The sequence below is a fragment of the Ruegeria sp. HKCCD3925 genome (assembly GCF_057221175.1).
On record NZ_JBWVBI010000011.1, the window covers coordinates 1 to 57,671 of the forward strand.

General features: G+C 54.0%; 52 protein-coding genes and 1 tRNA gene (1 of these 53 running past the window's edge). 26 read left to right on the forward strand and 27 right to left on the reverse strand.

Features of this window, described 5'->3' with window-relative positions; all coding sequences use genetic code 11:
- Window positions 1-847 precede the first annotated feature (847 nt).
- The 9 genes from AC2TEM_RS20665 to AC2TEM_RS20705 all read left to right on the forward strand — a co-directional run bounded on the left by AC2TEM_RS20665 (window position 848) and on the right by AC2TEM_RS20705 (window position 9,412).
- On the forward strand, window positions 848-2,587 hold the full coding sequence (locus AC2TEM_RS20665) for an ABC transporter substrate-binding protein (protein ID WP_170424638.1): 1,740 nt from the start codon (window positions 848-850) through the stop codon (window positions 2,585-2,587).
- Window positions 2,588-2,668: 81 nt separating this feature from the next.
- Complete coding sequence (locus tag AC2TEM_RS20670; protein WP_170424636.1) at window positions 2,669-3,718, forward strand: ABC transporter ATP-binding protein; 1,050 nt, start codon at window positions 2,669-2,671, stop codon at window positions 3,716-3,718.
- A 1-nt stretch (window position 3,719) separates the two neighbouring features.
- Window positions 3,720-4,796, forward strand: a complete 1,077-nt coding sequence (locus tag AC2TEM_RS20675; protein ID WP_170401961.1) for an ABC transporter ATP-binding protein — start codon at window positions 3,720-3,722, stop codon at window positions 4,794-4,796.
- Window positions 4,793-5,656 carry a carbohydrate ABC transporter permease gene (locus tag AC2TEM_RS20680; RefSeq protein ID WP_170392846.1) on the forward strand — a complete coding sequence of 288 codons (864 nt, stop codon included), beginning with the start codon at window positions 4,793-4,795 and terminating at the stop codon, window positions 5,654-5,656. The genes AC2TEM_RS20675 and AC2TEM_RS20680 overlap by 4 nt, the downstream gene beginning before the upstream one ends.
- Window positions 5,653-6,450, forward strand: coding sequence for a carbohydrate ABC transporter permease (locus tag AC2TEM_RS20685; protein ID WP_170401963.1), 798 nt, complete (start codon window positions 5,653-5,655; stop codon window positions 6,448-6,450). The genes AC2TEM_RS20680 and AC2TEM_RS20685 overlap by 4 nt, the downstream gene beginning before the upstream one ends.
- An 8-nt stretch (window positions 6,451-6,458) precedes the next feature.
- Window positions 6,459-6,860 (forward strand): DUF2160 domain-containing protein, encoded by a 402-nt coding sequence (locus AC2TEM_RS20690; RefSeq protein ID WP_170424634.1) that lies wholly within the window; start codon window positions 6,459-6,461, stop codon window positions 6,858-6,860.
- 66 nt (window positions 6,861-6,926) lie between these two features.
- Window positions 6,927-7,322: a BlaI/MecI/CopY family transcriptional regulator gene (locus AC2TEM_RS20695; RefSeq protein ID WP_008759241.1), complete on the forward strand. Its 396-nt coding sequence runs from the start codon at window positions 6,927-6,929 to the stop codon at window positions 7,320-7,322.
- Window positions 7,309-8,406, forward strand: coding sequence for a M56 family metallopeptidase (locus AC2TEM_RS20700; protein WP_170424631.1), 1,098 nt, complete (start codon window positions 7,309-7,311; stop codon window positions 8,404-8,406). The genes AC2TEM_RS20695 and AC2TEM_RS20700 overlap by 14 nt, the downstream gene beginning before the upstream one ends.
- Window positions 8,407-9,010: 604 nt before the next feature.
- Window positions 9,011-9,412, forward strand: coding sequence for an Arm DNA-binding domain-containing protein (locus AC2TEM_RS20705; RefSeq protein ID WP_480790537.1), 402 nt, complete (start codon window positions 9,011-9,013; stop codon window positions 9,410-9,412).
- A gap of 396 nt (window positions 9,413-9,808) precedes the next feature.
- Here the strand turns inward: AC2TEM_RS20705 and AC2TEM_RS20710 are convergent, their stop codons facing one another.
- On the reverse strand, window positions 9,809-11,836 hold the full coding sequence (locus tag AC2TEM_RS20710; RefSeq protein WP_480856387.1) for an ATP-binding protein: 2,028 nt from the start codon (window positions 11,834-11,836) through the stop codon (window positions 9,809-9,811).
- Between the two features lie 479 nt (window positions 11,837-12,315).
- Window positions 12,316-12,807 carry a putative pterin-binding protein gene (locus AC2TEM_RS20715; RefSeq protein ID WP_480790535.1) on the reverse strand — a complete coding sequence of 164 codons (492 nt, stop codon included), beginning with the start codon at window positions 12,805-12,807 and terminating at the stop codon, window positions 12,316-12,318.
- A 346-nt stretch (window positions 12,808-13,153) separates the two neighbouring features.
- Between AC2TEM_RS20715 and AC2TEM_RS20720 the strand changes: the two genes are divergently transcribed.
- Window positions 13,154-13,768, forward strand: a complete 615-nt coding sequence (locus tag AC2TEM_RS20720) for a response regulator transcription factor (protein ID WP_170424629.1) — start codon at window positions 13,154-13,156, stop codon at window positions 13,766-13,768.
- A gap of 21 nt (window positions 13,769-13,789) precedes the next feature.
- Here the strand turns inward: AC2TEM_RS20720 and AC2TEM_RS20725 are convergent, their stop codons facing one another.
- The 11 genes from AC2TEM_RS20725 to AC2TEM_RS20775 all read right to left on the reverse strand — a co-directional run bounded on the left by AC2TEM_RS20725 (window position 13,790) and on the right by AC2TEM_RS20775 (window position 26,853).
- Window positions 13,790-16,369 carry a calcium-binding protein gene (locus AC2TEM_RS20725; RefSeq protein ID WP_480790534.1) on the reverse strand — a complete coding sequence of 860 codons (2,580 nt, stop codon included), beginning with the start codon at window positions 16,367-16,369 and terminating at the stop codon, window positions 13,790-13,792.
- A 77-nt stretch (window positions 16,370-16,446) separates the two neighbouring features.
- A complete protein-coding gene (locus AC2TEM_RS20730) occupies window positions 16,447-17,841 on the reverse strand; it encodes a UDP-glucose dehydrogenase family protein (RefSeq protein WP_170424625.1) in 1,395 nt (464 codons plus the stop codon).
- Window positions 17,842-18,023: 182 nt separating this feature from the next.
- Complete coding sequence (locus AC2TEM_RS20735; RefSeq protein WP_170424623.1) at window positions 18,024-19,442, reverse strand: mannose-1-phosphate guanylyltransferase/mannose-6-phosphate isomerase; 1,419 nt, start codon at window positions 19,440-19,442, stop codon at window positions 18,024-18,026.
- 99 nt (window positions 19,443-19,541) lie between these two features.
- Entirely contained in the window at window positions 19,542-21,119 is a 1,578-nt protein-coding gene (locus AC2TEM_RS20740; protein WP_480856388.1) for a glycosyltransferase, read from the reverse strand.
- Window positions 21,112-22,539, reverse strand: a complete 1,428-nt coding sequence (locus AC2TEM_RS20745) for an HlyD family secretion protein (RefSeq protein WP_170424619.1) — start codon at window positions 22,537-22,539, stop codon at window positions 21,112-21,114. Before AC2TEM_RS20745 ends, AC2TEM_RS20740 begins: the two co-directional genes overlap by 8 nt.
- A 370-nt stretch (window positions 22,540-22,909) precedes the next feature.
- A complete protein-coding gene (locus AC2TEM_RS20750; RefSeq protein WP_480790533.1) occupies window positions 22,910-23,335 on the reverse strand; it encodes a GFA family protein in 426 nt (141 codons plus the stop codon).
- A gap of 109 nt (window positions 23,336-23,444) precedes the next feature.
- Entirely contained in the window at window positions 23,445-24,116 is a 672-nt protein-coding gene (locus AC2TEM_RS20755; protein WP_170424615.1) for an NAD-dependent epimerase/dehydratase family protein, read from the reverse strand.
- Complete coding sequence (locus tag AC2TEM_RS20760; protein WP_170424613.1) at window positions 24,106-24,585, reverse strand: SRPBCC domain-containing protein; 480 nt, start codon at window positions 24,583-24,585, stop codon at window positions 24,106-24,108. Before AC2TEM_RS20760 ends, AC2TEM_RS20755 begins: the two co-directional genes overlap by 11 nt.
- Window positions 24,572-25,012: a hypothetical protein gene (locus AC2TEM_RS20765; RefSeq protein WP_480856389.1), complete on the reverse strand. Its 441-nt coding sequence runs from the start codon at window positions 25,010-25,012 to the stop codon at window positions 24,572-24,574. Before AC2TEM_RS20765 ends, AC2TEM_RS20760 begins: the two co-directional genes overlap by 14 nt.
- A 103-nt stretch (window positions 25,013-25,115) precedes the next feature.
- Window positions 25,116-25,919 carry an SDR family oxidoreductase gene (locus AC2TEM_RS20770; protein WP_170424610.1) on the reverse strand — a complete coding sequence of 268 codons (804 nt, stop codon included), beginning with the start codon at window positions 25,917-25,919 and terminating at the stop codon, window positions 25,116-25,118.
- 52 nt (window positions 25,920-25,971) lie between these two features.
- Window positions 25,972-26,853, reverse strand: a complete 882-nt coding sequence (locus AC2TEM_RS20775) for an oxidoreductase (protein WP_170609179.1) — start codon at window positions 26,851-26,853, stop codon at window positions 25,972-25,974.
- A 78-nt stretch (window positions 26,854-26,931) separates the two neighbouring features.
- Between AC2TEM_RS20775 and AC2TEM_RS20780 the strand changes: the two genes are divergently transcribed.
- Window positions 26,932-27,495 carry a TetR/AcrR family transcriptional regulator gene (locus AC2TEM_RS20780; RefSeq protein WP_170424605.1) on the forward strand — a complete coding sequence of 188 codons (564 nt, stop codon included), beginning with the start codon at window positions 26,932-26,934 and terminating at the stop codon, window positions 27,493-27,495.
- A gap of 169 nt (window positions 27,496-27,664) precedes the next feature.
- On the opposite strand, the gene AC2TEM_RS20785 is transcribed toward AC2TEM_RS20780, so the two are convergent.
- The 6 genes from AC2TEM_RS20785 to AC2TEM_RS20810 form a co-directional block, all read right to left on the reverse strand.
- The gene (locus tag AC2TEM_RS20785) at window positions 27,665-28,015 is read right to left on the reverse strand and encodes a hypothetical protein (protein WP_170424603.1); all 351 of its coding nucleotides are present in this window, start codon (window positions 28,013-28,015) and stop codon (window positions 27,665-27,667) included.
- Between the two features lie 146 nt (window positions 28,016-28,161).
- The gene (locus AC2TEM_RS20790) at window positions 28,162-29,973 is read right to left on the reverse strand and encodes a TniQ family protein (protein ID WP_170609180.1); all 1,812 of its coding nucleotides are present in this window, start codon (window positions 29,971-29,973) and stop codon (window positions 28,162-28,164) included.
- Window positions 29,970-30,962, reverse strand: a complete 993-nt coding sequence (locus AC2TEM_RS20795; RefSeq protein WP_170424599.1) for an ATP-binding protein — start codon at window positions 30,960-30,962, stop codon at window positions 29,970-29,972. The genes AC2TEM_RS20790 and AC2TEM_RS20795 overlap by 4 nt, the downstream gene beginning before the upstream one ends.
- Window positions 30,955-33,093: a Mu transposase C-terminal domain-containing protein gene (locus AC2TEM_RS20800; protein WP_170609181.1), complete on the reverse strand. Its 2,139-nt coding sequence runs from the start codon at window positions 33,091-33,093 to the stop codon at window positions 30,955-30,957. Before AC2TEM_RS20800 ends, AC2TEM_RS20795 begins: the two co-directional genes overlap by 8 nt.
- On the reverse strand, window positions 33,090-33,785 hold the full coding sequence (locus AC2TEM_RS20805) for a Tn7 transposase TnsA N-terminal domain-containing protein (RefSeq protein WP_480856390.1): 696 nt from the start codon (window positions 33,783-33,785) through the stop codon (window positions 33,090-33,092). Before AC2TEM_RS20805 ends, AC2TEM_RS20800 begins: the two co-directional genes overlap by 4 nt.
- A gap of 255 nt (window positions 33,786-34,040) precedes the next feature.
- Complete coding sequence (locus tag AC2TEM_RS20810) at window positions 34,041-34,325, reverse strand: helix-turn-helix domain-containing protein (protein WP_480856391.1); 285 nt, start codon at window positions 34,323-34,325, stop codon at window positions 34,041-34,043.
- Between the two features lie 151 nt (window positions 34,326-34,476).
- Between AC2TEM_RS20810 and AC2TEM_RS20815 the strand changes: the two genes are divergently transcribed.
- Complete coding sequence (locus AC2TEM_RS20815; RefSeq protein WP_170424588.1) at window positions 34,477-34,992, forward strand: hypothetical protein; 516 nt, start codon at window positions 34,477-34,479, stop codon at window positions 34,990-34,992.
- A 181-nt stretch (window positions 34,993-35,173) separates the two neighbouring features.
- Here AC2TEM_RS20815 and AC2TEM_RS20820 read toward each other — a convergent pair whose 3' ends face one another.
- Window positions 35,174-36,526 (reverse strand): hypothetical protein, encoded by a 1,353-nt coding sequence (locus AC2TEM_RS20820; protein WP_170424586.1) that lies wholly within the window; start codon window positions 36,524-36,526, stop codon window positions 35,174-35,176.
- 234 nt (window positions 36,527-36,760) lie between these two features.
- Here AC2TEM_RS20820 and AC2TEM_RS20825 point away from each other — a divergent pair, with 234 nt between their 5' ends.
- Window positions 36,761-37,333, forward strand: coding sequence for a hypothetical protein (locus tag AC2TEM_RS20825; protein ID WP_170424585.1), 573 nt, complete (start codon window positions 36,761-36,763; stop codon window positions 37,331-37,333).
- Window positions 37,334-37,602: 269 nt separating this feature from the next.
- On the opposite strand, the gene AC2TEM_RS20830 is transcribed toward AC2TEM_RS20825, so the two are convergent.
- Complete coding sequence (locus tag AC2TEM_RS20830; protein ID WP_170424583.1) at window positions 37,603-39,948, reverse strand: hypothetical protein; 2,346 nt, start codon at window positions 39,946-39,948, stop codon at window positions 37,603-37,605.
- Between the two features lie 158 nt (window positions 39,949-40,106).
- Between AC2TEM_RS20830 and AC2TEM_RS20835 the strand changes: the two genes are divergently transcribed.
- A complete protein-coding gene (locus AC2TEM_RS20835) occupies window positions 40,107-41,225 on the forward strand; it encodes a hypothetical protein (protein WP_480856392.1) in 1,119 nt (372 codons plus the stop codon).
- A 396-nt stretch (window positions 41,226-41,621) separates the two neighbouring features.
- Here AC2TEM_RS20835 and AC2TEM_RS20840 read toward each other — a convergent pair whose 3' ends face one another.
- The 5 genes from AC2TEM_RS20840 to AC2TEM_RS20860 form a co-directional block, all read right to left on the reverse strand.
- Window positions 41,622-42,986: a hypothetical protein gene (locus AC2TEM_RS20840; RefSeq protein ID WP_480856393.1), complete on the reverse strand. Its 1,365-nt coding sequence runs from the start codon at window positions 42,984-42,986 to the stop codon at window positions 41,622-41,624.
- A gap of 562 nt (window positions 42,987-43,548) precedes the next feature.
- A tRNA-Arg gene (locus AC2TEM_RS20845) sits at window positions 43,549-43,625 on the reverse strand.
- A gap of 64 nt (window positions 43,626-43,689) precedes the next feature.
- Complete coding sequence (locus tag AC2TEM_RS20850) at window positions 43,690-45,072, reverse strand: sensor histidine kinase (protein WP_480790530.1); 1,383 nt, start codon at window positions 45,070-45,072, stop codon at window positions 43,690-43,692.
- 18 nt (window positions 45,073-45,090) lie between these two features.
- Window positions 45,091-46,509: an FAD-dependent oxidoreductase gene (locus AC2TEM_RS20855; RefSeq protein WP_170424580.1), complete on the reverse strand. Its 1,419-nt coding sequence runs from the start codon at window positions 46,507-46,509 to the stop codon at window positions 45,091-45,093.
- A gap of 3 nt (window positions 46,510-46,512) precedes the next feature.
- Window positions 46,513-47,271, reverse strand: coding sequence for a TVP38/TMEM64 family protein (locus tag AC2TEM_RS20860; RefSeq protein ID WP_480503723.1), 759 nt, complete (start codon window positions 47,269-47,271; stop codon window positions 46,513-46,515).
- Between the two features lie 268 nt (window positions 47,272-47,539).
- Between AC2TEM_RS20860 and rpmH the strand changes: the two genes are divergently transcribed.
- The 12 genes from rpmH to AC2TEM_RS20920 all read left to right on the forward strand — a co-directional run bounded on the left by rpmH (window position 47,540) and on the right by AC2TEM_RS20920 (window position 57,232).
- Window positions 47,540-47,674 (forward strand): 50S ribosomal protein L34, encoded by a 135-nt coding sequence (gene rpmH / locus AC2TEM_RS20865; RefSeq protein ID WP_005980833.1) that lies wholly within the window; start codon window positions 47,540-47,542, stop codon window positions 47,672-47,674.
- A 26-nt stretch (window positions 47,675-47,700) separates the two neighbouring features.
- Window positions 47,701-48,126 carry a ribonuclease P protein component gene (rnpA, locus tag AC2TEM_RS20870; protein WP_170424579.1) on the forward strand — a complete coding sequence of 142 codons (426 nt, stop codon included), beginning with the start codon at window positions 47,701-47,703 and terminating at the stop codon, window positions 48,124-48,126.
- The gene (gene yidD, locus AC2TEM_RS20875) at window positions 48,123-48,356 is read left to right on the forward strand and encodes a membrane protein insertion efficiency factor YidD (protein WP_170424577.1); all 234 of its coding nucleotides are present in this window, start codon (window positions 48,123-48,125) and stop codon (window positions 48,354-48,356) included. Before rnpA ends, yidD begins: the two co-directional genes overlap by 4 nt.
- A 38-nt stretch (window positions 48,357-48,394) precedes the next feature.
- Window positions 48,395-49,279, forward strand: coding sequence for a tRNA 2-thiocytidine(32) synthetase TtcA (gene ttcA / locus AC2TEM_RS20880; RefSeq protein WP_170402750.1), 885 nt, complete (start codon window positions 48,395-48,397; stop codon window positions 49,277-49,279).
- 70 nt (window positions 49,280-49,349) lie between these two features.
- Complete coding sequence (locus AC2TEM_RS20885; protein WP_170424576.1) at window positions 49,350-50,891, forward strand: GGDEF domain-containing phosphodiesterase; 1,542 nt, start codon at window positions 49,350-49,352, stop codon at window positions 50,889-50,891.
- A 126-nt stretch (window positions 50,892-51,017) separates the two neighbouring features.
- Window positions 51,018-52,841 carry a membrane protein insertase YidC gene (gene yidC, locus AC2TEM_RS20890; protein ID WP_480856394.1) on the forward strand — a complete coding sequence of 608 codons (1,824 nt, stop codon included), beginning with the start codon at window positions 51,018-51,020 and terminating at the stop codon, window positions 52,839-52,841.
- The gene (locus tag AC2TEM_RS20895) at window positions 52,838-53,575 is read left to right on the forward strand and encodes an MOSC domain-containing protein (RefSeq protein WP_480707640.1); all 738 of its coding nucleotides are present in this window, start codon (window positions 52,838-52,840) and stop codon (window positions 53,573-53,575) included. Before yidC ends, AC2TEM_RS20895 begins: the two co-directional genes overlap by 4 nt.
- Window positions 53,572-54,225 carry a ribosome biogenesis GTP-binding protein YihA/YsxC gene (gene yihA / locus AC2TEM_RS20900; RefSeq protein WP_170402761.1) on the forward strand — a complete coding sequence of 218 codons (654 nt, stop codon included), beginning with the start codon at window positions 53,572-53,574 and terminating at the stop codon, window positions 54,223-54,225. Before AC2TEM_RS20895 ends, yihA begins: the two co-directional genes overlap by 4 nt.
- Window positions 54,226-54,372: 147 nt before the next feature.
- Complete coding sequence (argB, locus tag AC2TEM_RS20905; protein ID WP_170424570.1) at window positions 54,373-55,236, forward strand: acetylglutamate kinase; 864 nt, start codon at window positions 54,373-54,375, stop codon at window positions 55,234-55,236.
- A 57-nt stretch (window positions 55,237-55,293) separates the two neighbouring features.
- A complete protein-coding gene (locus AC2TEM_RS20910; protein WP_170424567.1) occupies window positions 55,294-56,085 on the forward strand; it encodes a sterol desaturase family protein in 792 nt (263 codons plus the stop codon).
- Window positions 56,085-56,738, forward strand: a complete 654-nt coding sequence (locus tag AC2TEM_RS20915) for a ferredoxin (RefSeq protein ID WP_170424565.1) — start codon at window positions 56,085-56,087, stop codon at window positions 56,736-56,738. The genes AC2TEM_RS20910 and AC2TEM_RS20915 overlap by 1 nt, the downstream gene beginning before the upstream one ends.
- Window positions 56,735-57,232: a histidine phosphatase family protein gene (locus AC2TEM_RS20920; protein WP_170424563.1), complete on the forward strand. Its 498-nt coding sequence runs from the start codon at window positions 56,735-56,737 to the stop codon at window positions 57,230-57,232. Before AC2TEM_RS20915 ends, AC2TEM_RS20920 begins: the two co-directional genes overlap by 4 nt.
- A gap of 47 nt (window positions 57,233-57,279) precedes the next feature.
- On the opposite strand, the gene AC2TEM_RS20925 is transcribed toward AC2TEM_RS20920, so the two are convergent.
- Window positions 57,280-57,671, reverse strand: the final stretch of a protein-coding gene (locus AC2TEM_RS20925) for an amino acid ABC transporter ATP-binding protein (RefSeq protein WP_304621965.1). It continues 400 nt past the right edge of the window; the window shows 392 of its 792 coding nt (coding positions 401-792); its start codon lies beyond the right edge, outside the window; its stop codon occupies window positions 57,280-57,282.

The window sequence follows — 57,671 nt, forward strand, 5'->3', positions numbered from 1 at the left end:
AACGCGTTGTTGTTGCGGATATTCATGGATCCAATTGCGACGGAATAAACCCAACCCCTTGCGTCACAGCCAATGTTTGGGATGAGGAAACCAAGACTTGGCGCTCGTCTGCTGGCGATTGGGAATAAACTGCATTTGGGCACCGTATGAAAGCCTGAGAGCCTGTTTGTTCGATGGGTTCTCCGTAGCATGCAAACTTAAGGGAAAATCGTGCAAAGTTATGCGCAAAGTTCCAAGATTTTCTTCAATGAAATCAATGTTGGGAATGCAGCGTTGTCAGCGCACCTACATCCGGCCCCGGAAATCACAAAGTCTTGTTACGAATGTCCGCTTTGGGCTGACTGCGGTCCTTTGGAGTAAAAATGCGGATGGCAGTTGGCAGTAATGTCCGCACAACAGACTTTGATCGTTTTTCGCCAAATGACCGATATGCGGACAAAGGGTGAGTTCGCTGCGATCGCCCGAACGGCAGCTTCTGGCGGATCGCGACTGCAGTCACCTGCAGGTCGGGTGGGAGAGTAAACTTTGGCTGCAATTGCGAACAGGCTAGTTGAACTTTGAAGTTAGCGGACATTAGCCTTGTGTTTCACCCAATCCGCATTTGAGCAGCGGGTAATAAGCCGACTCAAGAATTAGTTACGCGATGTTTTCAGCACCCACAGATACTAGCTAATTCAACAAGTATTAAATCTTAAATACCTCGATGGTAAAAATATCGTTCATTATCTTACACTTAACAACACCTTTCGCTGTTACTAAAATTTTAGTTTGACAGCTGTGCTGAATATCATCGATGCTGTTTGCCATCCGGTCTGCACCGGATCACATAATCTTTGGGAGGAGACAGATGCGGAGACATCTACTTTCCGCCGTGGCGGCAGCGGCCGTCATTGCGGGGCATGGTCCTGCTTGGGCCGACGAAGCCGCAGCACAACGTTGGATCGACGACGAATTCCAGCCATCGACCTTGTCGAAGGACGAACAGTTGTCCGAAATGAAGTGGTTCATCGATGCTGCACAACCGTACTCGGGAATGGAAATCAATGTCCTGTCCGAGGGTATCCCGACGCATTCCTATGAATCCGAGGTTCTGACCAAGGCGTTCGAGGAAATAACCGGGATCAAGGTCAATCATCAGATTCTCGGCGAAGGTGAAGTGGTTCAGGCTGTTCAGACTCAGCTGCAAACCGGACGGAACCTGTATGATGGCTATGTCAACGACAGCGACCTGATCGGGACACATTCGCGCCTGCAGTTGGCCTATCCGCTGACCGATATGATGGAAGGTGATTGGGCGGCGACAACCTCGCCAACGCTGGATCTGGATGACTTCATGGGCATTCAGTTCACCACCGGCCCTGATGGCAAGCTGTATCAATTGCCTGACCAGCAGTTTGCGAACCTATATTGGTTCCGCAAGGACTGGTTCGATGACGAAGCCAACAAGGCCGCGTTCAAAGAGAAATACGGCTATGATCTAGGCGTTCCGGTCAACTGGTCGGCCTACGAAGACATCGCCGAGTTCTTCACCAATGACGTGAAAGAAGTCGATGGCACCACGATCTATGGCCACATGGATTATGGTAAGCGCGCGCCTGACCTCGGCTGGCGCATGACTGACGCCTGGCTGTCGATGGCCGGCGCTGGTGACGTGGGTGAACCGAACGGCGTCCCCGTCGACGAATGGGGCATCCGCATGGAAGCGGGCACCTGTAACCCTGTTGGCGCGTCCGTTTCGCGTGGTGGTGCTGCGAACGGCCCGGCTGCGGTCTATGCGATCCGCAAGTGGGATGAATGGCTACGAGCGTATGCGCCTCCGGGTGCGGCGTCTTACGACTTCTACCAGTCGTTGCCGGCGCTCAGCCAGGGCAACGTGGCTCAGCAGATCTTCTGGTACACCGCCTTCACCGCGGACATGGTGAAGCCGAAGTCCGAAGGCAACAACACCGTGGATGACGAAGGCACGCCGCTGTGGCGGATGGCGCCCAGCCCGCACGGCCCCTATTGGGAAGAAGGCCAGAAGGTTGGTTATCAGGACGTGGGGTCGTGGACCTTCCTGAAGTCGACGCCTGCGGATCGTGCTCAGGCGGCTTGGCTCTATGCCCAATTCGTGACGTCCAAGACTGTCGACGTGAAGAAATCCCATGTGGGCCTAACCTTCATCCGCGACAGCTCGGTCAACCACGAGTCGTTCACCGAGCGCGCACCCAAGCTGGGTGGTCTGGTCGAGTTCTACCGCTCACCCGACCGTGTGGCATGGTCACCGACCGGCATCAACGTGCCGGACTATCCGAAGCTGGCCCAGATCTGGTGGCAGCAGATCGGTGACGTGAACTCGGGCGCCTTCACCCCGCAAGAGGCGATGGACCGTCTGGCAGAAGAGATGGACATCACTATGGCCCGGATGCAGGCCGCTGACGAAAGCGCCGGTGTCTACGGTGGCTGTGGCCCGCGTCTGAACGAGCCGCAGGATGCCGCCTTCTGGTTGGAAAAGCCGGGCTCGCCCAAGGCCAAGCTTGAGAACGAAAAGCCGCAGGGCCAGACCGTCAACTATGACGAACTGGTTCAGCGCTGGCAGTCTCAGTAAGCAAGCGAAACCGGGGGTGCCGTGTGCGGCATCCCCACCCCAAGGCCAGTGCGACGCACTGAAGGACCGGAACCCACGGACATGATCGAACTTAAAGACGCCACCAAACGGGTTGGCAATGTCATCCATATCAAGCCTACGAACCTGACGCTCAAGACTGGCCATTTCAACGTGTTGCTGGGCGCGACGGGGTCGGGCAAAACCTCGCTGATCAAGATGATGGCCGGGCTGGACCCGATCGCCTCAGGCAAAGTTCTGATGGACGGGCAGGACGTCACCAAGCTGAACACGCAAAAGCGGCAGATCAGTTTGGTACACCAGTTCTTCGTGAACTACCCGCATATGACCGTTTTCGACAACATCGCTTCGCCCATACGCGTGGCGGGGATGGCAAAATCCGAAATCGAAGGCCGCGTCGAAGAGGCCGCCGACTTGCTGCAGTTGCGCCCAATGCTACAGCGCCGTCCGCATGAGTTGTCAGGTGGCCAGCAGCAGCGTACCGCGCTGGCCCGCGCGATTGCAAAGGAAAGCCGTGCAGTGTTTCTTGACGAACCTCTGGCCAACCTCGATTACAAGCTGCGTGAAGAACTGCGTGAACAACTGCCCGACTTGTTCGCCGGGCGCGGGGCCGTAGTCGTCTATGCCACCTCGGAACCGGAAGAGGCGTTGATGCTTGGCGGCTACACCGCCTTGATGGAGGACGGGCGCGTCACCCAATTTGGCCCCACATCAGATATCTATCGCAACCCCGAGAACATCTCTGCAGCTCGTGTGTTCTCTGACCCGCCCATCAATGTGGCGCGCATCACTGTGTCTGATGCGCAGGCGCAATTGGTCGGCGGTGGTGGCTGGAAAGTCACCGATATAGCCGATGGTGACTACTTGGTCGCCGTGCGTCCGCACCGGGTGACCCCGTTCCGCTCTTCCGACGCCGACGTGGAGCTGACCGGGCGTGTCATCGTGACCGAGCTTTCAGGCTCGGATTCCAGCGCGCACTTCCAGCATGGGGATGAGGCGTGGGTGTCCCTGGCCTCGGGTGTCCATCCCTATCAGGTGGGCGAAGACCACAGCTTCTACATGAACCCGGCCCATTGCCGGTATTTCGGCCAAGACGGCAAAAGGATAGCCTGACATGGCACAAATCAAGCTTGCAAACCTGCGACACAGCTATTTCCCCAATCCCAAGGGGCCACAGGATTACGCCCTGAAGGAAATCGACGTCACCTGGCGCGATGGCGGCGCCTATGCGCTGCTGGGGCCATCAGGATGCGGCAAGTCAACGCTGCTGAACATCATCTCGGGGTTGCTGACGCCTTCCGAGGGACAGATTCTGTTCGATGGTCAGAACGTTACTGCCTTGCCCCCAGATCAACGCAACATTGCGCAGGTGTTCCAGTTCCCGGTGATCTACGACACGATGACTGTGGGCGAAAATCTGGCCTTCCCGTTGAAAAACCGGGGAGTCGACCCTGCAACGATCAAACGTCGCGTCGATGAGATTGCAGAGATGCTGGACGTTACGGATATGCTGAATACCCGGGCCTCAGGTCTGAGCCCGGACAACAAACAGAAAATCTCGATGGGTCGCGGGTTGGTGCGCGACGACGTGAACGCGGTGATGTTCGATGAGCCGCTGACTGTTATCGACCCACATCTGAAATGGAAACTGCGGTCCAAGCTGAAAGAGCTGCACCAGCGCGTCAAAGCCACGATGATCTACGTGACCCACGACCAGACCGAGGCGCTGACCTTCGCGGACGAAGTAGTCGTGATGCAGGAAGGCGAAGTCGTGCAGATCGGCACCCCTGTGGAACTGTTCGAACGCCCTCAGCACACATTTGTCGGCCATTTCATCGGCTCACCCGGCATGAATGTGCTGCCGTGCGAAGCAAAGGGCGATCGGGCCCTATTCGAAGGCCATGAAGTGATGCTGGAAGGCCAGACCCACGGTGACGGAGGCCGCACCGATCTGGGTATCCGGCCTGAATATATAAGCTTTGGCGAAACCGGCATCCCTGCCCATGTCACCAAGGTCGCAGATATCGGGCGACACTATGTGGTCAGTGCCATGGTCGGTGATACGCCGGTGAAAGCCGTAGCAGAACACAACGCGCCCAACCCTGGCTCACATGTGTACCTGCAATTCAAACCCGAACAATCTCGCGTCTACCGCGACGGCTGGATCGCAACCGAGGAGCGGACGCAATGAGAACGGAAAACCAAAAAGCATGGTTCTTTGTCCTGCCGGTGCTGGCGCTGGTCGCGTTTAATGCGCTGGTGCCGATGATGACGGTGGTCAACTATTCGGTGCAGGAGACCTTCGGTAACAACCAGTTCTTCTGGGAAGGACTGGGCTGGTTCGAACAGATCCTGCGTTCCGACCGGTTTCAGGCAGCTCTGGGACGGCAGTTCCTGTTCACCTTTCTGATCCTGCTGATCGAGGTGCCGCTTGGTATCATCGTGGCGCTTTCCATGCCGCGCAAAGGGTTCTGGGTGCCGGTCTGTCTGGTCCTGATGGCCCTGCCGATGCTGATCCCGTGGAATGTGGTCGGCTCGATGTGGAATATCTTTACTCTGCCCAAGATCGGCCTGCTGGGCTACTTCCTGAATGACGTCCTGGGCATAAACTATGACATGACACAACAGCCACTGTCGGCCTGGATCACCGTGATCGTCATGGATGTCTGGCACTGGACCTCGCTGGTTGTGCTGCTGTGTTATGCGGGCCTCGTGTCGATCCCGGATGCCTATTATCAGGCCGCTAAGATCGACGGTGCCAGCCCGTGGTCAGTGTTTCGCTATATCCAGCTGCCCAAGATGAAGACTGTCCTAACCATCGCCGTTCTGCTGCGCTTTATGGACAGTTTCAACATCTATACCGAGCCTTTCGTTCTGACCGGCGGTGGCCCCGGCAACTCAACCACCTTGCTGTCGATCGACCTTGTAAAGATCGCGCTGGGACAGTTCGACCTTGGCCCTGCGGCCGCGATGAGCCTGATCTACTTCGCCATCACGCTGCTGGTCAGCTGGGTCTTCTACACTCTGATGACAAAGGATGACGCGCAATGAAGAAGCGGTCCCTTATCCCGATCCTCTATATCGCGTTCCTGATGCTGCCGATCTATTGGCTGGTGGCGATGTCCTTCAAGACAACGAACGAGATCCTGTCGGGCTTTTCCCTGTTCCCCCAGACCTTCACGCTGGAGAACTACGTCACCATATTCACCGATCCGACGTGGTATTGGGGCTATATCAACTCGATAATCTACGTGACGATCAACACGGTGCTGTCGGTCTGTGTAGCGCTGCCAGCGGCCTATGCGTTCTCGCGCTATCGGTTTCTGGGCGACAAGCAGTTATTCTTCTGGCTGCTGACCAACCGGATGGCGCCAGCGGCGGTGTTCGCGCTGCCCTTCTTCCAGCTCTATTCGTCAATCCACCTGTTCGACACTTATCTGGCCGTGGCACTCGCGCACACGCTGTTCAACGTGCCGCTGGCGGTCTGGATTCTCGAAGGCTTCATGCGCGGCATCCCGAAAGAATTGGATGAGACAGCCTATGTCGACGGCTATTCTTTCCCACGCTTCTTCGTGACGATCTTCCTGCCCAACATCAAAGCGGGTGTCGGCGTCGCGGCCTTCTTCTGCTTCATGTTTTCATGGGTCGAGATGCTGCTGGCCAAGACCCTCACCGCGGTCGAGGCCAAGCCCATCGCCGCCGTGATGACCCGCACCGCCTCCAGCGCGGGGTATGAGTTGGGTCTGCTGGCAGCCGCGGGAACACTGACCATTATCCCTGGTGCCATTGTCATCTGGTTTGTCCGCAACTACATCGCGCGCGGTTTCGCGATGGGCCGTGTGTGAGGTTCGATATGCGTACACTTCTTCTCACCCTCCCCTTCCTGCCTTCGATGGCATTCGCCCAGCAAGCCGGATGGGGCAACGTTGGCCAGCAAGAGGAAAAGGGATTCTCGTGGACCGCCCCTCTTTGGCCCGATTTCTGGATGGCCTGGACCCCGGCGACGTTGGCGGTATTCGTGGGTATCTTCGCGGCCATCGCACTAATTGGACTATTGGAAGGGTTCAAGTTCCGCGACGGCCTTGAACGTCGCGGTGTACTTGGTCTGACAACCACGTTGGGCGATCGGTTGTTCATAACACTGCTCGGCTCGACCTATATCTTCCTTGCCTGGCTTGGGCTGGTAGGCCAACCTGTATGGACGCCTCTTTTCCTGTCCATCGGTTGGGGCGTCTTCGTCTTCTGGAAAGTTTAAGCTTTGAGAAACAGCGAAAGGATGCTTGTCTGTCAGGCATACTAAATAATGGCGACACCGAGATCGATGCGAAAGAAAAAGACAACAAATCTTCTGACCGACGTGGAACTTGAGTTCATGAACGAACTCTGGGCGCTTGGTCAGGGCTCGGTCCGTGAAGTCCTTGATCGCCTGCCACCTGATCGCAATCTGGCCTACACTTCCGGAGCCACAATTTTGCGTATTCTTGATGAAAAGGGCTTTGTCGAAAGCGAGAAGAACGGCAAGTCGCTGATCTACAGACCCCTTCTGGAGAAGGACAGGTATCAGTCGCGGTCGTTGCAGAATTTGTCCCGGACCCTGTTTGACGACACGCCCGCAACTCTGGTGGCAAGGCTGGTCGATGATGAGGGGCTGACAGAAGATGATCTAGAGGAGATTCGAGCACTGGTAGAGAGGAGACTGCAAAATGACAGCGGTTAAACCGGTTCTCGATGCGTTTCTCGAGTTCAACATAGTGCTTGGATTGTCGGCGCTGATCTGGCTGGCCGTGCGCGGAGGCCTTGCGCTGACGCCCATGCGGTACGGCTTTGTTGCTCAGCTTCGTTCGCTCAAGATACTCTGCATCGGCGTTATGTTCAGCCCGATTCTGGCGATGGGTGTTTCGGGTTTTGTTGCTCAGGTATGGCCCGGCCGGGTTGTTGCGCTGGGGGATATCGCAGTGGCAGCCTATTTGCGCGGCGAAATCGCAATGCCGGCTGCGCAGTTCGAAACCCTTCTGAACACGCGCGAACGCTGGGTTGATCATGTCATGTCAGGCGGCTCTGTTTTTGTGACTTGTGCGTTGATTACACTGGTTTTGGTGGCGGCTGTTCTGGCAATTCGGGTTGCCCTCAACGCGCTTGCAATTCGCAACGCTGTAAGCTCCAGCTTTCTATGGCGACAATCGGCCAAAGTGGACATTCGTCTTTCGGATCGCGTGACCGTACCCTTTGCAGTACGCGGCCTTCGTCGCCGCCACGTTGTTTTGCCCAGCCATCTACTGAACTCGCCACGCGATCTGCGCTTTGCTCTGGCGCACGAGTTTCAGCACATCCGCGCATTGGACGTGGAATGGGAACTGGGTTTCGAGCTTTTACGCCCGTTGCTGTTCTGGAACCCGGCCTATCTGGCTATGAAGCATCAGTTTGACCGGCTTCGCGAATTGGCCTGCGATCAGTCTGTCGTCTCGCGTAAAGGGATTGACGCGACCGACTATACCGCCTGTTTACTGGACTACTGCACACGATCGGTTAAGCTAAAAAGCCCTCGCATTCTTCATGTGGCCTTGGTTAACGGGCCGAAAGCAAAGCATGTTCTGCGACAGCGTGTGATCGCCCTGACCGATGCACCAGTGACGACGACCCAGTTGTCGGCCATTTTCCTTGGGTCGGCGCTTTCCCTTGTTGTTGTGCTTGCAATTGGTTCGGCCTCGGTTCGTCAAACTCAGGATTGGAGCCATGATCGTCTTATGCTTTCGACGGTTGTAAACCTTGAACGGCTGGAAGCTCGTAATCAGGGAAATTGATAGGCCGAAATTTAAGTCCGACGTGGGTTGGAGAGTCGGCCTCACGAGTATTGCTAGCAAGCTAGTCGCAGGTTCGGTGCGACGGTGCTGCTGGTTTTCAATGAGTCCAGGTCCAAAGTACCGCTATCAACGGCTTTAATGCGGGCGCCCGTGTTGCTCGAGATCGATTGACCGAGAACGATTTGATAGCAGTCAATGGCAGCAATCAGAGCTTCGCAGTCACTCCTTCAAGATGCAGCATCTGGAACTATGGGCTCAAAGCAGTCGTTTGCTGCAATCTGTGTGAGTGTCTGTTACGTTGTTTTACCAACATTCTGTCATATGACACCTTGCGCTGTGCCTCGCTTGAAATCGATCGTTGTGTGGTATCTATCTTGATATAATTTCATTAAAACTCAATTTATCGAATACCCAACATAGACTTGCAGGATTAGTTTTACTGACTTCGTCTCCGCCATCAACTAATTTCAGTAGTTTGGTATGGCCTGTCTAACGTGCCATATTCCCACAAATAATCAGAACTTAGTAACTCATGGTATAATCTTGAGTTTTACCGAATTATCCCTAGTATATTTCATCGAGTGGTATGTTTTGTGGTATTTTGATGGCTGCGCTCAGCGGGAAGCTGACAAAGCAGCTGGTAGAGAATCTGGGTCCGGGTCGGCATGGCGACGGTTCTGGCCTGTACCTTGTTGTTGATCCACCAGGCGCACGGCGCTGGATCGTGCGCGTAACGGTCAAAGGACAGAAGAACCGCAAGGGCGCTCCGCTGCCTACGGATTTCGGATTAGGTGGCGCAGATGTTGTCACACTGAACCAGGCCCGAGAAAGAGCCCTCGAATATCGACGCATGGCAAAGTCCGGTTTGAACCCGCGCTTCAACGCGCAACGCGAAATCCCGACCTTCGAAGAACTCAGCCGTCAGGTTCACATCGAGCGCTTGCCGACATGGAAAAATGCCACAAAATATACGACTCAATGTGAGTATAGTGGTGTAATCGGATAAAATTCAATGAAACACGCTAGTGAGACTACAGCCATAAAACACAAAGGTTTAAGCAACCTAGTGTGGTTCATCATAATTCGGGGAAATTTGTCGGGCGACACATAGTTTTGCCATTCAGAGAGGCTTAAGCCATTGATTTTGGGTCATTCGATTTTCGATGGGCGCACGGGTTTTACCATTTGCGACTCAAAGGCTTTCCATCACGTTGGAGCAGCCGAGCAAAAGCTAGACTGAATCTTTATCGCCTTCTTCGGCGCAGATCGTAGGTAAATCTATCAAAATCTCGGCAAGTTCTTGTCTGTTAAGCCTCAGCCGTCCTGCCGATATCGCTTCGATACATCCCGCCAATTCGAGTGCAACTGTGAGAATTGTGGGCCGTAGCCAGCGAATTGAACTTCAACGACAACGTTTGGCTTCGTACTGCAAATCCCTCAAGAAAGTAGCCTTCTCGTCGTCCCATTGCTGCGAAGTGCAGTTTTGAAGGTCATTCAACTTGGACCAAAGGTCGGTTTGCCCGAGTATCGCAGCAGAGCCACATAGTTTATGCGCCGCTTGCCTGTGTGTGTCATTTAACTCATTGGAATTATTGAGACTGTCAATAAGACCAACAACTTCGTTGTTCAATTCCCTGCAGGCTTCACGGAATTTGTCCGCTCCAAATCGAATCCTGAAGTCATTGTCTGGCTCCATAACCTCAACCCTTTGCACCTTCACAACTTTAGACAGTTCTGACTGTAAAGCCGCCAATGGAACGGGTTTCACCAGCAACCCCTGAAATTCTGCTGCTCGTATGACTTCGTGATCTTTTGGGGCTGCGTGAGCCGTAACTGCTATCGCTGGCAAATTGCCCCACTCGATATTCAGTTCGCGAACTTTTCCGAGTGTTTCGATACCATCGATACCCGGCATGCTGATATCCAACAAAAGCACATCAAATCGCTCGGACCCAAGACGTTCTAAGGCGGCGTAACCACTTTCAGCCTCAGCAACCGAAAAGCCAAGATCTTCAAGCATATCGGTCAAGATCATTCGATTGATTTCATTGTCGTCTACCACCAGCGCTTTCAAACCCTGATAAAGCTCTGCCTGTGGCGCGTCTGTGGAATCCGGTTCGCTCATGACATCAGATCTTGAGGTTGGCAGCGGCAGTCGCATTGTAAACAGGCTGCCTTCTCCAAGCACACTATACGCCGTGATGTCGCCACCCATCGCCTCGACCAATCTTTTGGTAATAGCCAGCCCTAATCCCGTTCCGCTCGTCTCACGTGCAAAGGCGGTATCGATCGTGACAAATTCGTCGAAGATAACGTCCAGATAGTCAGATGATATCCCGACCCCGGTATCTGCAATCCGAAACTCAATCAGATCATCATGATGAAGTCGTTCGACTTCGATCGTGACTGATCCATCCCGCGTAAATTCGATTGCGTTACCTAACAGGTTCACCAAGCATTGCTGCAGCGCAGTCCTGTATCCAAGAACGTCGATAAGCTCTTCAGAGAGAACATCGACCTTCAAGTCGTTGCCACGCGCATCTGCATTCGCCGACAGACTGTCGGCAACTTCGTGGACAACCTCCATAACGTCAAAACTTGATCTGTCACGCAAGGCATTGCCTGAACCCAGTCTGGAAAAATCCAAAACATCAGTCACATGAGACAGCAGCAACTTACCCGACACCTCAATAGAACGAAGATACCGCTTTTGTCTGTCCGTCAGATTGCTCTGATCAATCAATGCCGCAGAGCCGAGTATTCCGTTCAACGGAGTACGCATTTCATGGCTCATCACTGTCAACAGATCGGATTTGGCCTGTTCACTTTCCCGCGCCTTGTCTCTTGCAGTGCGCAAGTCTTCCTCGGCTTTGAGTTCCTCAGTTATATCCCGAAGGAATGAGACAAAGACTTGCTCTCCATCCGTTTCAGCTAGCGATATGGACAGCTCCACGGGAAAAGTTTCCTGCGATTTGCGCAAACCCTCTAACCTGACGCGCCCAGCGCCGATTACCTTTTGCTCGCCGGTCTCGAGAAATCGTGTCATGCCTTTTCGGTGCAGGGCGCGCAGGTGTTCTGGAACGATAAGTTCAGCCATATCAGCACCGATTGCCTCGGCCTGACGGTACCCAAAGACATCTTCGGCGGCACCGTTGAATTCAAGAATTCTTCCAGAAGTATCGACCACCAACACCGCATCCAGTGACGAGGTAATGGCCGCTTCAAATCGGTTGCGAGCCGACTGGCTTTGCCGGGCAAACAACTGCCCTTGCCGGAATAATTTGATAAGAACTGCAAAAGCTAAGAGCAGTGCAACGAAAAGTACAACAAGCAATGATGCCATTCGAGTTAGTGTGCTGGCCAACTCAGCACGTCGAGTTGCGTTTTCCTGGGCAAATCCCTGAATACCGCCCAGCGCAAGCTCGCGCACTTCAGGTCGCAGTGTTTGAATCTGCGCCCGCAGATCAGGAAGTGCCGCGCGCAGCTGGTCATCCGGCCCATCGATCAATGGTGTCAGCCCGGATAGAAAATCTTCAGTGGCTTGCAAGGCTGGTTGCGCGGCGGCACCCCCTCGCAGAAATGAAAACAGCTCGCTACTAAACAGCGTATCCGCTCGGCTATAAAAGATATCGAAACGGTTGCGTACAGCGGACAAGTCACCATTGGAACGTGATGAAGCGTCAATGACCGAGACTTCGAACCTAAGCAGCTCGACTTCGAGCTGAGACATCAGCCAGCTTACGTTGTCTGTTTTTGCGGTAGAGAGCGCGTCGAGATCTGATTTCACCTCGCGCCCAAGGGAAAGCACGATAGCCAGACTCACAACCAGCAAGCCTACAAAGGCAAAAATGGGCCATCTCTTCATGCTCATGAAAGGCGCTTTAGTGTCGATGGCCTTCTCCTCGGTACTTACTGTGCAACGACTTCCAATCGATTGAGTTGCCAAATGCTGCGGGCATAAATTTCTTCGGACTGATAGGCCTCGTTAGCATCGTAAGGGTAAATTATCCACAAAGGTCCTTTGTCGCGAACAGACATCGCCTTGCCATCGCGCGAGTAGGCAACGATCGGGCCACCATCTGTTGCATCACTGGTGGGAATGGTGACGGCGTAGTCATTCAAAGCCACCGCTCGTATGATCCCCTGCTCTGCCTGGACATGGTCCAGGAGCACATCCAGGGAAACTCCTTCAAAGCTCTGCGTACCCTCTGTCCAGATCGTTGTTGTATCGATTGACTTATTGGGCAATGCCTCAAGGGCTTTCCTGTCGAATGTCCAAGTGTTGTTGTTTCCATTGAGACCGACATCGCCCGAGACCGTAAGAAGTACTTCATCCGCATATGCCGCACTCGCAAATGAAATGGCGAGTGCAGCGCAAAGTGATTTTAAAGTTTTAAGCATGCGAGATTGAGTCCGTGAGTAGGTGAACCTTTGTCAAAACGCTTTTGACACAGCCCCGCGAAACGTTCTCAGACGCAATAGAATAGCTCGCTATACTTTAGGATAGTTCAGCGCACCAAAGGTCACACCATCAGCCTAATTTGCGAACTTTCGACGTCCCAAACCATGCAATCAAAGTTGTCGCTGAGTGCGATAATGAGGCTTTGGCAGCCAGCGTCAAAGAGTAATAGTTTAGGAAAACAACATGAATTTTCAAAGTTCGTCAAATAGTAACCCTTTTGGTGGTTCAACTATTCCGGGTGCGATAAAATCGGATCAAAGCATTTGTTCAAGGTCACCAATATCGATGCGAATTCTATTGGCTGATGATCACGGTTTGGTCCGTGACACAATCTCATCCTACCTCGAAACCGAGGGGCGCGCGGCAGTTGTTGCCGTACCCGACTACATGGCTGCGATGAAATTGCTGTCATCCGAAGATCCGTTCGACCTTGTCCTGTTAGACTTTGAAATGCCGGGCATGAACGGGATCGAAGGGCTTTCAGACGCAATTCGCCAATTCCCTGAACAGGCTTTTGCGATATTGAGCGGGACGGCACCAAACAAGATCGCACAGGAAGCGGTCGAAATGGGCGCCGTTGGTTTCTTGCCCAAAACCATGGGCGCCAAATCCCTGGTCAACGCGGTGCGATTTATGATCGCCGGCGAAACCTTCGTCCCGGCCAGTGTTCTAAGTATGGATGGCGATGTCAAAGAAAGCGACTTTTCCCGTCAGCTCAGCCAGCGGGAAAAACAGGTTCTACGCGGATTGTGCCGTGGACAGTCCAACAAGGAAATAGCGCGAGAGCTGGATCTTCAGGAAGTCACGATCAAGCTGCATGTTCGGACCCTTTGCAAGAAACTCAATGCAAAAAACCGGACCCAGGCCGCTCTGATCGCTCGGGATGCAGGATTCGAGTGACCCGGGTCCGCAGGGGGGACTTCAGAATAGAAAGTGATCGTAGAGTTGGTCGAAATCCGACGCTACGCCTTCAAGGATCAATGTCGTATCCGGTGACAAAGTTACGTAGACATCGGTCCCGCCCACGATTTCCGCGTTGGCATCAAACCAGTCAGACGTATCAGCTCCGCCACTATCGATGTTGAGCGCGCGCAGATCGAGTAAATCACCATCACTGAGCGAAAAGTCAGTGATCGTATCGGTCGACCCATCCAGATCCTCATCGCGGAAAATGAACCTGTCCGCATCTGCGCCACCGGTGGCTAGGTCATCTCCTGCGCCAAGGTAAAGCCGATCTTTCCCTGAACCTCCGTCCAGAACGTCGTCACCGCTGGAGCCATTGAGATAATCGTTGCCAGCGCCCCCAATCAACTCGTCATCGTCAGAACCACCCTTCAGCGTGTCGGAACCCTCACCGCCAGCTAATGTGTCGTTTCCGGATCCGCCATCCAGAGTATCCGCGCCGAGACCGCCTATCGCGGTATCATCACCCGAGCCCCCAGAGAGGCTGTCGTCGCCCGCACCGCCATCTAGGTCATCGTTGCCAGATCCTCCGGATAGTGTGTCTTTTCCGTCGTCCCCGGACAGTAAATCATCACCGGATCCACCTGACAAATTATCACTGCCATCGCCACCGTTCAGGACATCCGCGCCAGATCCGCCATCGAGTTGGTCATCGCCTGTGCCACCGAACATCTCATCATTGCCCGAGCCACCGTCCATAACGTCTTGGCCGTCTTCACCTCGCAATGTGTCAGCTTCGGATCCACCGCTGAGTGTGTCATCGCCCTGACCGCCGATGAGAATGTCAAAGCCTGAACCGCCATCCAAAATGTCGCTGCCGATCCCACCATCCAGCATGTCGTGCCCAGCCGAGCCCATCAGGTGATCGTCGCCCTGCCCGCCGAACAACGAGTCATCGTCTTCAGTAAGAATATTGCCAAACTGGTCGTACCGCACACCGTCTTCGTCATATTGCGAGACAATGCCGCTGGCGGCACCGACGCCCGCTCCACCGTGCAGCAGATCGTTGCCGTCATCTCCTTCAAGCACGTCGCCTGAACTACCACCCGTCAGGGTGTCTGTGCCAATCCCACCGTATAGGGCATCGCTACCAGCATTGCCCGAAAGGTCATCATCGTAGCTCAACGCGCCTTCGGTAGTCGCAACAAGTGTCAGATCCTTGACCAAAACGCTTGCATCCAAATCGACGGGCGCAAACGGACTGGTTGCTGTCGGGTCGGCGGCACCATCATTCGAATACGATTTCGGCGCCTCTTCAATAAGGTGCAAACTAGCCTCGCCGGTCACATCATCTACGATGACCTGGAAAATCGCGCCTGTTGCAGGTGTCGAGTCACCCATGTCGTGGTCGCCTGAGTTGCCACCAACAAACAGGTTTCCGTCTGCGTCAATGATTGCAGCTCCAAACGTCATTAGCGGGACTCCATTCAGGACTTCACCGTTAATCACTGTCGATGTGACTGAAACCGTTCGAAAATCGGGTTCGCCCGAAGATATATCAACGATCAACATAACCGTAGCTGCACCTTCGGAACTTGGGCGAGAGACACCGTAGAACGACTGTGAGGCCGCGTCGAACGCAACATCGTAGACTTTGAAATCCACAAGATCGGATGGCAACTTGTATACTGTGGTTACCGGATTTCCATCCGCATCAAACTGATCAACATCGATGACTGCGATACGATCCATACTGGATTGAAACGACCAAAGGTTGCCCTGATCATCAAAATCCCCGGTCCAAGACCGATATGGTGTGCTGCCAACACGGTAACTGTTTCCTTCGGCGTCCAGCATCACCAAATCAGAGCGGCTGACCACCTGCCCCAGTGAATCCACTCCGTCGCCTACTGCGATGGCATACAGAAGGTCGTCTTCCGTATTGTAACCCATTGAGTTCACATTGACCGTGCCCTCGACGCCGGCCATTTCATAGGCTTGGGTTTCGACATCAAATACATGCAGTGTTCCATTCAGGACCTGATAGAGATTTGATTGCCCATCGGCGAATGCGGAAACCGTCACGGTTTGCCCACCAATCTCGACATCCTTGTCATAGTGAAACGCAGGACCGGACGTATCAATTGTTGGACCGTTGCCTGACACATCAATCGACCTGATCGTAATGGTCGAGCTGTCATCGTCAGCTGTGAATTGAACGGAATGAGATCCGAAGGCACCGCTCTGAGAAGAAAACTCGGCGACTACCGCACCATCGACCAGCACTTCGACGGCAGCCCCGGAACGACCTGCAGCAAAATTTGTCGCGAGATCCAGGTTCAGTTCATAGACTCCGCCCGCTTCGGTCGTAATCTGCTGCTCCATCTGCTGGTGGCCGTTTGGAAGATCAATCAATCCCCATTCGCCGTTCTCGGCGTAGTCGGAAAAACTGACAGCACCTTCTGTGCCTTCCAACAAGTTTGCCTCGGCATAGTCACCGTGCAACACATCATCGCCAGCTTGCCCTTGGATCTCATCGTTTCCGGCAAGCCCTATCAGGGTCTCCTGCTCACTTCCGCCAACAAGTTGATCGGACAAACCCGTTCCTGAAATTACATTTGAAGATACCGCAGGCATCATTTCACCTCTTACTTTCAGCTAATTGGAGTAAAAATTTACCAACCGATGCCATCGATCCGACGGTTCACCGGGTTCTCGGGGAACAAGCGCACCACATCCACGACCGGCATCTCCGGTTTACTGGAAACGGCGTTCTGATAAGCGGGGTTGCGGTGGCAAACGATGACAGCCTCGGCTTGTTCCATTACGTCTTCTATGCTGTCGCAGAGCATCGATTTGATGGACCCCGCGAGGCTTCGAATGCCAGAGCCAGCGTGATGCATGTAGGCTTGCAACCCACTCAGAGGGGTTTCTTTTGTCACCGCCGGATCATGCAGGACCAACTCCACCCCCTCGGCATGGAGCTCGGCCATGACTTCCAGAATAGGGCTTTCGCGCAGATCATCAGTGCCGGGTTTGAAAGCCAGCCCCAGAACCCCAACACGCTTGGCCCCCGTCTTTCGCAGCATCTCGGTCGCTTGATCGATCTGCTCGCGGTTTGAGCGGTCAAGGTTGCCGATCATGGGCAGTTCGACACCCAGTTCTTCGGCTATATGTGTTACCGCCCGCACCTCTTTCGGCAGGCATGAGCCGCCATAGGCAAAGCCCGGCTTCAGATAGTAAGGTGACAGGTTCAGCTTTGTATCTTGGGTGAAGACATCCATGACCGCGTGGCTGTCCACGCCCAGCGGCTTGCACAAGCGTCCGACTTCGTTGGCAAAGCAAACCTTGGTCGCGTGCCATACATTGTCGACATATTTGATCGTCTCAGCCACTTCGACTGTTGTTAAAATAGGATCTGGGTCAACCGGCGCGAAGATGCACTTCATGACTTCTGCTGTGCGAAAATCGTTGGTGCCAAGCACTGTTTTCGAAGGGTTGTGAAAGTCATCTATGGCGACGCCTTCCCGCAGAAACTCAGGATTGAAGCACACCCCAAAGTCCTGGCCCACCTTCTTTTCTGAAAGCCGCTCAAGGATCGGAACCAATACGTTCACCGTAGTTCCGGGCGGGATCGAACATCGCATGGCAAAGATGTGGAAACCATCTTTTTGGCGAAGGCCGACCGCCATCGAGCGCGCAGCCTGTTCGATATAACTATAGTCGCAGCCCCCATCCGGGGCGGTTGGAGTTCCGACCGATACAAAGGTAACGTCGGTTTCGCGTACAGCTGCGCTCAGATCGTCGGTGGCAGAGATCAGCCCCTTTTGAACGCCTTGCTTGAGAGTTGAACCAAGATTTTCTTCGTGGATCGGGCTCTCTCCGTGCGCGATCTGGCTCACTTTGTCAGGGTCGATGTCAACACCTACGACCCGATGCCCAAGTGAGGCCAAACAGGCGGTTGAGACAGCGCCGACATAGCCCAGCCCGACAACACTGATCCGGGGTTTTTGCGAAGACGTCGGTATGACAATTTCGGCGTCTTTCTGAGTAATTTTTCTGAGTTCCATAGATTTACCTCCGATTTAGATCCAAGGTAACGCGCTGATAATTTTGAGAAATGTATCGGCAGACTATCTGGAATGCGCAAATGACGCCGGATATATACGAATGGTCATCAAACCTATACGACAGAAAAAACCCGCGTGAAAATCCACGCGGGCCAGTCTTCAGGAGGGTGGTGCAAGAGAATCTAAGCTACAGCGACACGGTCATAGATATCCTCGTATCTCACGATGTCGTCTTCGCCTAAGTAACAACCGGATTGAACTTCGATCAGATGCAAAGGCAGTTTCCCCGGGTTCTCCAACCGATGGACAGCACCCAGCGGGATGTAGGTCGATTCATTCTCGGAAAGCAGGCTGACTCTGTCACCAACCGTCACGGTTGCTGAACCACTGACGACAACCCAGTGTTCGGCTCGGTGCATATGGCTTTGTAGGGACAGCTTGGCACCAGGCAGAACCATGATCCGTTTGACCTGAAACCGAGGACCCAGCGACAGCGTTTCGTAGTGACCCCAGGGACGATGGCACCGGCGGAACATCTCGGCCTGCTCAGCCCCTTCGTTGCGCAACGCGTCCACGACCTTGCCGACTTCAGCACTGTGCGACATGTCCGCGACCAGAATTCCATCGTCGGTCGCGACTGCAACGATGTCCTTCAAACCCAGTCCGACCAACTTGATATCCGGGTTTTCCGACCTCAGCAGGCTGTCGCGGCAATCAATGGCTGTCGAATTTCCAGAAGTGACATTCGCCCCCTCATCCAGCTGCCCCTGATCCTTCACCGATTTCCAACTGCCCAGATCGGACCACCCGCAGTCCAATTCAAACGCTACGACACCGGTTTCGACATGCTCCATCACCGCATGATCAAACGAGAGGCTCGGACACTTGGAAAAGGCGTTTTGATCCATTCGGTAGAAACCAAGATCGCTTTGCCCAAGCGCCAATGCAGCCTCGACCGGTGCAGACATTTCAGGGGCATGAGCTTCGAAAGCCTTTAGCACAGTGTCGACCCTGAACATGAAGATTCCCGCATTCCACAGCCAGTCACCGCTTTCCAGCATGACCTTTGCGGTTTGAGCATCGGGCTTCTCGGCAAACGTAGAAATCAGCAACGCCCCTTGGTACCCGCCCGCAACCCTCAGGTAGCCGAAACCAGTCGCGGCATGATCGGGTTTGATCCCAAAGGTGACGATCTTGCCGCGTTTGGCTGTTTTTTCAGCGCGCATCATAGTCCGGCGAAATGCCGACACGTCCTCGATCGCGTGATCGCTGGGCAGGACAAGCAGGATCGTTTCCGGCTCTTCTTTGTACCGCAACGCGGCTGCCAGAACCGCAGCGGCGGTATTACGGCCAACAGGTTCCACGATCAGTTCAGACTTTTCGGCATCAACATCTGCCAATTGTTGTTGGGCAATGAACCTGTAGTCTTCGCCCGTCACGATCAGTGGTGCCGAAAATCCAGGCTCGGCCACACGTTCAACTGTTTTCTGAAACAGGCTGTTGTCGCCATCCAGTTCGACGAACTGCTTTGGGTAACTCTTACGAGAGACGGGCCAGAGACGGGTGCCGGAACCACCAGCAAGGATAATTGGCTGAATCATGTGAAACCTCATCATTACAAGTCTGATTCCAGATTATCGGCCCCCGCTCTTATTGCTGTGTGTCATAGGCTTAAGCTCGCTATCGAAAGGATAGGTCTATTAGCCGAACGGCATCTCGATCAGACCGACATAGATCAGGATGGCGGTTAAAAACGTCAGGATAGCGGTGACCATCTGGAACTTGGCAAATCCGCTTTTTAGTGTCTCGGCAAAGCCCGATCCACCGCCTGAGCTTTGGTTGCCTCTGTTCGACCATTTCTGTTTGGACAGGTGAAAGATCATGTAGATCTTGACCGTCGCGTTGATCACTTGATTGAGATACAGGATGAACGGCCAACTCATATCCGCGCGCCTGCTGTATCCGAACAGGAACAGGCACAGCACTATCCGTGAAAACAGCACCCAGATTATGCAGTTCCAGAAGTAACCCGGCGCAATCAGGCTGCCGACAACGGCCATGACCGGACTGACCATCATGGTCCACATCGCGATCCTTTGATCAACGACACACCACCAGATGAAAAACGGCATAGCTGTCGGCCCAAGTGCGATTGCGCGGCTTCCGTTCCGCAGCATGTTGCCCGACCAACGGCGGAAATTCTGAACCATCCGCGTGAGGCCATTCTCCTTGATGACCTCAATCGTATAGACAGTGGCGTCTGGTACGTAGGTCATTTTTGCGCCTACGCTCAGCAGGCGATACCAGGTTGATTTGTCATCCCCGGACAGAAACCGGAAGTTACCCCAAAGCCAGTGATGCAGGTGATCCGCCTCGATCGTGCGAATGAATTTTTCGTCCAGGATATGGCGCGCGCGAAACACGCTCATTCTCCCTGTCAGCGTCAACACACGACCCGACAGAGCATGGCTTTGCATCGCAAGGCGACGCTGGGCGAACCGCATGTCCAGCCATTTGGCGATCCAGGCCGGGCCATAGCATATGACCTCTTCATCTGTAGTCAGCGCCTGTAATTCTGGATCGCTTGCAAACATTGGCAGGGTTTTACGTAGAACATCCCCGCCAAACAGGGCGTCGCCGTCCATAAAGATCACCAAATCATCAGGCGATGCACCGGATCGACAGATCGCCCGCAGGATCAGACCAATCGCCATTCGCTTGCCCGGTTGGTTCTGACGGATAAATACCAGCGTCGCCAGATCATCCGGGATATCCTGCGCATAGGTTTCGACAAAGTCGCGAATGATCTGCTCGTCATAAGCACTGCCTGTGCCGATATAGATCGTCGTCGGAATCCGTTCGCGGCGGATTTGTCCAAGGATGGACCCCACCACACGTTTTGTAATGGAGGGTTCCTCAAAGTAAGTCGTCATCTGGATATGGAGGCGTTTGGGGCGCCAGCCGGCATCCCAAATTTCATCCGCCCGGCGCCGCATGCCCGGCCATTTGGCTTTCGCATAAATCTGAGCCCTTAACGCATGGGTAAACCACCAACCAAATCGCCAGAACCCAAGTGTTCCAAGGACCATCGTGACGTGCAAAACACTCGGGTTGAAGAACCGGTTCGGTACGTTCGACAACAGCCAAAGCAGCCCCATAAACAACAGCAAAAACAGCGTGAACTGCGGTAGTGACCACTTGCAGAAATAGTTGGGCACATCTGTTTGCAGCTCCCTTAACCGCCGCGCCAGATCTTTGTCGAATTCATATTCAGTCATGGGTTCGGCCCACACGCGGGTCCATGGACTTTAGCCAGGCACGAAAGCGTGTACCCAACTGTCGCTTTGCTTCCAGATTGACCGGGCCCCCCAAACGCAATTGGCTTTTTGTTTGCTTCGAGGACAGGCCGATTGCGCGAACCGTGACAATGATCCCGAACTCTCCGGGCCGTTCAGGGTTGTCCCCTGCGCGCACGTCCCAGACCTCACCGGGAATGGTGATCTTCTTTCCCTTCTCGTTGAAGCCGATGGTTGCGGGCATGCCGATGTAAATCGTTTCGGCAAACCGTTCCGAGACCCATCCGATCGTCATGCGAGGCTCAGCCGTTTCAAAGAGCAACTCGTCTGCTGTGCCACCAAATGGCTGGCCTTTCCGAACAATGAAATCCTGAACAATCCCATCCGTCGTCGCGCGAACATGGTTGTTTTCGATCTTCTGTTGCTGAGCTTCTTTTGTTGCTTCCAACGCCTCTACCGCAGAGGCGCGATTGCGTTCTTCGGCTTCCAGCAAGTTTGTTACGATCAATACCGGATCGACCGATTGCGCAAGCTCAGGGTTGCGCTCACGAAGGCTGAGCCATTGGCGCCGTATATCGTCAAACCCGCCGTCTTGTACGAACTCTGCATAGAAGCGCATGGCTGCTGCGACCCGTTCGGCCAATACCGCCGAGCCAGATTGGGCTCTAAGATCATTCAAGGCCTCAGTGATGTTGACGTGCTCGGTGCGCGCAAGTGCCAACTCCGTCTCGGTACGTTTGAGGGCCGCCACAGCTTCTGCGTCACCCATCGAGAAAAGCAGATCACCTTCACGTACTTCTTGTCCGGCCGCGACTTCAATGTGTTCGATGTAACCGTTGGCTGAAGGGAAAGAAGAGATCATTGGGGCCAGCACGCGCCCGTGTTGAATGTCAATTCGGTCCAAATTGGAGAAAATGTTGTTTCCAATAACACCAATCACCGCCGCTGCGATCAGCAGATAGGTCGCCACATTGAGTGCAACACGCAAAGATCGTGGAAGAAATCTTGCAGGTTTTTGGGATTGTTCGCCTTCCGTTTCCTCCATCGGCACCAAGTCAACCGGAGTGTCAAGGCTGGTGATCACATCTGCGCTGCTGGCCATTCGCCCAGACAACAGAGAGCGATAAAACAGAGCCAACGTCTCGCGTTGCCGACCGCTTAGACCTTCCAACTGCACTGTGGAATTGGGACCCGGCTTCGACAAACGTACCGGGAAGCGGATATCTACACCTTGAAAAGGAACGCTAAGTGTCGCGGTTTTGGGGCATTCGGGCGCGTCGTCCGGCCATTCCAGCCCCGCAAGCGACCAGCGTTCAATCGCGACCACCGCGCCAGAGGGCGTCTCCACGATCAGCGGAGCTTTGACCTTCCAATCCAGGTCCGACCCAGGTGTTTCGTGCAATATACGCAATGTCGCCTCAGAAACTGTTGACAGGACTGAGGTAGCAACAAATCAAAGCTCCTGATGGGCACACGGACGCATATTTGTACGCAAATAAGATCGATTCCCATACTAAAGGATATCGGGAAAATCTTCCTGGACCGCGCCAGAGCCTCTCATTGTGCTCTCGAACTTCTGCATTTGCGCTTTTGTTCAGAGCGCGAAAATACAGCCTTGGGTTGAATTGCTTCACAATAATAAACCGCGAACGTCGTTGAAGCGGTTTTATGTGAAGCGATCTCTGGTTGAGTGATGGCCGTTCAATGGAACAAGTACGAAAGGCTGCCTCGTAGGCAAAGCTGCCGAATGAAAAACCAGGAGGCTTCCCAATCTACTTATATCCGTCTGGGTCGTTAGGAGTTTGTAATAGGATACCTTCAAACGCGTCGAGATCATCAGTCATTTGCAGCCAAGGTAACTTGCTTTGCTTGTTGACGTGAAAAGTCGGTTTGAAATCTTCCGGGTTTTCGAGCGATGCAGCATAGAGGTGCATACCACCCGGATAGTGATCGGCTTCAAATCCAATGGGTGATCCGCACGTACCGCAAAAATGCCTGAAAACGCCTTTGGAGCTTTCATAAGTGCGGGGTTTATCACCGGTCCACTCAAAGTTTTCTATTGGCACACCGAGCCACGCAACCACCGGCGCGGCACAATTCCGACGGCAGTCATCGCAGTGGCAATAACATGCCCATGTTTGATCTCCTTGGTAGGCCCAGCTTGTTTTTTTACAAAGACAATACCCGCGCGTCGCCATTCTATTTTCCTCCAAACCTCCGCTAACGTAGGACGCAGGCGGGTTTTGAAATGGATAATTTAGGACGTATTGTCAGCAGAAAACGTCGAAGCTCGGGGGCAATCTACGCTCACAGCAGTAATGCCCGCATTTCAGTGTTTTCCAAAACGGCAGACGAACTTTCGTTGTTGATCGCCGTTCTGATCATAGCCTGTGCTAGTTCATCGGATGCCACACCTATAGAAGGTACTAGCGTATGAAGCGGGGCGAACAGATAGTCTAATGGTTTCCATCTGCTTCGTTCCGATGGGGCGATGTAGCCGGGGCGAAAGGCAAACTTGCGTTTGATACGGGAGGCAAAAAGAACAGTCTCGGCTTCACCTTTGACTTTCAAAGCAAATGACATGCCACCCCCGTCAGTTCGCGCACCTTGGGCCGAGAAGAGGCAGAATGTTGCTTCCGGCACTGTTTCCTCACAAGCCCGTACAAGGTTGATCAACCAATTGACGGTGACCTCTGAATAAGTCTCCCTACTGACGCGGGCTGAGTAGGTCGCCAGACAATGAAACACCGTGTCGCTACCGATCAGATACTGGGTATATGAGGTTGAGTTCCCGAAATCCGTAAAGCTGATGTCGGTCAGCTTGGCGTGAGTGCGACCCGAAGATCTCCGCCCAAGAGAAACAACCTCTGTTACGCTCTCCTCCTCCAGCAATGCAGTCAGAACAGATGACCCGACCATGCCGGTTGCCCCTGTAAGCAGAACGCGCCCGAGGGCTCTTACGGTGGGATCATCCGACATTGTCGCGTCGCTCCGCTTCCGCCTTCAGGCCGCGATTAAATGCCTGGTAGCCCTCCAGATACAATTTCGCCAACCGTCCACCCATCAGGAAAGTCATGCCGCCGATGATCTCGTCCGATTGCACGAACCGGGTCTTTCCATCTGCGGCAGCTTCGACCTTGAAATGGTGGTTATCGCGGATGCCGCCGGGGCCTCTTTCAGCCCAGTAGAACTCCTGGCCGTCTACCACAGTGATCGTGTGATTAATCCGTGTGAGCTTGTACTTGTTGGGGGTCAGCTGGAAGGCGACACTGATGGTTGCGCCATCCGCGATCTGACCCTCGATTCCCACAAGGAACGCAGCCCAGGAGCTGTAGTTGGCAGTATCGGCCAGAACCGCCCAAACGGCTTCGGGTGCCGTGTTGATAATGATGTCGGTGTGGATTTTGTGATGCGAGAAGCTGACCTTCTCAGTTCTACCAGTTTCCATGATCTTCCCTTTTTGATCGGATCAAGCCTCTAGAGGCGCGGCGCGCCGTCTTAACGGTGATCCGCCCGAACCGGTCGCGCATGCGCTGCGACCGAAAGAGGTAGACGGAAATAAGGGTGTAGTTGATGCACTCAACCAGGAAGTTGCGGTAGCGATCTGGGTTTTGCAGCATGTCGAAGGTTTGGACCGCGCACATCGTGGCAAGTGCAGTGAACATCACAAGCATTGCGATGGGCGTGTAGCGCCAGCGCAAGGCGTAACCGGCAAGGAACGTGGCCCCCGACACAGTGATCAAAATCCAATGGAGGGTCTGCATGCCAATTGGAAATGTCTCGTTTTGTAGCGGCATCAGCGGGGCAAGTCCCCAGAAGTATTCCAGAAAGCCTAGAAGTCCCCAGCTGAGCATGATCAGTGCGGCGAGGATCAAGAATAAACTGAAGATATGTGAAAGTGTCTTTTGCATGATCTACCGCCTTTGGAGATACGGCTCCCAAATGATCGATGTGGTTTGGAAGGCTACCTAGCAGGGCCTAAGCCCCCGCCGCCGACATCTCTAGAAAATTGCGGATGTCGTATTCGATGTCGCCGTCGTATCGCGGGGCGTAGGTGTCATAAGCGCGCGCGAGTTTTCCATAGTGGTCATCAATCCGAACCTTGTTGTAGGCATGGCTGACCGCGAAAAATTCACCGGCTTTCAGCTGATTAAGCACCCGCTTCACAAACTGATCCGTCGGCATGCCCAGGCCCTGGCTCATCTCGGAGACTACCAAGCCAGGCATGATCAGGGCCACGTCCATAAAGTCCGGCGTCTCTTCGGCCAGAAGTTCGGTGATGGCTAACAGGGCATGCTTGGACGAGACATAGGCATGTGACGATGGTACGGCGGTGAAGACACTGTTTTCGGAGCCAATGTTGTAGATCGCGCATGGTGTTCCGCGGTCGAGCATTTTGCGCCCAAAGACCTGAATTCCGTTGAGCGTTCCGAATATGTTGATCTCATAGACACGCCGGAACACATCCAGATCCATGTCGATCAGCGGCTTGGGGTCCTGGCCGATACCAGCATTGTTGATGAGCACATCAACCGGACCAAACTCAGCCTCGGCAAAGTCTGCCAGCGCTTCTACTTGTTCGCGATCCGCGACATCGCAGGCAGTTCCCGCCGCCTTGATCCCTTCGGCTTTCAGTTCTGACACTGCCTCCTGAACGCGGTCCAAACGGCGACCGCAGATGACAACCTTTGCGCCTTCCAGCCCCATCTGGAGGGCGAGTTCTTTACCGATCCCCGTCGCGGAGCCGGTGATGACAACGGTCTTGCTTTCAAAATCTTGCATGATCTTTCCTTTTAGGAGGTCAGCACTGTCGCTTCTGGAATGAATGGCGGGATCAGATTTTGAAGGATTGGCCGGTAAGCACTTCGGACAGGGTCCATAACCGGGTAGCAATCTCGATATTCGCGGTTATCGGATCGCGGGTGGCCACGCCGACTTCCCCGCTCATTTCCTGCGGGCCGGTGGGGCCGTAGTAATCGCCTCCTTGGACATCCGTGGACAGGGCGGCGTACAGGGTGGGTTTCGCGGCTTCTTCTGGAGAATGAAGGAATTGTTCAACTTGCGCTTTCATCTGCGCGAGCTGATCCGGGGCAACGTTATGGAACAGACCGGACTCAGAACCGCCGGGATGGACGGACAGTGCTTTTAGCCTACGCCCAGAAGCCCGTAGGCGACGGTTTAGCTCGTCCCCAAACAAAAGGTTCGCGAGTTTCGACTGACCATAAGCAATGTCGCCATCCTGGCCACAGGTCAGATCATCAAACTGGATGGTGGCACCCTTGTGCCCGAGGCTTGAAAGCGCCACGATCCGGGATGCCGGATCGTCTGGCACGAGGTCAATCAGCAACGCCGTCAAAAGAAAATGACCGAGGTGATTGGTCGCGAATTGCAGTTCGATCCCATCGCCATTCGTCTCAGCGGTGTAAAGCAGTATGCCTGCATTGTTGATCAGCACGTCGAGCTTCGAATAGCGCGCGCGGAACGCCTCGGCAAAGCTTCTGACAGAGGCAAAATCGCCCAGGTCTAGCGGCATCACATCAAGCGAGGCTGACGGCACGCGTGCCAGCACGTCGTCCCGAGCGGTTTTTGCCTTTTCGAGATTGCGGCAGGCCATCACTACGTGGAACCCAGCTTCGGCGATGCCGATTGTGGTTTCAAACCCAATGCCGTTGTTGGCACCAGTGACGATGGCAATTTTTTGGGAAGTGGCGGTCATGAAAGGCTCCACAAAGTTTACATTTGATGACTGATTGTAAATATTGACAGTCACCCACGTAATGTCAATATGCCCTTTATGAAAAATCGCGACGCCCACATCCTAGAAGCAGCAGTCCGTCTCTTTCTTCGGTTCGGGGTTAAACGGACAAGCATGAACGACATTGCGGAAGAAGCAGGGTTATCGCGACAGACGCTCTACAAAGCATTCGCCAATAAAGATGAAGTGTTACAGGCCACGATCCGATCCATGGCGGACAAGGTTGTGGTGGACATTGAGGCCGGGCTGATGAAGACGACGGGACTCAGTGCGCAATTGGATGTAATCTTCCAGCACACCGTGATTGAGCACTACGATGTACTTCAATCCTCGCCGAATGCCGAAGACATCATTGCTGGCGTAACCGCTTCTTCACAGAAGGAGCTTGAAGCAGGTGCTCAACGGAACACTGAGATTATTGCCCGAGTTCTAGAGCCATTCTCGGATGACCTTAGGGCTGCGGATCTGTCTGTGGACCAGTATGCAGATTTTATTCAACGCACTGCGACGGCGGCAAAATACACGGCGAAAAACAGAAAGCACTTGGTACAACTGCTCGATGCACTCCGCGTCTCTGTGCTGAAGGTAGTCGAAGCGAATTAGTTCAAAGAATGTCCAATGCGGAATTCGATGCCCGCCGCGGCATCGGGCAAAATGGACTAACTACTGGCATTTTTCGCAACGCGCTTCAGCGACTTTTCCCAAGGCCTTAGATAGAAGCCCTTGGACATTGCTAAACGGGTGTTAAGTGAACCACTGACTGGTTATGTCGTCACCCATCTTTGTCCTCATCACTCCAGTGTCCAATCTCATAGACGCCTTGCTTTTTCATGCGACGTATGAACGCTAGGTAGTTAACTACGCGGTCGATCTCATCCAATTCTCCAGTGGCATAGGCGACTGCAATCATCTTGAATTGGACCTCAAGATCTTCCGCAATTTTTTCGTCTTGTCGATCGAGACCCTTTCCAGCCCCCAAAGAGGCAGTAGTTGTTTCGTCTTCGCTCCACATCTCATCGAGATAGGCCTTTAGATTTAGCTCGGGACTGTTCGCGCCCAGCTTGCCTACAGCCTCCCATATTGGTTGAAGCTGTTCAGTAAGATTTCTTCGACTGCTAGTCATGTTTCTTCACCTCGCAGTTCAGCAATTCAACGTAGTTGGCCCAATCGAGAGACCGCCACTAAAACTGATGAGCATGAGCGGCGGAGTATCAACTTAGCTCCGCCACCAGCTTTTGTTGACTCAAACAGTCAGTTTAGATTGACGATTTACCCCCCAATCGTCAGTTCCCGAACCACATCTCTTGTCTCGTTCGGGTAGGCACGAACAAACCCAGCCTCGCAGGGGATTGTTTCAACTTCTCTACGATCCAATGCCGGACCCAAATGGACCGCTGCTATCTCAAACTGCCGCGCCATTTGGCCCAACGTCACATAATGTTCTTCAAAAGCCTGAATACTCTCTTCAGTGATGTAGCAACGGTAGTGCTGCGTGTCCGGGTTTCGCATTTTTTTCTGCTTTAGGTATCCACCATCCCGCAACCGCCGGATCGACCCGACACTAATTCTCAAGCGCGCCGCCGCATCCATCAGAGACAGATCGCCGGAAAACACGCGCTCCGATTTCTCCAAGATCTCAGCGCAGTCGATAAGAATTCCAGCTAACCCTTCCACGTCCGGATCTCTCCATACGCCGGTCAGTCGGCCTGCTACCCAATCAGCGACAACGCGAGCCAGGGCCACCTTGCTCTGTCGGCTGTACTCCGAGAGACGCAACCTATGACGTGCCCGAGCGGCAATGCGTAGACCTTCAAGCCTAGTCAGCAGGGTCTGTACCGAGGACGATGGCACATAGCGCAGAGACGTTCCAAAACGATAGGATTCCAGAACGTTATGCCGGATCAGCGCCTTCACCTGGACCGGATGGATATTCAACTGAGTCGCGGTGGCTTTGATATTCTGCAATCCAGACCAAAAGTCGAGCACGGCGACCAGATCTTCATGGCTGACATCTTTCATATTTGAAAGGTCGCTCGCGTTTTGACCGCGAAGATGGGCGAGAATACCTCGCACCCGAACCTCGCCGACCCCATGTAACTCCCGCGCGCGTTCAAGCGTGATAAGTTTGGGTGCTGTGATCTTCGTGCCGAGGACTCTAGCGCCGGTCTGCAGCGGGTAATTCTCCCGAACGAAATCCTGCACGCAAGCCCTGAGGACTGCTGTCGCCGGGTCCTCTTCAGTGTCTTTAAGCCAGGTGTAGAATTCGCCCATATCTGTGGTGAAATAAGACCGCTTTGAGGAAGACCGGCGTCTGGCACGCTCCAACTCAGATTTCAGGGCTTCCGGCCCACTCTTCAGAACCTCGAAACCAGCCGACATGCAAGTACGCTCTTGTTCGAAGTCCAAATCCGAGCGGCCGACGCCGCCGTCCATGGCAATCGCCATACCTAATGTCAGAGCGGCCTGATGAAGATGCGTTAGCTCCAGCGAGTCCAACCAGTCACCAGCGACCCCAAACTCTATTCGGCGGCTCAAGTAGGTTTCAAACGAGGATCGCCCAAGATTTGTTGCGTCTTGAGCGGCTTCAAAGATCAGATCCTGGTGACGCGTCACTTGCTCAACCACGTCGTAGGTGAGATGCGCATGCGACGCGTTGGGAAGCTGGAGCAACGGTACGCCATGTTTGGCACAGGTCCCGATCGACAGAACCAACCACTCAAGAAGTTGAAACGCGCTCTCAGGACGCGACCCATCAATGACATCCACAATACACTTCGGACAGATTCGGGTGGTAGCCCGGCGGAACGAACGTGTGGTGGCAAAGGAATGCCCGACGCGGTACCGACAGGGGCCAACCAATCTGGCCGCCGCCAACTCCAACGCTTCAAGTGGCACCCCAGCCAGTTGTGACAGCCGCTCCAGCTGATCCGGATGGGCCGAGCAGATATGGGGCCATCTCAGACCCAGATCTGAACAGAACTCCCTCGTAACACTAAGATTGCGACGTGACAGCCGGGCGACATAGGAAGCAGGCGTCTCCATTTGATGATGAGGCAGAGTGAGAGCGAGTTGTCGTTTCATTGCAACCCTCCGTCCAACGAGGGGACGCCGTGATCCAACCAGCCCATGATGGTCCTAACATCTATGCTAATGTAGTCTTGGGCAAGGAATGGGTTGAAAGCAGGTATACAACCCGACTTGCGCCGGAATGCTTCTGCAAAATGTCCAAGTCGGAGCTGGGTTTCTCCGTCGTAGAGCGCCTCTTCTATCCCACTCAGACACATTTCGATGATCATTCCAAACTCATTGCCGCCTGCGTGAACCAGCCGCTTGAGAAACTCCCTCTGTTGAAGTTCGTTGGAATGTGTCAGACCAGACTTCTCAACGAACTCAGTAAAGATCTCTGTGACCTCGGGTTCGTGGGATATCCAGCTCACTGCACCCAGGTACACAACATCTATGCGCCTTTTAAGCTGAACATCAGAATTGATCATCTCGATCAGATCGGGCGTGCCAGACAGAACAAGACCAACCGGCCAGTCCTTATCGTTCATAAGCGATTTTAGGGTGTTCACCACATCATTGCGGGTTTTGACGCCTTTGCTGATGTAAAGGTCCTGAGCCTCGTCCAGATGCACAAACAGGGTCCTTCGCATTTGGAGAAACTGACGCACCTGCGTCCATATGATCCCAACCGATTTGTCCCGAGCGAGCGGATACCCCAGACTGGACAGGATCGTCGTGCCAACGTTCTTTAGCGTCGCTGGTGACGGCACCAATAGCCGGATCACTTCCGCCACGTCCAAGCCCTCCCTTGGCAGGATCAGGTCCGTATGATTGTCAAACAAGCGGTCTGCGAGAGTGGATTTCCCACTGCCGGACGCCCCGATCAGAGCAAGACCACGCGCCTCGCTTCGGCTACCCAATCGGATAGCCGCCCTTCTTCGGCGGAGATGGCGATCAAAAACAAGTTTGAAATCGTGGAACACCTGGTGCGAAACGAACATGTTTCGAAGACGCGCAATCTGAGCGTCAATCTCATCAGATGGATCGCCAGGGAGATCAGTCATTTTCAATCCTCCATTTCGAAGTTCTGGGACGATCCCCAGTGGGGCTTTGTCCCTGGTCAGCTGTGTCCTCGGTGGTGTCTTCTCCTTCGTCCATTGACGGGATGAAACGGCCGAACAGATCTGGCTCCGGCGGAAGGTCAAAGCTTTCAGGATCATCCGTTTCGATGCTCAAACCCAGGAACAGATCTTCTCTGGCCCGTTTAAGCCCTGCCGGTGTCTGACGCTTCAGGACAGCCCCGAACCGGCGTTCCTCATCGGAGGTCTTTTGGATGATGGCGTGCAACGCGTCAGAGACCGTCTTCTCCTGAAGCACGGCCTCAGCCTTGTGTTTCAGCCGCAGCTGACTCGCAGTCGCTTCCCACTGTTCATAAGACACGGCGTCAAAGCACTTCTGCAGAGCGCGCGCCGCATACCACTTTTCCCCGATCTGAACCATGATCCAACCGAGATCGTTCAGGTCGACTTTTAAATGAACGTGACGGCGACGGTCGTGCACATAAAACTCACGCAGTGCCTGGCAGGTGTAGTCGATGCCAAACAGCCTCACTCCTTTGCCAAAAACACGCCTGCGATACCTCACACCAAAGGCTTTGCGTCGGGTGGTTTCTGCGAGCTGGGGGACAATACCCATTTTATCGGCGAGGCGTTTCCAGCAATTATTGGGGGTTTCGCCGTTCAGCCCACGGTGCGGCATGTTGTGATACACGTCCACAACGAACCTGATGAGGATTTCCATCAACACATCATCTGAAAGAGAGGCCATCTCTTCCGAAGGATAGTCTCCTCGCTCTTTAGGATCGGAAAATGTGCGACCGGCGAGAAGCGGCATCAGGGCCGTCCCAAAGGTTCGAAAGATCCGCTCCACTCGCCCCCGTAAACGCGGTAGCCCGCCGCGAGGCGTCTCAACAACCCCATGCGCATCAAAGACCGCACTTCGGAACGCATCGTCCACAAAAGCAACGCCAAGATCGGTCACCAGAGAACTCAACCCACCGTAATGATGCCAGGTCGACTTGCAGCCAGCCGCTATCGCAAGGTCCGATTTGTCGCGTGTGATGTCAGACAACAATGCCATGGCGTCTTGGCAATTAGGCTTTTCCGCCAGTCGCATGCCCACCACACATCGCGTAGCACAATCGATCGCGAGATAGAGCCAACGACGCCCACGGTTCAGCTTGGCGAGCTCTTCAGGGCTCAAATGGTCCAGGGCCCCGCGCTCGGCGAGTATCGTGATCAGATCAACGCACCATTCGTCGATCTCAACACGCTCCATTGGGTAGCTGGCTGTGACACCTTCCTCATAGAGTGCGAACTTGCGATTGGCGTAGTCGACGCCATGCCTTTGGACACATGTGAAATACGGATCAAGCTCAGAAAGTGCACGCTCAACTTTGCGCCGCGAAGGAATTGTGAGCTCCGGCTTACCCTCCACCATTCGTTGCTCGTTCGCAGTTTTAAACCGGTCTCGGCACACATCAGCGACGTTCTTCTTGGTTAGTCTTTTCCGGGTCAAATAGGCTTCGAGGCATTCGCCCAGCAATCTCGAAGCCTCCAGGCAGAACCGCGCAGTCCGGTTGCCAGACCTATGTGTACCCGGGATCAAACCAAGCGGAGAGCCTCCTGCTTTCTCGTATCGTTTAACCCATTCTCTTAAGGTTCTTGGACTGGGAGGATCACGGAAAACGTTTTTCTTCCCGGCCCTCGGGTTCCGCCAATTGCTTTGGGCAGCCCGTGCCTGTTTGTTCACATGGGCCTCGATGGAAGGAATGGCACTCTGAAGTGAGAAATCTGTCCGCTTCGCTTCATCGACACGCTCAAATTGATAGAACCCGTCGACCCAGGAGAAACGCCATACCACTTCGGATCTCACTTCATCTGGCAGGCTTGCTATTGCTTCAACACCCGCACTCATTCGCACGTCCTGGCTTTCAGGCAGAAAATACCCAGGATCAAAGGTCACATCGGGCCTTTGAAGGAGTTCGGCAAATTCGTCGAATGTGAGAGACAAGTTTCGACCAGTCTCATCAGAATCTTCGAAGTGGTAACCAAAGTCGGTTTTCCGGTCTAATTTGTACTTCTGGCCGTCAACAGTCAGAAGGCCAAAGACACTCACTCTAAAAGGCAGGTTCATTTTGCACCTCCCTTCGAAAGCAGAGTGTCGAGATCAATCATGTGCTTTCTGTCGGCCGTTAGAACGTTTTCAAAGACCGCGATCACGATGCTCCTGAACCCTGCGCCACCGAGACCCAACAACTGGCACAGCTCGTTGACCGTTACTGGAAAACGAACGTCACAGATGATGGATTTGAGATGAGCCTGATGCTCCGAATTTCGCGTCTTTGAGAACTCAACGAAACGTTGTGCGTTTAGGGCCTCTGCGCGGGTGAAATCGCGCTCCGTCACTAACACGATGTCATCGGCAAAATCCTTGCGCATAGCTGCGCGGATCTGCTGCAGCTCGCGGCAGAAATTCTTCTCCAACACCACCTTCCACGGCTTCACCGCCATGGCCAATCGACGACCGTTTTTTAACTCCACCAAAAAATCAATGAAGTGAGTTTTCCGATTGCCTGATTGACCGCGGTAGCTGATGAATTGTGGCTGCTCCCAAACGTTAGCCACTGCAGGGTTAGCCAGCAGCAGGAATAACACTCGCTGTTCCAGTTTGCTTTCAAATTGCACGACCCTCGGGCGGTTTTGCCCAGGCAATTGCATGACAACTCCGCCTCTGGAGCTATGCGTCGATCTCCGGGGGATACCCCGTGTTGCACGGCTGGGCTCAGGCGACATCTCGCCCGTCAGTGTGAACTCTTCATCTTTCATGTCTGTGATTTGGAGCGCCGACCAGCTTGGGCTGATCGTGCCTCTCCACCCTCTTTTGGTGTTCCTCGGGCAAAGCCAAGCCATCTCATCGCCAATAGCGACGACGAAACAGTTGACTTTGCGATCATGGCGGGGGAAGAAGGTGTATCGGTGAACTATCGATACTGATTTCAAAGGCCTCGTGGGTTGCCGCCCTCGGGGCCTTACCCTTTCTTCCTATTAATGCTGTTGCTAATTCATCTGCAGGCACCTCCGTTATTCATAACGTTCCGGCCAAAGAGCCTCAGGTGTTGTCCCAAGCTTCTCTGCTATAGCTTTCTGGATGTAATCGGAGCGTCTGTATCCTTGAGACACAGTAGACACCGAGCTGATGGAGCGGCCGATGTCCTGACTCAGCATTGCCAGTGAACTACCCTTGAGCCGAAGATCACACTTGATCTGCTCATGCTTGGCGAGATCGACTACCAAATTTCCTGCCATGTCAAATGTTCCGACTGATTCCAGTAAGCGAAACCTAGCAAATGACCTCAAAGATGTCATTTTTATTGTTTATTTTCTGATGTTTACGTATTTGCGCCTCAAAAATTCAATGCAATGTCAGGCCGTCATCAGTTAAGCTGCTGTAACGCCAACAGCTTTGCGCCAATCGGTGCAAACAAAGATATCTGACTTTGAAGAAACTGGATAAGGCTTGAACACAGTATTCGAAATAAAATGCGGCAGAGTTCCGACTATTTTCCTGCGAGAGACGCCAAATGCGTGGCAGCCATACCTGCGCCGCAAACTCCTCGCTCTACTCAAACTTAGCAAAACCCATAGGGAATTTGCTGAACGGCTCGGAATTAACCCGTTGGTTGTGCGTCGGCTCCTGGACTTGCTTGGCGTCGACTATGTTCAACGCCTCTATAGGCAGTATGAAAGGGGAAAGACCTGTTCAGATATCGCCAACGCAAACGGAATGAAGCCTGCAACGCTGTCCAAACTCTTTAGGGAACGCGGCTTTGAGGTGCAGCGCGGGGTTCGCAGGCCCATAGTGCCAAAACATAAGCTGCGCCGTATTTGGACAGAGACCCAAGTAATCAACAGGGTAGCGCGAAAACTCAAAATCCGCTGGGAAACGGCGCTACGTCTGCTCGAGGATGAAAAGCTGATCGTGGGTTACAAAGGTCGACCGAGAAAACTCTCAAAATCATCACGGCCGCCTTAGGTTTTTCGTATGCGCCTCAGGGGCGTTTTAGAAAATCTAGTTTAGTCACGGCCGGCCCATTGCGGACATTAACCATCACGACCGACGCCGCTTACAGATTCCCCGAACCGGACGTTGGTTGAATGCGCAGCATTTTGAAGGTCTAACCTCTGAGAACAACAAAAAGCTTGTTAACACTCTTTTAAAGGTTCCAATGAAGCCCTTCGACAGCGTCTTGGTCGTCCGCAATTAGCAGGTGACCCGGCAATGGTTCCTTGGTTCTATGTTTTCCAATGCGGTAAGGAGCCATCGACTCTTCCATAGCGCAGGACTCATCCTGGCGGGTTGTAACCTCCACCTGAAAGTAGTTTCCATAAATCCAACGGAGCCGTGAAGATGAGGTTGTGAACTCCCGTGCGATTAGGTGGTTCTGTAAGTGTCGGCGTTGGTCAATCATTTGATGGCCCAAGCTTTCCATGCCGACATGCACTACACCGGGGCAGTCATCGGGGAGTTGGCCTTCGGCGCTGGCAATCTTTCTTTTGAAGTGATCAGCCTTAGCTCGCTGAGCTGCTGGCGAAATACTCGCCCAGTTCACCAAAGAAGCGTGGTAAATCAAGTCAGCATAAGATGGCTTAGATTGAGCGCGGCGACATTTCACATTTAGGGAATGGGATGCACCATGCTCATGTTGGCCACTGATTATCTCCATCATCCGGGTTGAACCAATGTAGATGAAGTCAGAACTCATAATTGAGCGAACTAAACCCCATTGGACTGGTCGAAGGCGGATATCCGTTCGACCGTCAGAGTTCTCCACTGTGCCATCCAAGGGAAGAAATTCCTCGACTCGATCTTTCAGATAGGACTCGTCATATGCATCCAACTCTTCACGAAAACGAACATCCAAGACGAAAGACTGCCCATAGTTTTCGCTCACTTCATGTACCCTGGATGCAAGAATTTTACCTGCCTTTTCCTCTCTTGCCGCATATCCTGAGCGCATGATGCGCTTGCACTCAACAGCCCATCGAGTTCCAGGTTTAGAAACATGCAAGTCTGGTGTTCGTCCGCGTCCTGGGGTTTCATCCACGAATGCAACAGTTGACCAGCCGTGCCTTACGTAGGCGCCAGCAACAAGCAACTCGTAAATTCCTCCCTCAGGCTGACTGCGGTCGGAGGTCATAAGCCGCTCTGCACGTGTCTCAACACCACCTACCTTTTTCAGACAATTGAGGTCCCGACCAATTTTTTGGAGGTAGGGGACAATCCGGGCCGCTTCATCAGGTACCCAAAACTCCCTGCCAATCGCATATGTCTCTGCTTGAAAGATGAACCAAGCCATCTCATCTTTCTTGTCAAATATCTCAACATCTTGACCGTCTTCCCAACGTTCGCGATTTCCCAAGTAAGTCTGTTGGCAATTTTGAAGTCGCTTTGCCATTTCAGCTTCAGGGACAAACGATTTCAGCCATTCGACAGCCCGCTTGGTATCGTCGCAAATCCAATCCTGTCCCGTTCGGGGCGCAATCCAAAGTGGGCTTCGGTCCGTCATTTTAAGAGTTTCCTTACTTATGCCTGAATCGAGATAGGCAATTTCCCGACCATGGAAAAGCGGACGCTAGCCGAATTTGAGATCGTCGTTCGGTTTCTGCGTTTGCAGACCACTTTCCGGACGTTCTCTGTTCGCCTGAAATCTTTGCGCGGTCAAACCAACAAATCTGAGATGCAGGAGCCAATTTCGATCTTGAATAAATGACGGCTCACATTGCTTGTCTCGAGGTCTCGAGTGCTTACATTTAGTCAAGGATTACTCAATTCAAACTTCTCACACCTTTTTGAAACGGAAAAACTAATGATCAATTCTGTTGCCCCATTAGGCGGCCAAACAATCGGCAAAGCGGCAAGTAGCGAAGACGCCTGGTGGCTGTGTTACCGCTATGGACTGAAGCCATTTCCTTTGAATGATGCCTCAGTCGTGAGTCTAGAAGAGGACGCTGCGAGTGGAGCAAAGGTGTGGACGGTTGCCTGCGAACATACCCAATATCCCTATGATCGTGGAGCCTACGAAAATCGGCGCCGCGATGGTTTAGCTACGTTAGAGAACGGCCTTCCAGCTTGGCCGGTTGCAGAAGAAAATGGAATTGCATTCCAAACTTTCAGACAACGACTCAAACGAGGCTGGTCGGGTGAAAGGGCAGCAACTGAAGGTGTGCGGGAAATAGCTCATGATCCGGATGATGAATGGGAGGCAGTCGCACTGGAGAACGGGGTATCTGTTCGCGCGTATCGCAGCCGTGTTCAGGCAGGGTGCCCTGAAGCTATCGCCGCAACAATGGGGCTAAGTTGGCGGCAGTGGTAAGAGTTGACCCTTCGTAAACACACGGCCCAAAACCGACACTTAGCAATGAAGCCTTATGCAGCGTCAGAAGTCTGCATTCCGGGCAATTGCTGCGACAGAAAATTCAAACGATGGGCAAACTCACAGTTCGCGATCAAATCTATCCTTCGAAACCTAACACGCTTGGGTCAGCGCTAGCGAAGGGCCTCACACTCCGCCAACGCGCAACTATATATATGCCTCACGGCCAATAAGAAGCCGACATGATTTTCGTTTATCGCGCTGGCACTTCAAGCTTTGCGAACACCACGCCGTAACTGGTACCGGTCGTCTTCGTAGTACGAGGAAAGGCCCAAGTAGATTGCTTGAGTGGCTTCTGACAAACCCCGCAACTTGTTGGTGTAATCGTAGTCATCGTACTTCGAGTAGGGCTCACCAAGGTCCTTCCATGTGGACCCGAGTGTGATGTCAAAGAAAAGTTCGTTTCCAGTGAGGAGAATAAATGGGTTGGTGGGTTCATATGATTTGTTTGGACGTCGAGCCCACTGCGCTAACCTCTTTAGTCTTTCTTTTTCGTTATCTGTGAAATGGTTGCGAAGCACAGAGCAAATGATGATCGATCCTGGAAACCGCTCGGCCACTCTCTTTAGCCGCGCAACATCATCGTCTTGAATTAGATCGCCTTTTCCAAATGACTTAGTCTCTCCAAACAAAAGGTCAGGTTCAAGTGTCTCACCGAAGTGCTCTCGAGATCTCCATGCAATGAAGTCGACTTCGCAAGGCGGAGTGCCGTCCTTGAAGTCTACGTCAACTCCCGGGACGAATGACATTGAGTGATGGCCTGATCTTAAATCATTCAACAGGTTATAAGTTAGTAGCGTTGCATATGATCCGCGCGCATAGTCGGGAGTTGCGAACGGACCCATCAGTCGATAGCCAAAGTTTCGGTTCTTTGTTGCAAGCTCTCCCTGGGGGAAAGGATAGTCTTCTAAGCACCGCGCGCAACGTACATTAAAGTCGACTTCACCAAGACCATGCCAATTCTGCGCCGAACACGTTGGGCAAGTCGATGAAAGACCAAGAGAAAGGATATTTCGGTCAGTAAAGTGTTTGGTGGTGATTTTCGGCAGCGGGCAACGCTTCTCCCGACGTTTCATCAAGCCTACCCAGTCGTTTGACGATCTTGTTTTGGGGTCGAATTGCTCCTCTTGGATGCCATCCCCAGATTTTCTGTAGCGTTTGCCGCCCGCCATCCCATTCAAGTACTCAAGCGTTTCTACATCCTTCAAGAGATAGATGCCCCACGTTCCGTCCAACTGCCTCAGCACTTGCTTCGCTATGCGGCCTGGTTCTGATAGCTTTGCCTCAAAGCCGAATTTCTCCAACCATTGAACAATGGCTTCCTCCGTCGTCGACAACTGCACAGTTTGTTCCATGTCTTTGTACTTTTGACTGAAGGCCCACCCCTCCGTTCCAACGACAACATGGTCCCCCAAGAAATCAATGCGGAGCCAATCTGACGTTGTCGAATTGAATGGTACGACCGTCGCGAATTCGCTGCCATGATAGGAACTAAACTCTACCGTGTTCACCCATCTTGCGCTTAGTGCACCACCATACTGTGGAGCAAAACTTGGAGATAAAGCGCTAAATTGAACCGTCGGCGTGTCGCCTTGACTAACGTTTAGTCGCTCTCTTTTTGAGGCGGCCGTTACTCGAAGAGGACGTTCAACCGACATTTGGGGGTGTACTTCTCGACGCCAAATCTCGTTGTTCCAAAGCTTTAGTGCTACTGAGCCCTTCGGAAGATCATCGGGTAGGATCGAGTGTACCCTTTTTGCTTCGGCCTCGCTAATCGAACGGGCTACCTCAATCGTCGTGTTATGCATGATGCCATTTGGATTGCCCTGAAGAGGACGATACTCATGCCGAATAATTCTCGCGAGATCTTCTGACAGATCATCCAACCAGAAGACTGGCACTGGAACAATCGGCCAGGGTTCTAGGCGGGCATTCCAAAGGTCGATTACATCGGTCGTTTTTGAAGGGTCATACACGAAAATTTTCACATCGTGCTGCCAATTTCGATCAGTCTCAAGTTTGAAACTGGTCAGCTTTAGCGGTGTAAATGCGCCCTCCATAAAAGCGCGCCGCCATGTATCTATTGAAAACTCTGAAAGCTCTGGCTGATACACAACTTTGTAGCCTTGACCAAAATACCGGCTATCTTGGCGGTTCGGAAAACACCCAAACATGGCCTCTGACGCCAGTGTCTTTGGAGCAGGTTTTACGAGGAGCGCGTCTCTTCGATCCCTCAACTCAAACTTACGTTCTGTGGCATACTTTTCCCGAAAAACATCGATCATGCTTAGTCCACGGGTCAACTCTGCACAGTCTCTGTGTGGCTCGGCTCGGAGCAAATCCTCCAATGAAATAATATGATCGCGGAAAGCTCGTCCGCCGCTCTTTGATATACCTGCTCGATCAGCGTGGCCTTCTCGCGCTTCAACTAAGATGTCGGGTTCAAAGAACTTCAAATAGCCTTGAGTAACATCAAACCCCTTCATCGGTCCTTTGACCGTTGACCGCCATTCATCAGGGGCATTTCGAAAGATGGGAATGATCGGATTGAACATGCCTCCCCACAAGCAGGAGCAGATTCGCATGAACTTTCGGATAGATGTTTGTCGTTAGGGCTTACCAGTAGAGCTATGCGAGTAGGGCGAAGTCGGATTTCGGCTGACAGTTCACTCAAGAGGCAATACCTTTGTAAGAAATTGTACTGTCGAGCATTATGGCACCAGATTTCAACAAGGCCACTATAGAAGCACTCGGAAAACGCGCTGGCTATCTGTGCAGCAACCCAGATTGCAGAGGGCCCACTGTCGGCCCAAACTCTGACCCGTCTGGAACCACAATCATCGGTGAGGCCGCGCATATTGCTGGCGCGCGACCCTCTAGCGCCAGGTACCGTCGGGATTCAAACGATGCATTACGCGCGGACATCACGAACGGAATTTGGCTGTGCTGCAACTGTCATAAAACGGTTGATAGCGATGAAAAGGGGCACCCTGAAGACTTACTTCTGCACTGGCGAGAGCAGCACGAGAGTTTTGTATTGGGACGTCTTGGCAAACCAGGTGACGACGTACGCCGCCGCCTTTTGGACGAAGAACTTGCGCCTTTTCAGGACAAACCTCCATTGGTACGTCGGCTTTTGATCGATAAACCGCTTGGTTGGGAGTGGAGACTAACTGCGGAGTTACTTCGGCACTACAACACTGAAATTTTTGAGAAGCTGGAAGACCTTAGTGGCGGCCATTATCTGCGACAACTTTCTTTCCTTGATGAGGCATCAGCCATAGTTTGGATTGACCAGAAGATTAGCGAAATGCAGGAGATATTTGGTCCTGTCGACGGGTTATTGAAGAAACTCACCCAGAGCTGGGGCGAGCCCGGCGAACCTGCTGACATTCGCGCAATAGATCGATCTGTCGCTTTGATCCGCGATTGGCTTGAACATGTATTGCAGTTCGAGGAATCGATTAGATTCACTAAATTGCCGGAAAACTTTCATATACTTCATGGGCTACTGGAAGGCGTTGTAGGTTCTCAGGCAACGAAGCTAAAAGAGCTTCCCTCAGAATTGGACGAGATGGTGGCAATGATTGGCACAGATCATGGTGGAACGTTAGAAAACCCGTTGGTCATTAAAAAGACGATTGAGATTTTTCTTCCAGATAGATGGCCCGAAAAATTTAATCGGGAATATCAAAGAGTCACTGGATCATATCTTAACCTGCAAGAGGCTGAAGCTAAGCGGATTGTCCGCCCATTCGCATGGCTGTACTTTCTGATTTTCTTTTTCGTAACGTTTTTTGTGGTTTCATCCATCGTTGGCGGCATTCAGTGAGAATTTAGCTAATTGGGTCGCTAAGACTGCATTGGTCCACAAGTTAGTATTTTCTTGCTGCCGTGATGAAATCGGCTTCCCGCCCATGACAGCTGGACGCTTTCAATTGGTCCTGTGTCGTAACCTTAACTGTAAATCCATTCGGTCATCCGCAATTGCTTCAGTGTCCCCGCTCTCCGCTGCACAGCCCTAACAATCTGATATCACTTCCTCGAGGAATTGGACGCTTGGAATGCTTCCACTTAAGCCCCTTGAAGTACGCGAAACAGATTCTCGATGTGGATCGACAGCTAAGGTGACGACACCATGTTACTCATTGCTCAGCTCATGTGTGTGGCCCGAAAAATTGAAAGGCATACTTTGCAAAGTGGCTAGGTGCCGTGCTTTCAAAGCCCCTCAACGAGAAAAGGCCAGGAAAACTTCAAAGCCTCTGTCGCTTGGATACCTCTTACCCCAAGCTCTTATCGTCGTACCACCGATGATCATCTCGTTTTCAAATACTTGGGAATTTGGAATGAGTGAATCAATTGCGATGTCACCGCGCCCGATAGCTTTTTCGCAAAGTAATGCACCGATCACCTTGAACCTCTGGATTGCTTCTCCGCTGTCGAAACCATCCATGAACTTCCCGGTTAGTTTGAGCGTGGTAACGACGCCTTCTTGTCCCTCGGCGTAGAAGACAGCCTTGTTCGGAAGGATATGACTATCAAGCTCGACATATTCTGAACTAGCCCAGTATTCATCGTGGCCCTTGTGGTAGTCGTTTGTTCTCAATCCCTGTTCACTAAGGAAGTCTCTAGCTTCGAAAGGGCTCCAACCCAGCCTTTTGTCGACGGTCGGTGGGTCTTCCTCGTTTCGTTCGTAGTTCAGAATATCGGCGATGATCCGGTCCACATCTGCATTGGTTTTTGCAGGGAGTGTATTGAATTGGCGTGTTGCCCGCCGCAGAAGCCAGGGGCGCAGTGGGAGTATCAGAAAGAAGCGTTTACGTGCATACCCTTTGAGGTCGTCAGACTGAAAGGCATTTTGATCAATCTGGATACGGGCTTGTTCAATGTGCGAATAGCAAAACAGCAGATAAAACACTGGGATGCTTCCGACGGTCAGCAGGATCGGTAGAACGAAATTGCGACCCGTATCAGTCGTGAAGAAGATATCTGGCTGTGACCAGATCGATGACACTGAGTTCCAGACTAGGACAATGACAAAGGCAGTCAGGATGAACTCCAGAAAGACCTTTGCTTTCGCGTACTCTTGTTTTGTGCTCGCGAAATCCAGAGTAGCTGCCAAGAAGAAGAGGACAGGGGTTAGGACCAACTCGGTCGTCAGGCTGAAGGTGTAGGCAACCACGATAAATTCAAAGATACCTCCGAGCCTCAAACTGCCCCGAAACAGGTTTCGGAAATACTGATCGTCTTCCTTCGATTGCAATGCACGACCAGCAAAAACGCAGCCGGCCATTACAAACCACAAAACAGTGGGTGGCACCTGGGTCATTGACCACAATCTAACTTCTGCCAACAGCCAGCACAGTGCGACTACATTGAGAGCAACAATGCCGAAGAACAGCAACAGCCTCGGGGCAATAAGCGCCTTAGCGACGCTCCAGAGACTATTTCGGAGATCTACCTTAGCAATACAAAACAAGAGGCCAAGGATGATCCACAGGCCAATGGCTAATTCACGATTGTTGAAGGCTTGCTGCAACCAAGTGAGAAACTGTTCGATATTGATGTCCCTTGAAATTGCAAAGTGAGGCATTCGACGACGCTGTCACTACAGCCTTCATCCTGGCCAGAAGAGCTTTCCACCGGAGCAAGTTGCTGACAGGGAAGGAGCCGAATGTCCGATTCCATGACAGTCAACATAAGCTCTTCGCACGCGCAGCTAAAGTCCGCTTTCCGCCCGATTCATTAGAATAACAACGCGTTCTTGCGCAAATAGTAAAGGCGAAGCCTGCTCCGCTGCACCTGTTTTGGGGCAGCGGGATTTGGACAAGCCAAACGCCCCTGGCCATCAGGGGTAAGGCGCTGCCTTCCCCCTCGGGCAACCCTATTAGACAACACCGTGTCCTCGGCTACGCTTGCGGGCCGCACCACTATTGTCGAATAGCATTGCCTCGCCCCCATCCGCGTTCGCCACGTGGCAGATCAGCAGGAACAGGCGCCTTCGGCGTCTGATCTGCAATTCAGCCCTGATTTTCCCAAAAGGGAAGTCAGGATCATTGAAATCGGTCTAGGTGCTTGATGAAGGAAGTGAGGCGAAAATGGCAAGGTTCTGTCGCTGGTGGCAGAACTATGTGTCGCCTGACAAAATTACCAAGTGGCGGACCGAGGAGGATTCGAACCCCCGACCCCTTGATTCGTAGTCAAGTACTCTATCCAGCTGAGCTATCGGTCCGCGTTGGTGAGGCGGTATTTAGACCTGAGGCCGAGGGCGCGCAAGTCGATTCTTCAAAAAAACTTCAAAAAGTCATATCACCGCGTGGAAGCCTTATTTCAAAGGTGGTTCCATCAGGCCCTGTGTCTTTCAGAAACAGATCTCCGCCGTGACCCCGCACCAATTCTTGCGAAATCGCGAGCCCAAGTCCCGAGCCGCCTTTGCGAACACCACCCTGAAATGGGGTAAACAGATTCTCTCGGGCCTTAGGAGGCAGGCCTGGACCCGTATCGCTGATTTCGATGCACCAGTCGGCTTCAAGCTCAGATGCAGACACCGTTACGCGCCCCGCCTTACCTGAGACCAGAAGTGCTTGCCGGGCATTGCGCACAAGATTCATGACAACCCTGAAAATCTGTTCCGGGTCGGCACGGATAACAAGATCTTCGGGTACGTCGTTCACAATCTCAACGCAGGCATCGGCAATAGCGAGTTGCTCGCTGGCGACAACATCTGCGGTAACGTCCCGCAAGCGCACCATGGTCAGGGTTGGGGCTGGTTCTTCGGCGCGTCCGAACGCCAAGGTGCTTTCGCACAAGGAAACCGCCCGCGTGATCGAATTGACAAGTTTGGGTGCCATTCGCGCCACCAGGGGGTCATTGCTGGCCTCAATTCGATCGGTAAACAGCTGAGCAGACGTCAGAATGTTGCGCAGATCGTGGCTGACCTTAGCCACCGCCCCGCCCAACTGGGCCAGACGTTCACGTTGCTTCAGGGCCTGGGTCAGATCGGTTTGAAGCATCTGCAGGGCCTCTTCGGCCTCGCGCAGTTCGGTCACCCTGGAATTGGGGGAGATGATGCCGCGCGCATCCTCAGGTGCGCTGGCATAGCGCTGCATGTAGCCAACAACGCTTTTGATCGGACGCACCAGTACCACGCGCACAGCCAGAAACAGGAACGAGGCCGTTATGATTGAGATCACAAAGGACAGCCCAAGGATGCGGAGCCCATAATCCGTCATGGCCATACGCAAGGGCTCACTGTCCATTGTCACCTCGATCAACAGTCCTGCGTCTTTGACCGGCGCGCCGATCACACGAATGACCTCGTTTTCGGGGGTAAACAGCCTCGAGACCGCATCACGGATCAGCACCCAAGCGCTGGCATTACGCAAATCAAAGGTCTTGGTGATCTGGGTCGGGATCGGTGAAGACAGCATGAGCTGACGCACCTCGTCGCGGCGCAATACGACGTTATAGACCCCCGCATTTGACAGCAATTCCGCTTCAAGCTCATCAGCCAGCATATCGTCGGCCAACAAAGCAAGCGAGGCGATCTGGGCGCGTTCCAGCCGGTTCAGCAGAAAATCTTCACGGAAACGCGCGATCGAGGGCACAAAGATCAGCACTTCGGCCAACATGACGAAGACCGTCGTCAGGATCAGAAATCGGCCCGACAGCGAGTTCACTTTGCGCTCCTCCTTGGGTCAGGGAATCCAGCGCTGGACGAACCTGACCACTCGTTTAACCATTTGATTCTCAAACAGCCTTGGAGAGAAATAGGCTCCTGCCACACGTTTGTTAAGCTCTCCGACCGTTGGGTAAGGCGAAACCATCGCTGCGATCTGACCCATCTTGAGATTATTGGCCAGCGCCAGCGACCACAAGTTGATCAATTCTCCGGCCTGATATCCGACGATTGTCGCGCCCACAGGTCGGCCCTTTACGACCATCACCTTGATGAACCCCTTGGTCTTGCGCTCGCAAACTGCACGGTCATTGTGGTGATAGTCGAACCGGGCAACCTCCACCGCGTCGCCATGCTGTTCACGGGCTTGTGCCTCGGTCAGGCCGACCTGTGCCAGTTCGGGATCTGTATAGGTGGCCCATGGGATATGAGCGGTCTTCGCTTTCGACGGAAGCCCAAATAAGGCAGAGCGGATGATGATCCCCGCATGATATCCGGCGACATGGGTAAATTGCAGCCCACCTGCAACATCACCAATGGCATAGACCTTGCGATTGCTCGTGCGTAAAGAGTCGTCCACCTTGATGCCTGCCCGCGTGCTGTCGATCCCGGCAGCGTCGAGGTTCAGACGGTCGATATTGGCCTTGCGTCCGACGGCCAGCAACAGATGAGAGCCCGCGTAGACCTCATCATTCTCAGTGACCACCTCAATGGTGCCTGCATTTTCTCGGATCTGGGACACCATGGCGTTTTCATGGATTTCGACACCTTCAGTCCGAAGGCTGTCCAGCACGACGGCTGCAGCTTCAGGGTCGTCTTTGCCCAGCGCACTAAGGCCCTCGATCACGGTCACTTTGCAGCCCAGCCGGATATGCGCCTGCGCCATTTCCATGCCGATGGGACCTCCGCCGATGATCAGCAGGTGCTCGGGCTTATCGCGCAGGTCGAATATGGTCTCGTTGGTGTAATACGGCACTTGATCCAGCCCGCGCAGCGGCGGCACCAAGGGCGATGAACCTGTGGCCACCACGACGCGACGGGCGGTGATCAGGTGATCTCCGGCCTGTACCTGCGTGGGTGAGATGAATCGGCCGTACTCCCGGATTACCTTGACGCCAAAGCCTTCAAAACGCTCCTGACTGTCCATGGGTTCGATCTGGGCGATAACACTCTGCACATGATCCTTGGCAGCTGCGTAATCCACTTGTGGCATCGCATCCGCGACGCCAAAAGCCGACGCGTGGGCCTGAGCATATGCAGCCTTGCCGCTGGCGATCAGAGCTTTGGATGGGACACAGCCGAAGTTCAGGCAATCCCCACCCATCTTGTGGCCTTCCAGCAGGATGACATCCGCACCCATCTGGCTGGCCCCGGCGGCTACAGACAACCCGCCTGACCCGGCCCCGATCACCAGGATATCGGTTTTCAACTCTTGCATGGATCAGGAGCCCTTTCGACCACGGAGGGATTTGATGACAATCGGCAGCGCTGCCAGCGCGCACAAGCCAATAATTGGCCCGATCACGAAGGGTTCCCATAACAGCGAGACATCCGGGGTTTCGCCGCGATCAAAGACACCACCCAGCCCAACACCGATCCAGGTATAGACAATCCCACCAGGGATGATGCCCAGCGCCGTCGTAATCAGGAAGTTTCGGAACTTTACCCCAACCAATGCGGGCACCAGATTGGCAACGAAGAAGGGCACCACAGGTACAAGACGCAGCAGGAACAAAACCGAGATTTCATTCTCACGCAGCCCGTCCTTCAGTTTCTTGACCGTCCCTTCCGAGGCTTCAAGCTTGGCGGTCAGAGATTCACCCAAACCCCAGCGTGCGGCCAGAAAGATCGTCGAAGCGCCTATGGTTGCGGCAAAAACATTAAAAGCCGTTCCTGCAAGCAACCCGAACAGGAACCCGCCGGTCATCGAAGCGACCGCAGCACCGGGTAACGAGAAGGCAACAATAATGATGTAAATCCCTACGAAAGCTGCCGCCATCGCCCAGTAGTTTGAATCGCGCCAGGCCAGCAGAGCCTCGCGATTGTCACGCAGGGTTTCAAAGGTCAGATAGTCGCCCAGCGCAAAGAACCCCACGGCGGCAACGGCAAGAATCACCGCCAATGGGATATGACGCGCCAGCCCGTTGCGCGGGATCTTGGTGGTTTCGTTCATCTGGGTAGCAGGTTCTTGTTCATTCATCTTGCCCACAACATGCGCCGCCCGCGCGCGCTGCAACAGAGGCCTCACGGGGCCTTGATGTTTATGGCACTTAATGTGAGGGATACGCGCTCTGAACCCGGTTTTTGAAATCTTTTGCCCGGGCAGATTACAGATTTGTTGCAAAACGCACCAAAACCCCCACCTAGGGGTTTGACTTACCCCCCGCTACCCAGTAGAGGACGGGCTTCGAACACTAGGGCTAGGCGAATCCGCGCCGCACCCACCGCTATAGATTGGAGACGGAGCGATGAAACGCACCTATCAGCCTTCGAACCTGGTTCGCAAACGCCGCCACGGTTTCCGCGCGCGCATGGCCACCAAAGCCGGCCGCAAAATCCTGAACGCACGTCGCGCACGCGGCCGTAAGTCGCTGAGCGCATAAACCGCTCGACCTTTCAGGTTATGAACATGACGCCGCCGGAGGCCCCTGAGGATGGTAACAACCAGCCGAGGGTGATGCCCCCGGCGGCGTTCGTTTGCGCATCTGAATCATTGACCGTACTGCAGAATCGCTCGGACTTTCTGAAAGCCGCGCGGGCCAAACGGCAAGGCACTGCATCGATGATGGTGCAGGCGCGTAAACGTGGCGCTGATGAGGCTGCGGGCATTCGCATCGGGTTCACCTGCTCAAAGAAGGTCGGCAATGCCGTCGCCCGCAACCGCGCCAAACGCCGCCTGCGTGAAGCCGCGCGAGCCGTATTACCTATTCATGGGCATGCGGGCTGGGACTACGTGTTGATCGGCCGCGCCGAGGTTACCGCTGCACGGCCCTTTGATGCGCTTAAAGACGATTTGCGCTATGCGCTGCGCAAAATACACGGGGGTGGCAAATGACCCTCTTTGCCCATCTCCTCGCCCTGCCCGTCCGGGTCTACCGGTTGATCTTCAGCCCCTGGGTTGGATTTAACTGCCGCTATCAGCCGACTTGTTCCGCCTATGCACTGGAAGCGCTTGATAAACACGGCGCCATCAAGGGCGCATGGCTGGCGGCGCGCCGGATCGGGCGCTGCCATCCGTGGGGTGGCGATGGCTATGACCCTGTGCCCGACGACGAACGACCCTGACCCTTGCCCGGTTCACCCAACTGCGATAGGCCCAGCCCATGTTTGATGAAGCCGACGATATCCATCCGCTTTTTGCCGGTGCGCCTTCAACCACCGAGTTCAAGAAGCTGCGCAAGCGCATCGTGCGCCAGACGCGCGAGGCCATTGAGCAATACGGCATGGTGGACCGCACCGCCGAAGGTAAAACACCCCGCTGGTTGGTCTGCCTGTCGGGCGGCAAGGACAGCTATACCCTTCTGGCGGTGCTCTACGAACTGAAATGGCGCGGTCTGCTGCCCGTGGATCTTCTGGCCTGCAATCTAGATCAGGGGCAACCGGGGTTCCCGGCAACAGTCCTGCCAGAATTCCTAGACCGTATGGGGGTGCCACATCGGATTGAGTATCAGGACACCTATTCCGTTGTGATGGACAAAGTTCCGCAGGGCCGCACCTATTGTGCGCTGTGTTCACGCCTGCGTCGGGGCAACCTCTATCGTATCGCGCGCGAGGAAGGTTGTTCCGCAGTTGTGCTTGGCCATCACCGCGATGACATCCTTGAAACCTTTTTCATGAACCTGTTCCATGGCGGTCGTCTTGCAACCATGCCACCAAAACTGGTGAATGAAGAAGGTGATCTGTTCGTCTATCGCCCGCTGGCCCATGTGGCCGAGGCGGATTGCGAGAAATTCGCCAAGGCGATGAACTATCCCATCATACCCTGCGATCTGTGCGGCAGTCAGGACGGGCTGCAGCGCCAACAGGTCAAGCAGATCCTCGATCAGTGGGAAAAGAACAGCCCCGGCCGGCGACAAGTGATGTTTCGGGCATTGACCAATGCGCGGCCTTCGCATCTTCTGGACCCAAAACTGTTTGATTTCGCAAATCTTTCGATCGATCCGATTCAAAAAGACGAAAATTCAGACGATATTCCCCAGTTACGTTAACGCCTGACTCAGATTGATTTCCTACGGTTGGCTTGCGCGATCCTAGCCCAAGCTGAAGGCCGTAAAACCTATGCGGAAATTCCTCTTTGTCGACCGTTGTTCCGAAACGCTGCGGATATTTCTCACCGGACCGCAGGTTCTGGCATTTATTCCCGCGGCGTGTTTAGCCGCCTTCTGGTTGGGCGGTGAACGTGCACTTGTTACCACGGCTTTGGGTTTGCCCCTTGCTTTTGCCGTCATCGGAAATTGGGGAAGCCGTTCTTATACAGCCCACAGTTCAGGTATGCGCCCCAGCGGCCTGGTTCCATATGACGTATTCCAATCAGAGTTGGAGGCGTTGAGTGAATCGGTCAGCAAATCAGGTGAGAATGCCGCCTGTATCGCAATTGCTTTGGACGGCTATGCCGAGCTTCAGGATCTGCACGGTCAGGCTGCCGCCACTCATGCAAAGCAGCAATTCAGTGATCGCATCCTGTCGATCATCCGAAATCAGGACATCTTTTCGCAGATCGATCAGAACCGGTTTCTCATTGGCCTGCATCCCTCCCCACATCTTGATCTGGAAGCTTGCATTCAAATGTCCGGCCGCATCCAAAGCGCAGTCGAAGAGCCGCTTTTGTTGAATGGCACAGGAGTTTACCAATCCTGCTCGATCGGGTTTTGCCTGCATTCAGACCTGCGACAGGCCGAGGCTGATGAGTGGATTGGCGCCGCCACCGCTGCACTGTCCGAGGCGCAAAGAAGCGGTCCCTCGACCATACGCGCCTATTCAACCGCGACCCGTCGGCGATCCCTGGTCCGAGCCAATTTGAGAAAAGAGTTCGAGGCGGCATTGGACAATGGAGAGATTCGGCCCTGGTTTCAGCCTCAGGTTTCAACGGATAATGGGAACATCACAGGGTTCGAGGCTTTGGCAAGGTGGGAGCATCCAATAAAAGGTGTTCTCAGCCCGCAGGTATTCCTGCCCTTCGCCGAGCAAGCCGAACTGATGGAGCGGCTAGGCCAAATCATGCGTCACCATGCTTTTGAAGCGATGCAAGCTTGGGATCGTGCAGCATGCGTTGTGCCCCGGATCGGTATCAATTTCTCATCCGATGAGTTGCGCAATCCCGGCTTGATCGACCGCCTGAAATGGGAGTTGGATCAGTTTGATTTGACACCGGATCGGCTGGCGGTTGAGATTCTGGAAACCGTGTTCTCTCGCAGGCCGGATGACGTGATCACCCGGAATGTAACCGGCATGGCTGCGCTTGGATGTTGTATCGACCTGGATGACTTTGGCACCGGACATGCTTCAATCGCCTCTATCAAGCGGTTTGACGTCTCGCGGATTAAAATTGATCGGACGTTTGTCACCAAATCCGATCAGGATCCCAGCCAGCAGCAACTGGTCAGCGCCATTCTGACCATGGCTGAACGCCTGAACCTCGAGACGCTCGCCGAAGGCGTGGAAACGCCCGGCGAGCACGCGTTGATGGCGCAATTGGGCAGTAACCACGTTCAGGGGTTCGGAATTGCAAAGCCAATGCCATTTGAGCAGACCCTGGATTGGATCGCGGCGCATCGTGCCAAGATCAGGGGTGCATCCAAGATCGGTCGCAAAATGGGATGAAATCTGCAATTACGGTGCGCCAAATCCAGCGCCGGAGCGATTTGATGGGCGATTCCGCTTGACCTTTGGGGCTGCACTCTGTTGAACCCACCGGGTGTGTTTCACTGCTCAAGGTGGCTGTCCCCGATGGACGATCAGAACAAAAATCTCATCCTTGCAACCGCGCTCAGCTTTCTGGTGATCCTTGTCTGGTTCGTGCTGTTCCCACCGCCGGAATCAACCACGACGCAGGACGCTGCAGAAATTGCAGCTCTGGAAGGCGACGAGGTGCAAACACCCAGCGCGACCAGCACCGTGGGTGAAGCCACAGCGACCGCCGAGGAAACACTGCCAGAGGAACAAGCCCCTCGCGTCAACATCGACACCCCCCGTCTGAAAGGCAGCCTGTCCCTGTCCGGCGGGCGGATCGATGAGCTGTTTCTGAAAGATTACAAAGTCTCGATCGAAGAAGGCGCGCCTATTGTTGAGCTGCTGTCTCCGGTTGGTTCGGAATCGGCTTATTATGCCCTTTACGGCTGGGCACCGGGTACAGGGGTTGCAGGTGCGGATGTTCCGGGCCCCAACACGCTCTGGACATTGGAAGAGGGTGAGACGCTTGGCGTAGACAGCCCCATCACGCTGGCCTGGGACAATGGCAATGGCCTGACTTTCCGCCGCACCATCGCGGTCGATCAGGACTACATGTTCACGGTTACCCAATCGGTTGAAAACGCGACCCAAACCGAGGTGGGCATGGCCCCCTATGGCATTCTTGCACGTCACGGTATTGGTGAAGATGGCGACCTTCCAGGCCTGAAAAACTTCTTCATCCTGCATGAGGGTGTGATCGGCATGGCGGACGGCACGCTGTCAGAAGTTGACTATGGTGATGTCCGCGATTTTGACATCGACCCGAACGAACGGGCGCAGGCCGAGGTCTATCAGGTCAAGGAAGATGGCTGGATCGGCTTCACGGATCACTACTGGATGACCACGCTGATCCCAGAGCCGGGCTCGACCTTCAAAGCAGCCGCAAAATATGACTCGCGCCGCAAAATCTATCAAACCGAAACGGTGCTGCCGACGCTGACTGTAGCGCCGGGTGAGACTGCTGAAGTGACCACACGCCTGTTCGCTGGTGCCAAGGAATGGGAAGCCATTCGGGAATACCAGGCCGAAGGTGTGCAGAAGTTCATCGACAGCATCGACTGGGGCTGGTTCTTCTTCCTGACCAAGCCGATCTTCTGGCTGCTGCACAACATCAACCTGCTGATCGGCAACATGGGCTGGTCCATCATCGGCCTGACCCTGATCATCAAGGCGATCCTGTTCCCGCTGGCTTTCAAATCCTACGTCTCGATGGCAAAGATGAAGGAACTGCAGCCCCAGATGGAAGCCTTGAAAGAGGCCGCAGGGGATGACCGCCAGAAGATGCAGCAAGGCATGATGGAGCTGTACAAGAAGGAAAAGGTTAACCCGGCCGCAGGCTGTTTGCCGATCCTGATGCAGATCCCCATCTTCTTCTCGCTGTACAAGGTGATTTTTGTCACCATCGAACTGCGTCAAGCCCCATGGTTTGGCCCGTTCCAGGACCTCAGCGCTCCGGATCCGACCTCAATTTTCAACTTCTTTGGCTGGCTGCCTTGGGCGGCACCGCAGCCTGAAAGCTTCATGGCGCTGATCTTTATCGGTATCCTGCCATTGCTGCTGGGTATCTCGATGTGGCTGCAGCAGAAACTGAACCCGGCACCGACCGATGCAACACAGGCGATGATCTTTGCCTGGATGCCATGGGTGTTCATGTTCATGCTGGGCGGATTTGCCAGCGGTTTGGTGGTCTACTGGATCGCGAACAACACGATCACATTTACCCAGCAATACCTGATCATGCGGAGCCAGGGCTATACGCCCGATGTATTCGGCAACATCAAATCAGGCTTCAAACGAACGACAAAGACGGACGACAAATGAGCGGTTCGGTCACCAGCATTTGGCGGCACCCGATCAAAAGTCACGGGCGTGAACGCCTTGATCGCATTACCATGATCCCCGGGCATACCATGCCCGGGGATCGTGTTTGGGCGGTTGCACATGAGGCGTCGAAAGCGGATGGATCGGAATGGGCACCCTGCGCCAATTTCAGCCGAGGCGCGAAGGCCCCTCAGTTGATGGCAATCTCGGCGCAGCTGCAAGGCGACTCGGTCACGCTGAGCCATCCCAATCGCCCCGATCTAAGCTTTGAGCCCGACGTGCAACAGGATACCTTTCTGGACTGGGTCAAACCGCTGATGCCTGCAGATCGCGCTGCGTCTGCCCGCATTGTCCGCGCCGCTAATCGCGGCATGACGGACAGCGATTTTCCTTCGATCAGTTTGTGCAACATGTCGTCGCATCGGGCGGTCGAACAGAAGCTAGGCAGGGATCTTTCTATCGCTCGCTGGCGCGGAAATATCTGGTTCGATGGCCTGCCGCTGTGGAATGAGTTCGACTGGATTGGCCGCGACATCCGGATCGGCGAGGCCGTTTTTCATGTGCGCGAACGCATCACGCGGTGTTTGGCGACAACCGCCAACCCTGAAACGGGTGAGCGGGATGCCGACACACTGGGTGCGCTGAGCAGCTGGGATCATCAGGATTTTGGCGTTTATGCCGAAGTTCTGGAAGGCGGCACCATTCACACCGGTGACGAGGTTCAGGTTCTATGACCCCACTTCCCTTTCCACTAGCTGAAACGCCAGATGAATTCGCAACGGAAACCGGTCGAAAGCTTTTTGCCGGGCCATCCGAATTCGTCAAAGGCGTCGTTGCCATGGATGGCCTGCCTGCCCCCGATCGGCTGGAGGTATGTTTCGCCGGGCGTTCGAATGTCGGTAAATCCAGCTTGATCAACGCGCTAACGGGCACCAAGGGGTTAGCACGTGCCTCGAACACGCCGGGGCGTACTCAAGAAATCAACTTTTTCACGCAAGGGCCTGAACTCTATTTGGTCGACCTGCCTGGGTACGGGTATGCGAACGCGCCGGTGAAGGTCGTGGAAAAATGGCAACGTCTGCTGAAACAGTATCTGAGTGGACGTCAGACCCTGCGCCGTGCCTTCGTCCTGATCGACTCGCGCCATGGGGTGAAACCTGTGGACGCCGAGATCATGAAGCTGCTGGATACCAGCGCAGTGACCTTTCAGTGCGTTCTGACAAAGGCCGACAAGGTCAAAGCAAAAGACCGGGAAAAAGTGCTGGACCAGGTGCGCGCCGCGCTTTCGAAACATCCTGCAGCCTTCCCCGAGATCGTGTTGACCTCATCCGAGAAGGGCGACGGCATTCCGACCCTGCGTTCGATCATTGCGCATCTGGAGTGACGCTGTTCAGCAATATCCAAGTCATGAGCTAAGGAAGCCGGGCTGCGCCCATCGGGTACGGCCCGTTCAGATTGGCTGTTTCCGCGATCCGGTCTTGGCACCATCCTCCAAACGCCCTAACACAGGGTCCCAGAGGGACAATCAGCCATGAAGACACGAGATATGAACCGGGATTGGATCGCCACCGCCGCCACATTGAACAGCGCCCTGCCCTATCTGCAGCGATACGACGGTGCGATTGTCGTCATCAAGCTAGGTGGCCACGCCATGGGCAGCGACGAAGCCATGGAAAGCTTTGCGCGCGATGTGGTGCTTATGCGTCAGGTTGGCGTAAACCCGGTCGTCGTGCACGGCGGTGGCCCGATGATCAATGCGATGCTCGACAAACTGGATATCCAGTCCAAGTTTGTGGGTGGTAAACGCGTGACGGACAAAGCCACAGTCGAAGTAGTCGAAATGGTCCTGTCGGGCCTTGTGAACAAGCGGATCGTGCAGGCGATCAATGCGCAGGGTGGCATGGCTGTGGGTCTGTCGGGCAAGGATGCCCATTTGATGATGTGCGAACAGACTGACGCCTCGCTCGGGTTTGTCGGCACTCCGTCCGAGATGAACCCCAAAGTCCTGCATGACCTGTTTGCGCATGATGTTATCCCTGTGATCGCGCCGCTGGGCGCAGGTCGGAATGGCGAAACCTTCAATGTGAATGGCGACACTGCAGCCGGGGCGATCGCCTCAGCTCTTAAGGCAGACCGCCTGCTGCTGCTGACCGATGTAGCGGGCGTCAAGAACGCAGCGGGCGATGTCGTGACCGAGCTCAAGGCTGGCCAAATTCGTGAGATGACGCGTGAAGGCACTATTGCGGGTGGGATGATTCCAAAAACCGAAACTGCGCTGGACGCGCTGCATAATGGCGTTCGGGCGGTCGTTATTCTGGACGGGCGCGCGCCCAATGCGGTGCTGCTCGAACTGTTTACGGAACACGGTGCCGGATCCTTGATCCGTCCTGATTAACGCCATAGTGATCTTCAACATCTTGCACCGGGCATTAACATGCCCGATTGTGAATGTATGGAGAACGAGCCCCTATTTCGCCTAAGCGTGTTTTTGATCCTGTTTGTTGTGTTTGCGGCGGCAGAGACAATTGCGCCAAAACGCTTACGAACCTGTCCGCGAAAAAATCGGTGGCTAACCAATCTATCAATCACTGTTTTGAACACACTGATGCTCAGGACTATGGCGATTGGGTTGCCCTTATTGGCAGTTGGCGCTGCCATTGATGCCGGGAAAAATGGATTGGGCGTTTTTAATTGGCTCGCCTGGCCAGGGTGGGTTGAGCTTATTCTGTGTGTGCTGATTCTGGACTTTGCAATCTGGCTACAGCATCTGATTACCCACAAGGTGCCAATCCTTTGGCGGCTACATCGTGTGCATCACGCCGACCGAGACATGGACGTCACTACTGCAGTCCGCTTTCACCCTGTTGAAATCGCGTTGTCCATGATCCTGAAAATCGGGCTAATCTATCTGCTCGGCGCCAGCGCCCTGGCTGTGTTCCTGTTCGAGATCCTTCTTAGTGGCACAGCGTTGTTCAATCATTCAAACTTGAAGCTCCCCCTTGCCGTTGACGCTGTGGTACGTAGGATTCTTGTGACACCCGATATGCATCGCGTACATCATTCGGTATTCCGAACAGAGCATGACAGCAATTATGGCTTTGCACTGTCTATCTGGGACCGAATGCTGGGGACTTACATCGCACAACCTCGGGACGGGCACGAACAAATGAGCGTGGGATTGGAATGGCAGGACGATCGACCAACAAAACTGGGCTGGAGCCTGGCTCTGCCCTTCCGCCGTTGATGACCTACGCCAATGTCGAACGAGCAGCCACTCAGGTTGGGCTGATAGTTATGGGTGCACTTCATCCAAGGCCCAGTGAAGCAAAGCAACTTGATGACGGAACCCTAATCCTTCTGGGGGCTGCGGGGGCATTCTGGCCCGCTCTGAAGGCCTCGGCTGAGTGGCAGGATGGCCAACCCGACCCGGTTGATCGCTGGTCCAGACGGGTGATCGGCCAGCTTGCGCGGGACATGAGGGGCACCGCCTACTATCCGTTCGGCGGCCCACCATACGCACCCTTCATTGACTGGGCACTTAAGTCCGGTCGCACCTTCAGCAGCCCGGTCGGGGCCCTGGTGCACGATACGGTAGGGATGATGATGTCATTCCGTGGTGCGTTGCATTTTGCGGATGAGTTCTCAATTCCATCCGTTTCTCAATCGTCACCCTGCACAGAATGCCCCGCGCCTTGTGCAACAACCTGTCCGGTTGGGGCATTGAACACCCACAGCTTCTATGACGTGGCAGCCTGTCATGATCATCTCGATACCAAAGCGGGACACAGCTGCATGAATAAAGGCTGCCTTGCCCGGCTCGCCTGCCCTCTCAGCGCCGGCGCAGAGCGCCAGCCAGAGCAATCTGCGCATCACATGAAAGCATTTCACCGATCATGACCCGCACACTGATCCTAATGCGCCATGCCAAGTCCAGTTGGGGCGATCCCTTTGCCGAAGATCACGACCGCCCGTTGAACAATCGAGGACGCAAATCGGCCCCCGCGATTGGGGCGTGGCTGCAAAGCAATGGCTGGCTGCCGGATGACGTTATCTGCTCAAGCGCCAAGCGCACCCGGGAAACGTGGGACAGATTGGGGCTGAGCACCCCGGAATTCCGCTTTACCCCCGCCTTGTATCTGACAGGCCCCGATGAGATGTTCGCCGAATTGGCCACAGCCACCGGCAATACCGTACTCATGCTGGGGCATAATCCCGGCATCGCTGCTTTTGCAAATCGGCTGGTACGCAACCAGCCCGATCATTCGAGATTCTACGACTATCCGACTTGTGCAACGACTGTAATCCGGTTCGATATCCCCGACTGGAATGCGCTCGAATGGCATCAGGGTGAGGTTCTGGGCTTCACGATCCCACGCGAGCTGCTGGAATAGAAAAAGGCGAGGTCGACACCCCGCCTTCTTGGTTTTCTTATCCGAATTTAGTGTCCCAGAATCTGGCTGAGGAACAACTTGGTCCGTTCGCTCTGCGGGTTGTTGAAGAACTCTTCCGGTTCGTTCTGCTCCACAATCTGACCGGCATCCATAAAGATCACGCGGTTGGCGACCTGGCGGGCAAAGCCCATCTCGTGGGTCACACACAGCATGGTCATGCCTTCCTCGGCCAGCTCGATCATGGTGTCGAGCACCTCTTTGATCATCTCAGGGTCCAGCGCCGATGTAGGTTCATCGAACAACATGATCCGCGGCATCATGCACAGCGAGCGGGCAATCGCCACACGCTGCTGCTGACCACCCGATAGCTGACCGGGATACTTGTCGGCCTGCTCAGGGATCTTCACCTTTTCCAGGAAATGCATCGCGCGCTCTTCGG

Coding starts and splice junctions, on each gene's coding strand:
- AC2TEM_RS20665 (WP_170424638.1), top strand. CDS start 848: ATGCGGAGACATCTACTTTCCGCCGTGGCGGCAGCGGCCGTCATTGCG.
- AC2TEM_RS20670 (WP_170424636.1), top strand. CDS start 2,669: ATGATCGAACTTAAAGACGCCACCAAACGGGTTGGCAATGTCATCCAT.
- AC2TEM_RS20675 (WP_170401961.1), top strand. CDS start 3,720: ATGGCACAAATCAAGCTTGCAAACCTGCGACACAGCTATTTCCCCAAT.
- AC2TEM_RS20680 (WP_170392846.1), top strand. CDS start 4,793: ATGAGAACGGAAAACCAAAAAGCATGGTTCTTTGTCCTGCCGGTGCTG.
- AC2TEM_RS20685 (WP_170401963.1), top strand. CDS start 5,653: ATGAAGAAGCGGTCCCTTATCCCGATCCTCTATATCGCGTTCCTGATG.
- AC2TEM_RS20690 (WP_170424634.1), top strand. CDS start 6,459: ATGCGTACACTTCTTCTCACCCTCCCCTTCCTGCCTTCGATGGCATTC.
- AC2TEM_RS20695 (WP_008759241.1), top strand. CDS start 6,927: ATGCGAAAGAAAAAGACAACAAATCTTCTGACCGACGTGGAACTTGAG.
- AC2TEM_RS20700 (WP_170424631.1), top strand. CDS start 7,309: ATGACAGCGGTTAAACCGGTTCTCGATGCGTTTCTCGAGTTCAACATA.
- AC2TEM_RS20705 (WP_480790537.1), top strand. CDS start 9,011: ATGGCTGCGCTCAGCGGGAAGCTGACAAAGCAGCTGGTAGAGAATCTG.
- AC2TEM_RS20715 (WP_480790535.1), bottom strand. CDS start 12,807: ATGCTTAAAACTTTAAAATCACTTTGCGCTGCACTCGCCATTTCATTT.
- AC2TEM_RS20720 (WP_170424629.1), top strand. CDS start 13,154: ATGCGAATTCTATTGGCTGATGATCACGGTTTGGTCCGTGACACAATC.
- AC2TEM_RS20730 (WP_170424625.1), bottom strand. CDS start 17,841: ATGGAACTCAGAAAAATTACTCAGAAAGACGCCGAAATTGTCATACCG.
- AC2TEM_RS20735 (WP_170424623.1), bottom strand. CDS start 19,442: ATGATTCAGCCAATTATCCTTGCTGGTGGTTCCGGCACCCGTCTCTGG.
- AC2TEM_RS20740 (WP_480856388.1), bottom strand. CDS start 21,119: ATGACTGAATATGAATTCGACAAAGATCTGGCGCGGCGGTTAAGGGAG.
- AC2TEM_RS20750 (WP_480790533.1), bottom strand. CDS start 23,335: ATGGCGACGCGCGGGTATTGTCTTTGTAAAAAAACAAGCTGGGCCTAC.
- AC2TEM_RS20755 (WP_170424615.1), bottom strand. CDS start 24,116: ATGTCGGATGATCCCACCGTAAGAGCCCTCGGGCGCGTTCTGCTTACA.
- AC2TEM_RS20760 (WP_170424613.1), bottom strand. CDS start 24,585: ATGGAAACTGGTAGAACTGAGAAGGTCAGCTTCTCGCATCACAAAATC.
- AC2TEM_RS20770 (WP_170424610.1), bottom strand. CDS start 25,919: ATGCAAGATTTTGAAAGCAAGACCGTTGTCATCACCGGCTCCGCGACG.
- AC2TEM_RS20775 (WP_170609179.1), bottom strand. CDS start 26,853: ATGACCGCCACTTCCCAAAAAATTGCCATCGTCACTGGTGCCAACAAC.
- AC2TEM_RS20780 (WP_170424605.1), top strand. CDS start 26,932: ATGAAAAATCGCGACGCCCACATCCTAGAAGCAGCAGTCCGTCTCTTT.
- AC2TEM_RS20785 (WP_170424603.1), bottom strand. CDS start 28,015: ATGACTAGCAGTCGAAGAAATCTTACTGAACAGCTTCAACCAATATGG.
- AC2TEM_RS20790 (WP_170609180.1), bottom strand. CDS start 29,973: ATGAAACGACAACTCGCTCTCACTCTGCCTCATCATCAAATGGAGACG.
- AC2TEM_RS20795 (WP_170424599.1), bottom strand. CDS start 30,962: ATGACTGATCTCCCTGGCGATCCATCTGATGAGATTGACGCTCAGATT.
- AC2TEM_RS20800 (WP_170609181.1), bottom strand. CDS start 33,093: ATGAACCTGCCTTTTAGAGTGAGTGTCTTTGGCCTTCTGACTGTTGAC.
- AC2TEM_RS20805 (WP_480856390.1), bottom strand. CDS start 33,785: ATGAAAGATGAAGAGTTCACACTGACGGGCGAGATGTCGCCTGAGCCC.
- AC2TEM_RS20810 (WP_480856391.1), bottom strand. CDS start 34,325: ATGACATCTTTGAGGTCATTTGCTAGGTTTCGCTTACTGGAATCAGTC.
- AC2TEM_RS20820 (WP_170424586.1), bottom strand. CDS start 36,526: ATGACGGACCGAAGCCCACTTTGGATTGCGCCCCGAACGGGACAGGAT.
- AC2TEM_RS20830 (WP_170424583.1), bottom strand. CDS start 39,948: ATGTTCAATCCGATCATTCCCATCTTTCGAAATGCCCCTGATGAATGG.
- AC2TEM_RS20835 (WP_480856392.1), top strand. CDS start 40,107: ATGGCACCAGATTTCAACAAGGCCACTATAGAAGCACTCGGAAAACGC.
- AC2TEM_RS20840 (WP_480856393.1), bottom strand. CDS start 42,986: ATGCCTCACTTTGCAATTTCAAGGGACATCAATATCGAACAGTTTCTC.
- AC2TEM_RS20855 (WP_170424580.1), bottom strand. CDS start 46,509: ATGCAAGAGTTGAAAACCGATATCCTGGTGATCGGGGCCGGGTCAGGC.
- AC2TEM_RS20860 (WP_480503723.1), bottom strand. CDS start 47,271: ATGAATGAACAAGAACCTGCTACCCAGATGAACGAAACCACCAAGATC.
- rpmH (WP_005980833.1), top strand. CDS start 47,540: ATGAAACGCACCTATCAGCCTTCGAACCTGGTTCGCAAACGCCGCCAC.
- rnpA (WP_170424579.1), top strand. CDS start 47,701: ATGACGCCGCCGGAGGCCCCTGAGGATGGTAACAACCAGCCGAGGGTG.
- yidD (WP_170424577.1), top strand. CDS start 48,123: ATGACCCTCTTTGCCCATCTCCTCGCCCTGCCCGTCCGGGTCTACCGG.
- ttcA (WP_170402750.1), top strand. CDS start 48,395: ATGTTTGATGAAGCCGACGATATCCATCCGCTTTTTGCCGGTGCGCCT.
- AC2TEM_RS20885 (WP_170424576.1), top strand. CDS start 49,350: ATGCGGAAATTCCTCTTTGTCGACCGTTGTTCCGAAACGCTGCGGATA.
- yidC (WP_480856394.1), top strand. CDS start 51,018: ATGGACGATCAGAACAAAAATCTCATCCTTGCAACCGCGCTCAGCTTT.
- AC2TEM_RS20895 (WP_480707640.1), top strand. CDS start 52,838: ATGAGCGGTTCGGTCACCAGCATTTGGCGGCACCCGATCAAAAGTCAC.
- yihA (WP_170402761.1), top strand. CDS start 53,572: ATGACCCCACTTCCCTTTCCACTAGCTGAAACGCCAGATGAATTCGCA.
- argB (WP_170424570.1), top strand. CDS start 54,373: ATGAAGACACGAGATATGAACCGGGATTGGATCGCCACCGCCGCCACA.
- AC2TEM_RS20910 (WP_170424567.1), top strand. CDS start 55,294: ATGGAGAACGAGCCCCTATTTCGCCTAAGCGTGTTTTTGATCCTGTTT.
- AC2TEM_RS20915 (WP_170424565.1), top strand. CDS start 56,085: ATGACCTACGCCAATGTCGAACGAGCAGCCACTCAGGTTGGGCTGATA.
- AC2TEM_RS20920 (WP_170424563.1), top strand. CDS start 56,735: ATGACCCGCACACTGATCCTAATGCGCCATGCCAAGTCCAGTTGGGGC.